57 protein-coding genes and 1 other RNA gene (2 of these 58 running past the window's edge) are annotated in these 57,671 nt (G+C 46.8%); 24 read left to right on the top strand and 34 right to left on the bottom strand.

Features of this window, described 5'->3' with window-relative positions; genetic code table 11:
* Positions 1-3,797: the 3' portion of an EAL domain-containing protein gene (locus AYJ58_RS04455; protein ID WP_106649154.1), read on the top strand. The gene continues 730 nt to the left of window position 1, outside the view; only the last 3,797 of its 4,527 coding nucleotides appear in the window; its start codon lies off the left edge, out of view; the stop codon is at positions 3,795-3,797.
* 85 nt (positions 3,798-3,882) lie between these two features.
* Here AYJ58_RS04455 and AYJ58_RS04450 read toward each other — a convergent pair whose 3' ends face one another.
* Positions 3,883-4,974: a branched-chain amino acid aminotransferase gene (locus AYJ58_RS04450; protein WP_106649153.1), complete on the bottom strand. Its 1,092-nt coding sequence runs from the start codon at positions 4,972-4,974 to the stop codon at positions 3,883-3,885.
* Positions 4,975-5,104: 130 nt separating this feature from the next.
* On the opposite strand from AYJ58_RS04450, the gene AYJ58_RS04445 reads away from it, so the two are divergent.
* Positions 5,105-5,374: a Rho-binding antiterminator gene (locus tag AYJ58_RS04445; protein ID WP_106649152.1), complete on the top strand. Its 270-nt coding sequence runs from the start codon at positions 5,105-5,107 to the stop codon at positions 5,372-5,374.
* Between the two features lie 44 nt (positions 5,375-5,418).
* On the opposite strand, the gene AYJ58_RS04440 is transcribed toward AYJ58_RS04445, so the two are convergent.
* Both AYJ58_RS04440 and AYJ58_RS04435 read right to left on the bottom strand, forming a co-directional pair.
* Positions 5,419-5,769: a RidA family protein gene (locus tag AYJ58_RS04440; protein ID WP_106649151.1), complete on the bottom strand. Its 351-nt coding sequence runs from the start codon at positions 5,767-5,769 to the stop codon at positions 5,419-5,421.
* An 80-nt stretch (positions 5,770-5,849) separates the two neighbouring features.
* A complete protein-coding gene (locus AYJ58_RS04435) occupies positions 5,850-7,343 on the bottom strand; it encodes a Na+/H+ antiporter NhaC family protein (RefSeq protein ID WP_106649150.1) in 1,494 nt (497 codons plus the stop codon).
* Positions 7,344-7,522: 179 nt separating this feature from the next.
* On the opposite strand from AYJ58_RS04435, the gene AYJ58_RS04430 reads away from it, so the two are divergent.
* A complete protein-coding gene (locus AYJ58_RS04430; protein ID WP_006083484.1) occupies positions 7,523-7,744 on the top strand; it encodes a cell division protein ZapB in 222 nt (73 codons plus the stop codon).
* Here the strand turns inward: AYJ58_RS04430 and AYJ58_RS04425 are convergent.
* The 7 genes from AYJ58_RS04425 to AYJ58_RS04390 form a co-directional block, all read right to left on the bottom strand.
* On the bottom strand, positions 7,741-7,953 hold the full coding sequence (locus tag AYJ58_RS04425) for a DUF1107 domain-containing protein (RefSeq protein ID WP_106649149.1): 213 nt from the start codon (positions 7,951-7,953) through the stop codon (positions 7,741-7,743). The two genes, AYJ58_RS04430 and AYJ58_RS04425, sit on opposite strands and share 4 nt — an antisense overlap.
* Before the next feature lie 461 nt (positions 7,954-8,414).
* Positions 8,415-9,023, bottom strand: a complete 609-nt coding sequence (locus AYJ58_RS04415; RefSeq protein ID WP_106649147.1) for a thiol:disulfide interchange protein DsbA/DsbL — start codon at positions 9,021-9,023, stop codon at positions 8,415-8,417.
* Positions 9,024-9,153: 130 nt separating this feature from the next.
* A complete protein-coding gene (locus AYJ58_RS04410) occupies positions 9,154-10,176 on the bottom strand; it encodes a serine/threonine protein kinase (protein WP_106649146.1) in 1,023 nt (340 codons plus the stop codon).
* A 2-nt stretch (positions 10,177-10,178) separates the two neighbouring features.
* Positions 10,179-10,511, bottom strand: coding sequence for a DUF3630 family protein (locus AYJ58_RS04405; protein WP_198555590.1), 333 nt, complete (start codon positions 10,509-10,511; stop codon positions 10,179-10,181).
* A 13-nt stretch (positions 10,512-10,524) separates the two neighbouring features.
* Positions 10,525-11,979: a protein adenylyltransferase SelO gene (locus AYJ58_RS04400; RefSeq protein ID WP_106649145.1), complete on the bottom strand. Its 1,455-nt coding sequence runs from the start codon at positions 11,977-11,979 to the stop codon at positions 10,525-10,527.
* 9 nt (positions 11,980-11,988) lie between these two features.
* Entirely contained in the window at positions 11,989-12,300 is a 312-nt protein-coding gene (locus AYJ58_RS04395; protein WP_012090451.1) for a hypothetical protein, read from the bottom strand.
* 144 nt (positions 12,301-12,444) lie between these two features.
* Entirely contained in the window at positions 12,445-13,293 is an 849-nt protein-coding gene (locus AYJ58_RS04390) for a hypothetical protein (protein WP_106649144.1), read from the bottom strand.
* A 274-nt stretch (positions 13,294-13,567) separates the two neighbouring features.
* Between AYJ58_RS04390 and AYJ58_RS04385 the strand changes: the two genes are divergently transcribed.
* The 4 genes from AYJ58_RS04385 to AYJ58_RS04370 all read left to right on the top strand — a co-directional run bounded on the left by AYJ58_RS04385 (position 13,568) and on the right by AYJ58_RS04370 (position 16,181).
* Positions 13,568-13,927: a DsrE/DsrF/TusD sulfur relay family protein gene (locus AYJ58_RS04385; protein ID WP_106649143.1), complete on the top strand. Its 360-nt coding sequence runs from the start codon at positions 13,568-13,570 to the stop codon at positions 13,925-13,927.
* 146 nt (positions 13,928-14,073) lie between these two features.
* Entirely contained in the window at positions 14,074-14,472 is a 399-nt protein-coding gene (locus AYJ58_RS04380) for a nitrous oxide-stimulated promoter family protein (RefSeq protein ID WP_106649142.1), read from the top strand.
* Between the two features lie 57 nt (positions 14,473-14,529).
* On the top strand, positions 14,530-15,444 hold the full coding sequence (locus tag AYJ58_RS04375; RefSeq protein ID WP_106649141.1) for a hypothetical protein: 915 nt from the start codon (positions 14,530-14,532) through the stop codon (positions 15,442-15,444).
* A gap of 152 nt (positions 15,445-15,596) precedes the next feature.
* Complete coding sequence (locus AYJ58_RS04370) at positions 15,597-16,181, top strand: YSC84-related protein (protein ID WP_106649140.1); 585 nt, start codon at positions 15,597-15,599, stop codon at positions 16,179-16,181.
* Between the two features lie 450 nt (positions 16,182-16,631).
* Here AYJ58_RS04370 and AYJ58_RS04365 read toward each other — a convergent pair whose 3' ends face one another.
* Both AYJ58_RS04365 and pdxR read right to left on the bottom strand, forming a co-directional pair.
* Entirely contained in the window at positions 16,632-17,498 is an 867-nt protein-coding gene (locus tag AYJ58_RS04365; protein WP_106649139.1) for a PhzF family phenazine biosynthesis protein, read from the bottom strand.
* A 456-nt stretch (positions 17,499-17,954) separates the two neighbouring features.
* Complete coding sequence (gene pdxR / locus AYJ58_RS04360; protein ID WP_071940636.1) at positions 17,955-19,331, bottom strand: MocR-like pyridoxine biosynthesis transcription factor PdxR; 1,377 nt, start codon at positions 19,329-19,331, stop codon at positions 17,955-17,957.
* A 161-nt stretch (positions 19,332-19,492) separates the two neighbouring features.
* Here pdxR and AYJ58_RS04355 point away from each other — a divergent pair, with 161 nt between their 5' ends.
* From AYJ58_RS04355 to AYJ58_RS04345, 3 genes are all read left to right on the top strand, one after another.
* A complete protein-coding gene (locus tag AYJ58_RS04355) occupies positions 19,493-20,101 on the top strand; it encodes an FMN-dependent NADH-azoreductase (RefSeq protein WP_106649138.1) in 609 nt (202 codons plus the stop codon).
* A 102-nt stretch (positions 20,102-20,203) separates the two neighbouring features.
* Positions 20,204-21,271, top strand: a complete 1,068-nt coding sequence (locus tag AYJ58_RS04350) for a TlpA family protein disulfide reductase (RefSeq protein WP_106649137.1) — start codon at positions 20,204-20,206, stop codon at positions 21,269-21,271.
* A gap of 89 nt (positions 21,272-21,360) precedes the next feature.
* Complete coding sequence (locus AYJ58_RS04345; RefSeq protein WP_232790858.1) at positions 21,361-23,361, top strand: protein-disulfide reductase DsbD family protein; 2,001 nt, start codon at positions 21,361-21,363, stop codon at positions 23,359-23,361.
* A 262-nt stretch (positions 23,362-23,623) separates the two neighbouring features.
* Here the strand turns inward: AYJ58_RS04345 and AYJ58_RS04340 are convergent, their stop codons facing one another.
* The 7 genes from AYJ58_RS04340 to AYJ58_RS04310 form a co-directional block, all read right to left on the bottom strand.
* Positions 23,624-24,076, bottom strand: coding sequence for a GNAT family N-acetyltransferase (locus AYJ58_RS04340; RefSeq protein WP_106649135.1), 453 nt, complete (start codon positions 24,074-24,076; stop codon positions 23,624-23,626).
* 191 nt (positions 24,077-24,267) lie between these two features.
* Positions 24,268-24,873 carry a hypothetical protein gene (locus tag AYJ58_RS04335; protein WP_106649134.1) on the bottom strand — a complete coding sequence of 202 codons (606 nt, stop codon included), beginning with the start codon at positions 24,871-24,873 and terminating at the stop codon, positions 24,268-24,270.
* 94 nt (positions 24,874-24,967) lie between these two features.
* Complete coding sequence (locus AYJ58_RS04330) at positions 24,968-26,005, bottom strand: acyltransferase family protein (protein WP_106649133.1); 1,038 nt, start codon at positions 26,003-26,005, stop codon at positions 24,968-24,970.
* 2 nt (positions 26,006-26,007) lie between these two features.
* The gene (locus AYJ58_RS04325; protein ID WP_106649132.1) at positions 26,008-27,405 is read right to left on the bottom strand and encodes a hypothetical protein; all 1,398 of its coding nucleotides are present in this window, start codon (positions 27,403-27,405) and stop codon (positions 26,008-26,010) included.
* Positions 27,406-27,598: 193 nt separating this feature from the next.
* On the bottom strand, positions 27,599-27,949 hold the full coding sequence (locus tag AYJ58_RS04320; protein ID WP_106649131.1) for a YkvA family protein: 351 nt from the start codon (positions 27,947-27,949) through the stop codon (positions 27,599-27,601).
* 49 nt (positions 27,950-27,998) lie between these two features.
* Positions 27,999-28,757, bottom strand: a complete 759-nt coding sequence (locus AYJ58_RS04315; RefSeq protein ID WP_106649130.1) for a helix-turn-helix transcriptional regulator — start codon at positions 28,755-28,757, stop codon at positions 27,999-28,001.
* Between the two features lie 24 nt (positions 28,758-28,781).
* On the bottom strand, positions 28,782-29,321 hold the full coding sequence (locus AYJ58_RS04310) for a YbhB/YbcL family Raf kinase inhibitor-like protein (protein WP_106649129.1): 540 nt from the start codon (positions 29,319-29,321) through the stop codon (positions 28,782-28,784).
* A gap of 469 nt (positions 29,322-29,790) precedes the next feature.
* Between AYJ58_RS04310 and speFL the strand changes: the two genes are divergently transcribed.
* From speFL to AYJ58_RS04290, 4 genes are all read left to right on the top strand, one after another.
* Positions 29,791-29,907 carry a leader peptide SpeFL gene (speFL, locus tag AYJ58_RS22185; protein WP_100199882.1) on the top strand — a complete coding sequence of 39 codons (117 nt, stop codon included), beginning with the start codon at positions 29,791-29,793 and terminating at the stop codon, positions 29,905-29,907.
* A 321-nt stretch (positions 29,908-30,228) separates the two neighbouring features.
* Positions 30,229-32,391, top strand: a complete 2,163-nt coding sequence (gene speF / locus AYJ58_RS04300; protein ID WP_106649128.1) for an ornithine decarboxylase SpeF — start codon at positions 30,229-30,231, stop codon at positions 32,389-32,391.
* Positions 32,392-32,477: 86 nt separating this feature from the next.
* Positions 32,478-33,797: a putrescine-ornithine antiporter gene (potE, locus tag AYJ58_RS04295; RefSeq protein WP_106649127.1), complete on the top strand. Its 1,320-nt coding sequence runs from the start codon at positions 32,478-32,480 to the stop codon at positions 33,795-33,797.
* Between the two features lie 117 nt (positions 33,798-33,914).
* Complete coding sequence (locus tag AYJ58_RS04290; protein ID WP_106649126.1) at positions 33,915-35,069, top strand: porin; 1,155 nt, start codon at positions 33,915-33,917, stop codon at positions 35,067-35,069.
* A 451-nt stretch (positions 35,070-35,520) separates the two neighbouring features.
* Here the strand turns inward: AYJ58_RS04290 and AYJ58_RS04285 are convergent, their stop codons facing one another.
* Positions 35,521-36,096: a gluconokinase gene (locus tag AYJ58_RS04285; RefSeq protein WP_443019229.1), complete on the bottom strand. Its 576-nt coding sequence runs from the start codon at positions 36,094-36,096 to the stop codon at positions 35,521-35,523.
* 70 nt (positions 36,097-36,166) lie between these two features.
* Between AYJ58_RS04285 and gntU the strand changes: the two genes are divergently transcribed.
* Positions 36,167-37,510 carry a gluconate transporter gene (gene gntU, locus AYJ58_RS04280; protein ID WP_106649125.1) on the top strand — a complete coding sequence of 448 codons (1,344 nt, stop codon included), beginning with the start codon at positions 36,167-36,169 and terminating at the stop codon, positions 37,508-37,510.
* 53 nt (positions 37,511-37,563) lie between these two features.
* Here the strand turns inward: gntU and gntR are convergent, their stop codons facing one another.
* The 3 genes from gntR to AYJ58_RS04265 all read right to left on the bottom strand — a co-directional run bounded on the left by gntR (position 37,564) and on the right by AYJ58_RS04265 (position 41,843).
* Positions 37,564-38,562, bottom strand: a complete 999-nt coding sequence (gene gntR, locus AYJ58_RS04275) for a gluconate operon transcriptional repressor GntR (RefSeq protein ID WP_106649124.1) — start codon at positions 38,560-38,562, stop codon at positions 37,564-37,566.
* A 221-nt stretch (positions 38,563-38,783) separates the two neighbouring features.
* Complete coding sequence (locus AYJ58_RS04270; protein WP_106649123.1) at positions 38,784-41,216, bottom strand: YgiQ family radical SAM protein; 2,433 nt, start codon at positions 41,214-41,216, stop codon at positions 38,784-38,786.
* A gap of 216 nt (positions 41,217-41,432) precedes the next feature.
* A complete protein-coding gene (locus tag AYJ58_RS04265; RefSeq protein WP_106649122.1) occupies positions 41,433-41,843 on the bottom strand; it encodes an MAPEG family protein in 411 nt (136 codons plus the stop codon).
* 159 nt (positions 41,844-42,002) lie between these two features.
* On the opposite strand from AYJ58_RS04265, the gene AYJ58_RS04260 reads away from it, so the two are divergent.
* Positions 42,003-43,223 carry a threonine/serine ThrE exporter family protein gene (locus AYJ58_RS04260; RefSeq protein WP_106649121.1) on the top strand — a complete coding sequence of 407 codons (1,221 nt, stop codon included), beginning with the start codon at positions 42,003-42,005 and terminating at the stop codon, positions 43,221-43,223.
* Positions 43,224-43,414: 191 nt separating this feature from the next.
* Positions 43,415-45,061 carry a hypothetical protein gene (locus AYJ58_RS04255; protein WP_106649120.1) on the top strand — a complete coding sequence of 549 codons (1,647 nt, stop codon included), beginning with the start codon at positions 43,415-43,417 and terminating at the stop codon, positions 45,059-45,061.
* 65 nt (positions 45,062-45,126) lie between these two features.
* Here the strand turns inward: AYJ58_RS04255 and AYJ58_RS04250 are convergent, their stop codons facing one another.
* From AYJ58_RS04250 to rsmI, 5 genes are all read right to left on the bottom strand, one after another.
* Positions 45,127-45,375 (bottom strand): hypothetical protein, encoded by a 249-nt coding sequence (locus AYJ58_RS04250; protein ID WP_106649119.1) that lies wholly within the window; start codon positions 45,373-45,375, stop codon positions 45,127-45,129.
* Entirely contained in the window at positions 45,369-45,857 is a 489-nt protein-coding gene (locus AYJ58_RS04245) for a hypothetical protein (protein WP_106649118.1), read from the bottom strand. The genes AYJ58_RS04250 and AYJ58_RS04245 overlap by 7 nt, the downstream gene beginning before the upstream one ends.
* Positions 45,858-45,866: 9 nt before the next feature.
* On the bottom strand, positions 45,867-46,190 hold the full coding sequence (locus AYJ58_RS04240) for a DUF883 C-terminal domain-containing protein (RefSeq protein WP_006083526.1): 324 nt from the start codon (positions 46,188-46,190) through the stop codon (positions 45,867-45,869).
* Positions 46,191-46,551: 361 nt separating this feature from the next.
* Positions 46,552-46,903: RNase P RNA component class A (gene rnpB / locus AYJ58_RS04235), an RNA gene on the bottom strand.
* A gap of 65 nt (positions 46,904-46,968) precedes the next feature.
* Positions 46,969-47,811, bottom strand: a complete 843-nt coding sequence (rsmI, locus tag AYJ58_RS04230) for a 16S rRNA (cytidine(1402)-2'-O)-methyltransferase (protein ID WP_006084494.1) — start codon at positions 47,809-47,811, stop codon at positions 46,969-46,971.
* Between the two features lie 88 nt (positions 47,812-47,899).
* On the opposite strand from rsmI, the gene AYJ58_RS04225 reads away from it, so the two are divergent.
* From AYJ58_RS04225 to dolP, 4 genes are all read left to right on the top strand, one after another.
* On the top strand, positions 47,900-49,795 hold the full coding sequence (locus AYJ58_RS04225) for a penicillin-binding protein activator (RefSeq protein ID WP_106649117.1): 1,896 nt from the start codon (positions 47,900-47,902) through the stop codon (positions 49,793-49,795).
* The gene (locus AYJ58_RS04220; RefSeq protein ID WP_106649116.1) at positions 49,792-50,118 is read left to right on the top strand and encodes a YraN family protein; all 327 of its coding nucleotides are present in this window, start codon (positions 49,792-49,794) and stop codon (positions 50,116-50,118) included. The genes AYJ58_RS04225 and AYJ58_RS04220 overlap by 4 nt, the downstream gene beginning before the upstream one ends.
* Positions 50,119-50,227: 109 nt before the next feature.
* Positions 50,228-50,821, top strand: coding sequence for a phosphoheptose isomerase (locus AYJ58_RS04215; protein ID WP_006083530.1), 594 nt, complete (start codon positions 50,228-50,230; stop codon positions 50,819-50,821).
* Positions 50,818-51,384, top strand: a complete 567-nt coding sequence (gene dolP, locus AYJ58_RS04210) for a division/outer membrane stress-associated lipid-binding lipoprotein (RefSeq protein WP_106649115.1) — start codon at positions 50,818-50,820, stop codon at positions 51,382-51,384. Before AYJ58_RS04215 ends, dolP begins: the two co-directional genes overlap by 4 nt.
* Before the next feature lie 92 nt (positions 51,385-51,476).
* Here the strand turns inward: dolP and AYJ58_RS04205 are convergent, their stop codons facing one another.
* Positions 51,477-52,361, bottom strand: coding sequence for a DMT family transporter (locus AYJ58_RS04205; RefSeq protein WP_106649114.1), 885 nt, complete (start codon positions 52,359-52,361; stop codon positions 51,477-51,479).
* Between the two features lie 120 nt (positions 52,362-52,481).
* Here AYJ58_RS04205 and AYJ58_RS04200 point away from each other — a divergent pair, with 120 nt between their 5' ends.
* Positions 52,482-53,354 (top strand): LysR substrate-binding domain-containing protein, encoded by an 873-nt coding sequence (locus AYJ58_RS04200; protein WP_006084499.1) that lies wholly within the window; start codon positions 52,482-52,484, stop codon positions 53,352-53,354.
* A 63-nt stretch (positions 53,355-53,417) separates the two neighbouring features.
* On the opposite strand, the gene trpS is transcribed toward AYJ58_RS04200, so the two are convergent.
* The 3 genes from trpS to rpe all read right to left on the bottom strand — a co-directional run bounded on the left by trpS (position 53,418) and on the right by rpe (position 55,840).
* Complete coding sequence (gene trpS, locus AYJ58_RS04195) at positions 53,418-54,416, bottom strand: tryptophan--tRNA ligase (RefSeq protein WP_106649113.1); 999 nt, start codon at positions 54,414-54,416, stop codon at positions 53,418-53,420.
* A gap of 69 nt (positions 54,417-54,485) precedes the next feature.
* Positions 54,486-55,163, bottom strand: a complete 678-nt coding sequence (locus AYJ58_RS04190; RefSeq protein ID WP_106649112.1) for a phosphoglycolate phosphatase — start codon at positions 55,161-55,163, stop codon at positions 54,486-54,488.
* Between the two features lie 2 nt (positions 55,164-55,165).
* Entirely contained in the window at positions 55,166-55,840 is a 675-nt protein-coding gene (gene rpe / locus AYJ58_RS04185) for a ribulose-phosphate 3-epimerase (RefSeq protein ID WP_012090481.1), read from the bottom strand.
* Positions 55,841-56,116: 276 nt separating this feature from the next.
* Here rpe and AYJ58_RS04180 point away from each other — a divergent pair, with 276 nt between their 5' ends.
* Positions 56,117-56,482, top strand: a complete 366-nt coding sequence (locus AYJ58_RS04180; RefSeq protein WP_106649111.1) for a hypothetical protein — start codon at positions 56,117-56,119, stop codon at positions 56,480-56,482.
* A complete protein-coding gene (locus tag AYJ58_RS04175) occupies positions 56,482-56,667 on the top strand; it encodes a DUF2970 domain-containing protein (protein ID WP_106649110.1) in 186 nt (61 codons plus the stop codon). Before AYJ58_RS04180 ends, AYJ58_RS04175 begins: the two co-directional genes overlap by 1 nt.
* Positions 56,668-56,685: 18 nt before the next feature.
* On the opposite strand, the gene AYJ58_RS04170 is transcribed toward AYJ58_RS04175, so the two are convergent.
* Positions 56,686-57,525 (bottom strand): Dam family site-specific DNA-(adenine-N6)-methyltransferase, encoded by an 840-nt coding sequence (locus AYJ58_RS04170; RefSeq protein ID WP_106649109.1) that lies wholly within the window; start codon positions 57,523-57,525, stop codon positions 56,686-56,688.
* 48 nt (positions 57,526-57,573) lie between these two features.
* Positions 57,574-57,671 carry the final stretch of an AAA family ATPase gene (locus AYJ58_RS04165; RefSeq protein ID WP_106649108.1) on the bottom strand. The gene runs 1,351 nt beyond the window's last position, so only the last 98 of its 1,449 coding nucleotides appear in the window; its start codon lies beyond the right edge, outside the window — the gene reads right to left on this strand; it ends in the stop codon at positions 57,574-57,576.

Here is a 57,671-nt window from a genome sequence, read left to right as displayed (position 1 = left end):
GACAACTATGGCACTACAACTTGGCCTCGCAGCAGGGCGAAATCCTCTGGCAGACTGACGATAACGTGCCTTACATTAAGGATTTTATCCAAACCGAACAGGGTGATTTTTGGGTCGTCGGGCCTGAAGCAGGTCTCATTCAACTCGAGAGAAACGACAAAATATTCACTGCGACCTATCATAGGTATGATCCTAAGCGCACCAACAGTATCAGTGAAAATAACATACTGAGTTTGCTGCAAGACCCCTTTGGCAATTTATGGTTAGGCGCCAGTTATTCGGGTTTAGATAAAATTAATACCCGCCGTCAGTATTTTCAGCATATTTTCGAATACACCACGGACCTGTCGCAACAGAGCAACAATATTCGCACCTTATTCCGTAGCAAAGATAATGCCCTCTGGATAGGCACTGAAGGTGCAGGGCTTAAGCGCATGTTAGCTAACGGTAAATATGAGCACTATACGGAGCGATTTGCGAACGCCTTAGGGGTGCATCAACGCAATTTAAACCTCACCCTGCGAGATATTGCTCAAGACAAAGCGGGCGTGCTCTGGTTTGCCACTAACTATGGACTCGGTCGGCTATCGCCAGAGGGAGATTTCCAATTACTCAAGGTCACAGCAAGTACAGACCAAGGCTCTGAAGCCAATTACATCCGAAGTTTAGAAATTGATGATCAAGGCCATCTCTGGGTAGCAACGACCCACGCCCTCTATCGCAAGGCTATAGATACCGATGAATTTACTTTTATCTCATTGGCATATATTGATAATTTCTATCCGGCACAAAACCAGTTTTTAATCCTAAGAGCGCACAAAAATACGCTTTGGATAGGCACACTCGATGGCCTACTGAAACTGGATATGAAAACGGGCATAGGTAAATCTTACTTCCACCAATCCTCAGATAAGAAAAGTCTAATTAACAATCGTGTCCGCGATATTCTAGTGACACACGCAGGTGAGGTATGGTTCGCCACCCATGGCGGGATCAGTAAGTTACCCTCACAAGATGCCGATACAAGCTTTACTCATTACACCCGCGATCAGGGATTACCAAGCGATACCATCTACGCCTTACTTGAGGACCAAGAACATAACATTTGGTTTAGCAGCAATGCCGGCATAGGCAAACTTAACCCTAAAACCAATCGCGTCATCATATTCAACGAACAAGAAGGATTGCAGGCACTGGAGTTTAACGGCGGCGTAAAACTGCAGGACAGCGATGGCGATCTTTGGTTTGGTGGCATTAATGGCATCAATCGTTTCAATCCCAAGTCGATTCCAGATCAAAGACCCGATGTTAAAGTCGCACTCACTGGCTATAGCATTGCGGGAAAAGGCCATACGATTCTCGATTTAAGCCGCCCCCCTAGCATAGTGATGGACTATAGCGATCAGCTAGTCAGTTTTGAGGTGACCTCATTAGATTTCAGCTACACGGGTAAAAACCGTTTCAGCTATTATCTCGAAGGGTTTGATAACAGATGGCATGAGCTACCCACAGGCAATGAAATCACCTTTACTAACATCAATCCTGGCCATTACCGATTACATGTTCGTCATGGGCTGCAATATAACTCAGAAGGTGCCTATGCGCTGATTGTCGATCTGAATGTACAAGCCCCCTTCTATCGCACTCAGTTCGCCTACGCCCTTTATTTCTTACTCACATTAGGCTTGCTGGTTTGGATTATTCGCTGGCGTAAAAAGAAACGTCACATACAAAGTGAATTTGAAACCAGTATCCGCGCCTCTGAGGAGCGACTAAAGCTGGCACTGTGGGCATCTGGCGATGGCATGTGGGACTGGAACATACCCGAAAATCGAGTCTATCGTACCAATATGGATGCTTCGATTCCCCATTGGAATAGCAGCAATATTGCCCATGAGAGCATGCACACAGAAGACAGAGAGAGATTCAAACTTGAGCTAAACGAGCATCTTCAAGGCCGCTCACCTTTCTTCGAAGCCGAGTACCGTGTCGAACGCTCACCGGGTAATTGGGTATGGATTTTAGATCGTGGCAAAGTGGTTGAAAAAGATAGTTTAGATAATCCGATCCGCATGACAGGGACTAACCGTAACATCACCTCTCGTAAGCTGATTGAGAACGAGTTGGTCTTGTCCTCACAAGTGCTCAACAGCATGAATGAAGCCGTTGTAGTAGCGGGCCTAGACTATCGCATTCGCTCGGTAAACCCTGCATTTTGCACGATAACAGGTTACACAGAACGCCAAATCAGCGACAGACATTTTACTCACTTAGCCTTTGGCCGCCAACAGCGTGAATTGTTCAATACCATTGAACAGCAGCTGCTGCGTCATAAACATTGGGTTGGGGAACTGTGGATCCGCAATAAACAACGGCAGGCAATTCTAGTCTGGCTAGAGATCAACCAAGTTATCGACATTAAAGGTGAAACCAGCCACTTCGTTGCGGTATTTACCGACATTACAGAGCGAAAAAAAGCCGAAGAAGATCTGCGTTTCCTCGCCAGTTTCGACACGTTAACTGGCCTACCCAACCGAACCTTGTTCCAAGACAGGCTTAATCACGCGATAACCCAAGCGCATAGAGCGAACAATATCGTCGCCTTACTGTTTTTAGATCTCGACCGCTTTAAACATATTAACGACTCCATGGGTCACCATGTCGGCGATTTACTGCTCAAAGCCGTTGCCAGAAGACTGCAAAATGCAGTGCGCGATGGCGATACGGTTGCACGCTTAGGCGGTGACGAATTTACCATTATTTTAGAAGGAGTGGCCAAAACCAAAGCCGCTACTTTGATCTCAGAAAAAGTGCTCAGAGCATTCCAAACGCCCTTTTTATTGGACGATAAAACGCTGACCATTTCGACCTCTATCGGTATCAGTCTCTATCCAAACGATGCCGACAACGCCGACTCGCTGATTAAATTTGCCGATACTGCCATGTACCACGCAAAATCATCAGGCAGGAATAACTTCCAGTTTTACACCTCTAAGTTAAATGAAATTGCCACACGCCATGTGCAACTCGAAAGTGGGTTAAAACAGGCGATTCAGCGCAACGAGTTGAGCTTAGTTTATCAGCCTAAGTTCTGTTTAAAAGATGGCTCGCTGACTGGGATAGAAGCGCTTTTACGTTGGCATCACACTCAACTTGGCCCCATCTCCCCCGTCGAGTTTATTCCGCTGGCGGAAGAAACCGGCATCATCACTCAAATTGGTCATTGGGTGATCAATCAAGCCTGCCAGCAATTAGCCGAATGGAATAGCTTAGGATTCAACGGTATCACTGTCGCCGTTAACCTATCGGCTCGCCAACTTAAGGCCGATATTATCTCCACTATAGAAGTTGCCTTGGCAGTATCAGGTCTCCCGGCACAATCCCTTGAGCTTGAACTGACAGAGTCGATGATCATGGGCAATCCGCAGGAGTCAGTCAGTATTCTATCTAAACTAAAGGCCCTAGGCTTGACCATAGCGGTGGATGATTTTGGGACGGGTTATTCGAGCCTGAGTTATCTCAAACGCTTCCCGATAGACACGCTGAAAATTGATCGAGAGTTCGTCAGAGACATCACCAATGATCCCGACGATGCGGCCATCACCAGCGCCATTATCGCCCTCGCCCACAGTTTAGACCTCAACGTTGTCGCCGAAGGCGTAGAGACCCAAGAACAACTCAACTTCTTGGCGATGCAGGGTTGCGATCAGGTACAAGGCTTCTTACTCAGCAAACCCTTAAGTGCCGCGGACTTTTTAACTTTACTCAAGAATCACTCTAAACCACAGCCACTTTGATTTGAGGCGAAGTCTACCAATGTCATCGCAAAATTCAGCCAATAAAAAAGGCTCCTAGGAGCCTTTAAACATCACCACAAATTCCTTACTTTGCTAAACGTTCAACACGCTTAACCCAGCCTTCAGGACCTTGAATGTGGCCCTTTTGGATTTCGGTATACAGTTTGTAGATGCGCTGAATATGCTCGCCCACTTCACCATTACCAACTGTGACTATGTGGCCATCTTCAAAAATGTAGGAGCCCACGGCTGAAACCACGGCTGCCGTACCAAAACCACCCGCCTCGATAATTTCACCCGATTCGATATCGGCGATAAATTGATCAAGCATGACAGTCTCTTGGCGCACTTCACATCCGAGCATCTCACCCAATTCCATGATAGATTGCGAGGTGATCGACTTAAGAATGGTATCTGTAAAAGTAGGGATAATCACAGTGCCATCTTTTAAGATGTGGAAATGGTTCATCGCGCCCGCTTCTTCAATCTGTTGATTGGTCGAGTCGAGATATAACACTTGCGATGCACCAAAGGCTGCCGCGGCTTTACCCGCACGCAACGAAGCCGCATAGTTACCCGCCGCTTTTGATGCGCCAGTGCCACCCGATACCGCACGATGGAAAGTCTTGCTGATCAGTAAGCGTATGCCTTTGTTCACGCCAGCGGCGTAATAAGCACCACTTGGGCTTAATACCACACAGAAGGTATAACGCGTGCTAGGGCTCACAGAGAGACGGTCTTCGGTCGCAAAAATAAAGGGGCGAATATACAGACACGCACCTTCTTGCATCGGGAACCACAGGCGATCGACATCGATCAACGCATTGATCGCATCCATCTGCACTTGTTCATCGATATTAGGAATACAGACGATATCGGCGGAGCGATTCATCCGCTCGGCATTCTTATTAATACGGAAAGTATAAATCTCGCCATCTTCGTGCATAAAGGCTTTCGCGCCTTCGAAGATCGACTGGCCATAATGCAACGCCATTGCACCCGGTGCCATTTCAAATGGACCATAGGGAACGATGCGTGGATCGCACCATTGCCCATCATGATAATCCATCAAAAACATATGATCGGTTCTGAGGCTACCAAAGCCCACATTCCCCTCGGGCTTGAATTGCTCAGTACGGCGCTCGGACGCAGGTTTTAAATTGTAAGTTATTTCCATCGCATACCACCTTGATTACTGAACAAGCAGACTAGGGAGCGACAGGAATAAAGTCAAGAGGGGCGCGCATATAATGCCAATGGCAAGTATTTTTGTCACAATAGGGTCGAACTCCCAATGAGACGATCCCATGTCAGATTATAAAATGATCCCCTGCGAACACTACGATTACCTCGAACTTGCCTGCCTGCGCAGTTATCAGCTCAAGATTGAGTTGCTTGATGGCACGCAGTGCCAGGGTCAAGCCATCACCACGCAGACCAGAGCCGACAAAACCGAGTGGCTTGTTATCCAGCAGCAAACTCAACACGCCCTTAGGCTCGACCATATCGTTGCCATCACGCCTGCCGATGCGAATGCTGAATTTGGCAGGGTGCTAATTGCCACTAAACAAGATTAACAGTGGCAACACATGGCAACTATAATTTTATCGGTTGAAATCGGTCACTGAATCGCCGCGATCACAGACACTTCAACCAAATATTCGGGCTCAGCAATAGCAGCCTGCACGCAAGCGCGAGCTGGTGCATGGCCTTTAGGCACCCAAGCATCCCATACGGCATTCATCGCATCGTAATCACCCATGTCTTTCAGATAGATAGTCGCTGACAATATATGCTCACGTGAACTCCCCGCCTGGGCCAACAAGGTATCGACTTCCTCCAGCATAGTGACGGTTTGCTCAGTGATATCTTGATACTTATCCTTCGCCACTTGGCCACACAGATACACAGTACCTTGGTGAATGACTATGCTGCTCATGCGGGTGCCAACGTCTAAACGGGTAATGCTCATATTGATCATCTCTTAAATCAGTACATTGAAATAAAGGGTTTCACTCAAACCGAATAGGCCATTTTAACGATAAACAGGTGTTATGTCTGCGCCGCTAACTTAGGCCAAGGCGAGTAGAAACGTGCCATCAAGGCAAATAAACCGAGACCACAGCTCACCACGGCCAACCACACTAACGGCGTCGCCACAGCTAAATTCACTAATTGGAATCCTACCAAGGCCGAACACGCCGCGATTAACGCGAAAGGCAACTGAGTCACCACATGGTCATGGGGAGCGCAACCTGAACTGGTCGCACTGAGCACGCTGGTATCTGAGATGGGCGAGCAGTGATCGCCAAAAACTGATCCCGCCATCACAGCGCTCAATACAGGCAATAACAGATGAGGATCTAAATTATGGGCAATCTCAGCGCCAATCGGGATCATAATCGCAAATGTGCCCCAGCTTGAACCCGTCGCAAAAGCCATAATCGCGCAGAGTAAAAACATGCCCGCCACCAGCAAGTGCGGAGAAAGATAAGACTTAGCCCAAGCAGCTAACAATTTCGCCACGCCAAGATCTTGGATCACAGCGCCAATCATCCAAGTACAGAGCAAAATCGCAATGGCGAAAGCAATAATACGCACACCGTGGCTCAAATCCCCCACTAACGCCGTTAAACGTCGCCCAGACAAGCTCAACATAATCAGAGTGACCAAGGTCGCCAATAAACAAGCATCACGCATAGAGGCACCAATATCAGCCTTAGCCAGCCAGAGCGACACATCCCAAGACGAGACCTGCTGAGCCCCCGACCACAAAGTTAATCCCACTGAAGCCAATAACAGCGTCAGCATAGGAATAGCAAGCAGCCAAGGATTTCCCCTAGCCTCGACCGCATTTGAGGATTTGGCCTCTATAGGGGCAACAAAAGAGCGAAACCCCACACCATACCAAGCGACAAGCACGGATAAACCTAAGGTCACTATGGCGTAAAAATTAAACAAAGCCACATCGATAAAGGCTTCCAGCGGTGACTCGGGCAAAAAGCTGATCCCCGCAATCAGAGCCATCACATAGGGGCCCCAGCTGGAGAAAGGCAATAGCGCACACAGAGGTGAAGCGTTGGAATCGACCAAATAGGCGAGCTGCTCATGACGAATACCATAACGCTGGCTCAATGGCTGACAAACATGGCCGACGGCAAGGCAACTGAAAATTCCATCGATAAACACTAACCAACCAAGGAAAACGACGCCCAGACGCGCCTGACGTTCAGTGCGGATACGGCTATAAAGCCAATCACCAAACTGACCCACGGCGCCGCCACGTGCTAATAACTGCGTCATGCTGCCTAGCAGCAACATGGCCAATAGCACATTGAGGTGCCACGCTTGCCAAGCACCTTGGGCATAGAATTGTTTAACGCCGATATCAAGCAAATACCGCCCAGTTTGCAGTGGGTCAAATTGGGCGATCAATAGCGCGCCAGAGACGATGCCGACGCCTAACGCCACCAGTGTACGACGTAAAAACAGGGCTAAGGTTAAGGTCAACAGTAGTGGGAGTATGGCGAGCAGACTAGGCGACATGGACCATTCCGATAAAAAATAAAACCAAGAATACTAACGAGTTAATAACAAATGCAAAAAAACTTAATTTAGAACCCAGTAATAGGATGTTTTTTGACCAAACGACAAGAATCGCTATTCCTTAAGTTCTAGGCACTGCTAGAATCACAGTCCCATCCAGAAACCATAGGACTCTCCAGATGAGCCTTGAATTACTGTCCAAACTGGAAACCAAAATCCAGGCTGCACTCGAAACTATCGAGCTTCTAAAAATGGAGCTTGAAGAAGAGAAGCAAAAAGCGTCTACGCTGAGTGAGCACAATCAACAATTGAATGCGCAAAACCAGCAACTACAAGAAGAACTCACTTCTTGGAACGAAAAAGTGACTGGCCTTGTTGGCTTGTTAAACAGCGAAATCTAAACAGCCTTTGTTTGATGATGCTGCGCTTCGATCAGTTCGTTCAATTCTAAAATAGCCTGCTTCACTTTTGGCAGGCTTTTTCTTGGCAGCAAAAACCGTCCCTTCTCAAATTCCAATCGTCCTAAGTCTTTAACCCAAATAACACCAGTGAGAAAAATACGCGCATGCTTAACGATAAGCTTAGGTGCGTAGACAGGAAAAACTCTCATATGACCACCTACAAGCATTCTTGTTGTTATTGATTACAGTTGTTTGACAGAAGCTTTGCCACTTGAGTTTCATCGTTAGAGTGGTATTTTTCATCTTTTATCGCCAAAAATACTTAATCGTTTGATTTAGTTAAACTATGAATATGTCACCCTGTGAGCAAAAAAGAAGAACGCCATAATAATGTCACTTGCCAATTTTTTGACACTCTGCTAAATTATTAGCGTTACTCAGGGTAAAAATGAGTCCTCTGGCTCAAGTCCGTACTTTCTTTTACAAGAAGTACGGTTTTTTTTACCTATTTTTTGCCTCACTTTTATTCAATAAGTTCAAGCGACTAACCTCAACATCGCCTAGTCCGCGCCGTACCGCAATAAAAAAGGAGCCCTCAGGCTCCTTTCAAACTCATTATATTCAGCATTATCACAAACCCGCATTACAGTGATGTGATAACGCCATAAAACTATTTTTTGGCTAAGTAGAAAGCGATATCTAACAGTTCGTCGTAGGATTTAATCGCGCCAGTCTCAACACGATACTTACCGTTAACGACGAGAGCAGGTACGCCTGTCAGCTTAGCGTTTTCAGTATCACGCTTCATTTTAGCCATTTGCGCCTTCACCATGAAAGATTCTGCCGCCGCATCGAAGGTTTTACCATCGACACCGTTAGCCACGAAAAGGGCACGAATATCGGCAAGGCTAGTAAAGTGTTCTTTTTTCTCATGAATGGCAGAGAATAACGCCGCATCCATTTTTTCATCGACATTTAACTGATGTGCAACAGCAAATGCGCGTGACATTTCAACGCCCATTTCTTTACCAATAAAATCAACGTGTGCTTGGTTAAACGCTACGCCTTCTGGCTTTTCGGCGAGAATTTTTGGCACAACTGTTTTAGAGAAATTAAAGCAGTGTGGGCAATAGAAAGAGAAAAACTCAGTGATCTCTGGCTTAGCGGTTGCTGGGCCATCATTAATCACTGTGTAATGCACACCTTCTTGGTATTCCACAGCCGATACAGCCAGTGGCGCCAGTAACAAAGCCGCGGCCATAAGTAATACTTTTTTCATGAACATTCCTTAAATCATTTTTGATAAATTGGCTGGAGACTAACATATTCCATTTTTTGAGTGTAACTCAAGCGTAAGAGTTCAATCTAATGTCACAAGATACGTCTGTGACATCATATTTTGCTCAATACTAATAAGGCACTAGGCTCAGTGGTGGCTCGCCAAGGGCAAAAAGTTGCTCCTTAAATGCCAAGATCTGCTGTTCCCAATATTTTTCATCCCCAAACCAAGGGAAGTTCATCGGAAAAGCAGGATCGTCCCAGCGACGGCCAATCCACGCGTTGTAGTGCACCATACGCAGCGCCCGAAGCGGTTCAATCAAGGCTAACTGTCTTGTATCAAACTCACAAAATTCTTCATAGGCTTCGAGTAAAATTTCAAGCTGCATCAACTGCTGCGCTCTATCACCCGTTAACATCATCCATAGATCTTGAATCGCCGGTCCCATACGCGCATCGTCTAAATCGACGAATCCGGGACCGTCTGGCGTCCACAAAATATTGCCTGGGTGTAAATCGCCGTGTAAGCGAATGGCCGCAAAATCTTGGCGATCCCAAATCGCATTCGCCTTAGCCAACACTTGCTCAACGACGGTAAAAAACGGTAAGCGTAGGCTGTTAGGCACCAGATTGGATTGCTTTAACCACGCGAGCGGCTCGGCGCCTAAAATCTGCGGATTCAAGGGTTCACGTTCAGTAAATACCGTTTGCGCCGCGTACTGATGTATCCGACCGATGAATCGACCCACTAATTCCAGCTGTTCTAAATTATCGACTTCAAAGGCGCGGCCACCTAATGAAGGAAACAAGGTAAATCGATAACCTTGGTACTTGTGTAAGGTATGACCTTCGATGATCACAGGTACCGCAATTGGGATATCTTCTGCCGCAAGTGCGAGCGCATAATCGTGCTCCTCTTGGATCTGCGCGTCGCTCCAACGGTCGGGACGATAGAACTTCACCACATAGCGCAGCCCTTCATCGCTGCGGAACTGATACACGCGGTTCTCGTAGCTGTTCAGCGCAAGCAAACCCGTTTCCGGGTACACGCCCAGACTTTCGATCGCATCTAAGATCAAATCCGGCGTTAGCGCTTGAAAATGAAACTCAGCGCCGCTAGAGCTCGTGGTCGGTGGCGTCATATTCTGACTCATATTCAGTTCACTCTTAGGTGAGGTTGCAGCAAAGCAGCTAAGTATTCCAGCACCTCAAAATCGGCATCTCGTTCAGTCGAGAGCCAGCAAATGTTGCCGTAAAACTCATAATTGAGCCATAACTGGCTGCCTTCAAATTCTAATAACCATTGATGCCTGTCGGCGCCCCACTGACGCTCGCGCACAGTGCAATCGAGCGCCGCGGCTAAGGGTTCGGCAAAGTCGGCGAAACGATCAAAATCGATATCCGCACTGACCGCTAAACTTAAGGCGCTTCTATCTAAGCTTATGGTATTTAAGCTAATAGCTTTTAAATACGTGCTTGGTAATTTCATGCTTGTTATCCAATCAACTACTACATGACATGATCAAACCTTGGCCCCAGTCCGGTGGACGCTTAGCTAAGTCTTCATGCTCTGCGTGTTCGGCAAAGGGTTGAGTTAAGATTTTTTGCAGCAAATGCAGCGGCGCAAGATTACCCTCTTCCACTGCGATTATCGCCTCTTGGGCTAAATAGTTACGCAAAATATATTTGGGATTCACACTATTGCGCTCAGTTTGCCACGCAGGGATATCAGCCACCGCGCCCAATCGCTGTTGATAGGCTTGATACCAAGCATCAAACTGGCTGACATCGATAAAGTCATCCCGCAGCGCACTGTGTTTGCTGGTCGGATCTAACTTACCTAATTGACGCCAAGTCTGAGTGTAATCAAGCTGATTTTTCTCCATCAGCACAGTAAATCGACCTATGAGGTCGAGATCCTGCTTGTCCTGCTCTACCGACGAAACATCAACTGCTGATAGACCTAGTTTTGCCCGCATCAAACGCAAATAAGGCTGCACTAGCGCCTCTTGGTATTGATTAAGAATGGCAATTAAGTCATCGGATGGGATCACAGGTGTGAGCGCCTGCGCTAAGCGTTGCAAGTTCCACAAACCGACACCCGGCTGCTGGCCAAAGGCATAACGACCTTCGGGATCCGAATGATTGCAGATAAAGTCTTCTTGGAACGTATCGAGGAACGCAAAGGGGCCGAAGTCAAAACTGTCACCCAGAATCGACATATTGTCTGTGTTCATCACGCCATGGGCAAAACCGACCGCCTGCCAGTGGGCAATCATCTTGGCGGTATCTTGCACTACCTGTAAAAACCACGCTTTATAGCCTGCGGCATCACAACTCAAATGGGGATAATGCTGAGTAATAGTGAAGTTGAGTAATTGGATCAGTTTATCGGCGCGGCCGCGCTCACTGTGGCAGAAAAACTCGAAATGACCGAAACGAATATGGCTGCGGGCTAAACGCACGGTAATAGCGGCGGTTTCTTGGCTCTCACGCCATACAGGTAGATCAGAGCCAATCACGGCCAAGGCGCGGGTCGTCGGCACATGTAAATGATGCAACGCCTCAGAGACTAAAAACTCACGCACGGCAGAGCGCATCACAGCGCGGCCATCACCATGGCGCGAATAAGGCGTCGGACCACCGCCCTTTAGGGCGACATCCCATACGCCATTTGGGCCAATCGCTTCACCTAAAATAATCGAGCGTCCATCCCCTAAGCGCGGCGTATAACCACCAAATTGGTGGCCGCTATAGACTTGAGCATAGTAAGTCGCGCCATCGACGGCGGCATTGCCAGACAAGCCCAATAACAGCTCATCTGTGGGTTGGCTCAAGCCAATCAATTGCGCAGCGTCATCACTCCATGCTAGCCACTCGGGCTTAGTTATCCCTTGCGGGTACACCTGCGAGTAAAACTCAGGTAACTGTGTAAAAAAATCCTGTTTAAACTTCATCTTGTCCACCTATTGGCTCATGGTCTTGCAAACCAGCACCGACTTATCGTCGAACTCACATAGGTGCCCACATTGATACACCCCAAGGCCAAAGCCACTCACACCAGAGCTGCTTAGACGCTGCATGCCGTGGGCCTTGCTCTGGCATTGCGCTAGGGTGTCGTAGTAGCCATTAATATCCTCGGCCTGCAAAGGCGTCACCGGTATGGCACTCACATCGGGATAATAAAATAGGGTCCATTCTGGGGTTTTAGTACAGCCACTGAGTAGCAATAATCCAAGCCCGAATAAGACATTCGGTAAGGCATAGCTTAGTTTCATTTTTCCCCTATCAAGCCCATAAAAAAAGCGAACCTTAGTTCGCCTTTTGCGCATTCAGTTAGCAGGGATTCTACACTGCTTAGACGAGGGAAATAACCGCTTTTCGTTTAAGGATTTACCCGCTAAGCGCTCCCAGCCAAAGTGTTAAGCCGTGGCGGCTTTAGCCTGTGCTTTCTCAATTCGATTTATCCGGCCCTCAAAGCCAGTGACAGTGCCATCGCTCAGCCCAAGCGCTAATGCTTTACGACAAATGACAATAGCGGCATCGAAGGCTTGAGTATCATTCAGCAAGGTGGCTAAATGCAAGAAACCGGAAGATTTGAGCTCAGTATCTTTGCCTTGCTCGGCGCTAGCCGCTTGGAACAGTGCGACATATTCTTCAGCTAACTGAGCGCCATAGTTGAGATAATCCGCCGATTTACGCTGCTTGTAGCACTCTGCAACCATATTTTGCAGCGCGGTATAGCGAGCACTGGCTGATGTCGCCCCTTGATACTCTTCAAAGGCCCGAACTAAGGTTACATTCGCCCAAGCCCCTGGGGCACCGACCTCTGAACGCTTGCTCGATGCTGGCTCTGCTTCCGTCTTAACATCACCTTCGGTGTCAGCTTGTTCATCTGTTGGCGTGGTGCCTAAAATGATCACCGCCTCTTCATTATGAGCCGCAGGAATATCGACTTCGATAATATCTGTGTCTAGCGCCACCGAAATGTTCGCTGGCTCATTCGTCTCACGGGGCATTAATTCGGCTTCCACTTCGATGACGGGCTCAACTTCCACCACACGAGCGTCCTCTGCCGGCTCAACTGGTTCAGGCTCAACAGGCTCGGGCTCAGCAGCGGAGGAAATTGGTAATTCTTCGGTAGGAACAACAGGTTTTACCGTGGTCGATTTAGGTTTCATCGCCTCTTGTTCTTCTTTCGCTAATCGCTGCGCGCGAAGGAATAAAAACACCCCGACAGCAATCAGTATAAATACGACTAAGATCTTCATTCTTGTTCACCTTTGATGGCCGCTTCTCATCAGAAGCCGTGTCAATGGGTTTGCCAACGTCCATTAGGACAGTGTCCATGGCAACCGAGTCTAGCTAAAAATTGAGCAGAGATTAACCGCTATTAAAGTCCATTGTGTCGGTGCAAATCAAGTATTTATGCCTTTTTATACGATCTTGCGCTCAAATAGTTATAGTCAATTGCGCTAGACTGACGCAACCGTATTGCCTTATCACCCCCATCGCCCAGTTTACGACAAATATAAGGAAAACCTGATGCAAAGTATTCTTATCGTGGCCCACGCCAGCCCTTACGGGACAGAAAAGCTATTTAACAGCTTACGCATCGCATTAGCACTGAAGGATCAGGACGAGCAAGTGGTCGATCTCAAACTCTTCCTCATGTCAGATGCCGTGTTTGGCGCACTCAAAAATCAAACCACACCCGACTTAAGCTACAACCTACAACAGATGTTTGAAATTCTCTCGGCGCAGCAAGTGCCAATCCTGCTTTGTAAGACCTGTGCTCAAGCGCGAGGCGTTACCGCGAAAATGATCATCGAAGGCGCGCACATAGGTACGCTGCAAGATTTAACCCGCTGGACATTAGCTGCCGACAAAGTGATGCATATCTAAGGTTGACTTGTAAGTGCGACATTGAGGATGAAGGATTATTTAAAGCCCTATTTTGTGCGCACCTTCATAAATTGGCGCTTTCGTTTTGTCAGCGCCAATTTCACTGCCTATGATGGGATATCCGAGTAACAAGCTAAGGTATTCCAATGGGCACAGCCACACTACTTACGGGCAAACTCCTGTACGAACACCAGACCATTGCCGCAATGGTGGCGATTTATTGCAAAGCGAAACACCAAGGCCAAGATTCAACAGGTCTATGTGCAGATTGCATCGAGCTATTGGATTATGCCGCAACGCGCCTAGATCGCTGCCCCTACGGACAAAGTAAACCCACCTGCAATAAATGCCCTGTACATTGCTACAAACCAGCGCAGAAACAAATCGTCAAAGAGATCATGAGCTTCTCCGGTCCTAGGATGCTGTTACCGCATCCCATTCGTGCAATCAAACACTTACTCGCAGAACGCGTTCCCGTTCCAAGCGTTGTGCCAGAAGCAGCTTCAAATCGGCATCGGCGCATAGCCAACCAGCAGAAAAACTAACGGCGATACTTTTACCGAGCCGATTTCCCTGATATAACAGGGCTCGAGGTATCGCATATGAACGATTTTAATACTTTTTTCGCTCAAGCTTACTGGTGGTTGTCGTTATTTGGAGGCGTACATTGCCTCGCGTTAGCTATTTATATTCGCTACTTTTATCACCCCGACACTAACCAAAAACTCCTCGCCGCTTTCTTAAGTCTCATCGCCCTATACTTCTTAACGGGTTTGTTGAATCGCGATAACAGTCCAATTCCGATCCATATTCTATTCAACCTGATAAACCCCATCTATTTTTTGCTTATGCCTTTGCTCTATCTCTATTGCAAACGCAGTTTAGTTCCGACCCATAAACCGCTAGGATTTTCAAAACATTACTGGCCATCGGCTTTTACCTTAGTTTTCGCCATTCTAGATATCGGCCTAAGATTGACCGCTTATCCCAATGGAGAATGGCAGCCTTTAGCCCAAATGCTGAAGGAAATTAGCATTAGCCAATGGGGCGCCATACTGCCCGCACTGCTATCAGTACAAACCTGTTGTTACTTTGTCGCGTTGTGGGTACTGTTTCGTCGGCATAAACGCAATCAAACTGATGTCACACTCACCCAAGAGGCGCTCGGTACCATTAGATTTCGTTGGCTGATAGGTTTGACCTTGGCCATGTTGTTGAACTGGTTGATCCGCGTATTTGTGGTGATTTTACCCTTCTATCTAGGTGATAACTTGTCATTGCTATCCCATGCGTTACCTAGACTCACCTTACTGCTGAGCATGTATATGTTGGCCGTATACGGCCTGAAACAAATCACCCGCTCAGCCTATCTAAAAGGTCGCATGGCGAAACCCCAATCACAACCACGCCCAATCGCGATTGAAAATGTGCTCACTCCTGAGGAGTATGAATTCTTGCATCAAATTCAGCAGGACGACGCAGAAAATCCCCAAGCTTCTTCAGCACCTAAGAACTAATTAGCGAAACCATACTCCAATCATCACCACCAATATCACTCCAAGCATTAAGCCGAACACTGAACCTAAGCTGACACATATGTCACTTTTGGCTGTCATTTGTGTCGATAAAGGCTAGTCTGGAGCAACCGAAGACTTGAAGAGGCGTTACCATGAAATCATTTTTAACTGCCATTGCGGCATCGACATGCCTTATCGTGAGCCTATTTGCAGCGCCCACTGCACATGCGGATGAAAGCTATGATCAGGCGGTAGTCAATTTCCAAAAAGCGAAAGAAACCAGTAAGTTTTTCGACACAGCCTATGGCTATGCGTTATTCCCGACTGTGGGTAAAGGCGGCATAGGCATTGGCGCTGCCTATGGCAAGGGCCGAGTCTATCAAGGCGGTGTTTATATGGGTGATTCGAGCCTGACTCAATTATCCATCGGTTTTCAATTAGGTGGACAAGCCTACAGCGAGATCATCTTCTTTAAAGATGCTAAAGCCTATGAAGCCTTCACAAGCGGCAGTTTCGAGTTTGATGCCCAAGCCTCGGCGGTTGCCATCAACATGGGTGCAAGTGCTCAAGCGGGAACCACGGGCAACTCAGCAGGCGCAGGTCAATCGGGTGGTAATCGCTCAGCAAGCGGCTCTTACATTAACGGTATGGCGGTATTTACCGCAGCGAAAGGCGGCTTGATGTTTGAAGCAGCACTTGCGGGTCAAGCCTTTAGCTTCGAACCTAAAGCTAACTAATACGAGCCATTAAACGATTAAATCAAACGGCGAGCCTCAGTGCTCGCCGTTTTGTTAAATTTAATATCACGTTCTGATTCAACATTTCTCGTTTAAACCTACTTGTCGCAGAACCCTAACCATGACATAGCAGTGCCAATAGGAACAATTACTTAGCTAAATCATATAACCCTACATTGACATAAAATGTACCCATAGCCTGACAAATAGGAGTAACCGAAAATAACTCAAGTGGGAAAGTGTGATGTTACAACGAATGTGATTTAAACCTTTGCAAACTTACAATTGGACAAAAGCGAGTGAGGTATCTGCTAGAGATAAATGACAGGTTTCAACTAGTTAGATTCAAAGACACAATTAGAGGCTAAACAATCATTAGATAAGCTATGGTTAACGCCAAATGAACGAGCTGAAGAATAGGCCACCGTTTTTAGTCATATTAATACTTGCTTAGACGGAGATTTCCAGCAGCCCAACCTCATGCGCAAATCCACCAACCATAACTTTGAGAATATCCTGCTCCTTCGACGTAACTGACGCCGTAATTATTGAAATACAGTCCATTGCCCTACCCTGCTCGAAAGTAAAACGACTCGTATGTTCACCGCCAAGGTGCTTGGTTAGATAACATGCTAATGCTCCACTAGTACTCCCCGTAGCGGACTCTTCTGGAATACCAAACAAAGGAGCAAAATTCCGACAACTCGCTGTCAAACCGCTGTTTTCATCACATAATTCAAAAGCATGAATACCAATAACATCATGTTTTTTACAGAAGTCACTGAGCAAACTTTCATTCACTTGGATTCTATCTAGATATCCACATGGCACTGGAACAATAATATCAGGCAAGCCTGTTGAAATAACCTCAATAGGTAACTGTGTTGACTCTAGTACTGCCAGATCAATGCCAATTAACTCTGATATTGCCTCGTAACTAAACATCCCAAGGTATTCAGGTAACTTCAGCTCCATCACTATATTGCCATTAGACTCTATAGTTACGGTAAGTAAACCCGCTTTAGTCCTTTGCACATATTGCCCTTCAGCTACCATCCCTTTTTGATGCATTGTTGAAAATGCCGCTAATGTTGCGTGACCACAGAAATCAACTTCACCCGTTATGGTAAAAAAAGACAACTCAAAGTCGACTTCGTCATCTTGAGAAACAAAGGCAGTTTCTGAATAACCAACGGCTTGTGCTATTGCTAATTTTGCTTCGTTAGACAGATTATCGGCGTTCAACACTACGCCTGCAGGGTTTCCTCCGCTTCCATTGGCAGTAAAGGCATTAACCAAATAAGCTTCAACTTTCATCAATTTCTCCGTATACCGTCTTAGTATTTATGCGTTGCGCTGATAGCAGGGTATAAATCGCGTGTTGACTCAATCTCGACTATGGCCGTTGCCACGTCCATGCTAACTGATGTTAATGATGCTATAGAAACTTGCTTTTGGGGGATAGCTGCTTCATGCAGCTTTGAGTGTAATTATTTGATATCGTTCTGCTTTTTTATTCACTCTGGCTCGCCTAGAGTGATTCACGGGCACGATTTAACGCATTAATGTCAATGGTTTCTACTTCGAAACAAAACTGGTAGCCTTTGTTTTTGTAAGCAATGTCTTTGCTATAGAGCCTGTTTAATGCAGAACAAATGCTCCATTGCGACTATGTGACTCATAGTTTTCAACTAAGCTCCACTTTCGCAACTACTTCAGTTCATTTCTCCATAATAAAATCAAGCCATTTCTATAACTCTCTCTCACGTACAATTAGCATTGCCCTAAAATATCTTTGAAGCGAGAAACTAAGGTTCGACATTCTTCTTCAGTACTAATATTGGTGAAACTTAAAATTAAGCTTGGGTGAACGGGTCTTGATGACCATTGCGATAACCCTTGAGCAAATAACCCTGCCTTCATCATCTTGTTGGCCAGCTCTGCATCATCAATATTGGGGTCGGTCAATTTTACCATCATATACATTCCACCCGGTTGTGGTTCAATCGATACCTTATCGCCTAACACTTGTTTAAAGACTCTGGCGGTTAATTCTCTGCGCTCTCTATATAGATTTTTCATCCGTTGAATATGCCGGGAAAGATGGCCTTCCTGCATAAAAGCCAACACGCAAGCTTGGGTAAGCCCCGAAACATTGCCGGCATACAGTTCAGAGCATTGCTCGAACGCTGACACTTTGCTTTTGGGCACCACTATATAAGCCATTCGCAAACTGGGGAAAAGCACCTTACTGAAGGTGCCTGAATAAATAACCCTATCAAAGTTGTCCAAACTTTTTAACGCCGGTAGCGGCTGACCTGTATGGCGATACTCACCGTCATAATCATCTTCAATAATCCAACTTTGGTTAGTCTCTGCCCAACTGAGTAATTCCTGTCGACGTTGGAGCGATAAGGACACGCAAGTTGGACTCTGGTGAGCTGGGGTCACAATCACCGCGTCCGCTTGGGTGTTGGGCGGTAAATTTATGCCTTCTTTATCGACAACGATTGGCACAATATTAAGATTCTGATTCGCTAAGATTTTCCGAGTCAGTGGGTAACCGGGATCTTCTACGGCGACATTGGCTTGTGGCGTTAGCAGCACATGGGCTATCCAGTTAATGGAATGGACATATCCAGAGGTGATAAACACTTGGGTGGGCTCGCATTTTACCCCTCGGGAAAGCTGTAAATACTGCGCTATGGCTATCCTGAGTTGCGGGCTACCATAAACAGAAGGATAAATCAGATCATCCATCTGGATGTTACGGGCGCATCTTGCCGCCATTCTTGACCAAGCTTGCCTTGGAAAGGCATCTAACGCTGGAATACCTAGCTGAAAGGGAAGTACGACAGAAGTTTCTATTTCAGTGTGGAAACCGGGCTGGCGAGTGTTTAGCTGAATGGTTTGGACCTTAGCTAGCTCGAAAAAATGTCGACTGACCACAGTACCAGCTTGGCCTTTAGACTCAATGTAGCCTTCGGCTTTTAAGATGGCATAACCTTCCTCTACCGTTCCGCGTGCGACACCCATTTCCTTGGCAAGGGTACGAGCAGAGGGTAGCCGCTCACCGGACTTGAGTATCCCTTGCAAAATCGCAGTATGAATGCGTTGATAGACTTGCTTATAGGCCAAGACTTTAGTCATTCCTCTGCTCCTAGAACTCAGTAGTAAGCGACACACACCTGCGAACATGGTCCACTAAAAAAATAACTTTATGGCTCTTATTATGAGCCATGGGTATTTGTATCATATCGGCGTATTGGGGAAAACTGAAACATGATAATGCTTATCTGTAGAGAGAAAATATGAAGATTTTAGTGATTAACTGCAGTCCGCAACAGCTAGCGTCCTCGACCTATAGTGTGGCGCAAGCCATGATTGACCAACTCACTGATTTACATGAACTCAATATCGATATGCTCGATGCCACAGGACTGCCACACATCGACAGTGATTATGCTAACTCACTCTGCGCAGCTGACAGTACTCATGATCTTAACAAGGGCAGCTTAGCCATTTCGGATCGATTAATCCGCTCACTTGAGAGGGCTGACCTGGTGATCATAGCTTCTCCTATGCATAACTACTCCGTACCTTCCTGTCTTAAAAGTTGGCTAGACCACGTGGTTCGAGCCGGCAAGACCTTCAATATTACCGCCACCGGAAAGCAAGCATTATTGGCCGATAAGCCGGTTTATGTTTTAGTCTCGTTGGGCGGGGTGTTTTCTGGTGAAGCCGCCTACCAACCCGATTTCTTTACCCCCTATATCAAAGCGATCTTGGCCACCATTGGTCTCAATAGTGTCTTATTTTTCACGATTGAAGGCACAGCAAATCACACTGACTTAGTACAACAAAAAATCGCAGATGTTCAACGTCGAGTATGTGAGCATTTAGCGACCGCCTTAACTTAATCAACTGTCTCTACGGCCATTTAATTCATGACCTTTTGGCCCTGGGACACTCAGGCTAATAGGTATCTTACGCTTTCAGTAAAAAATGATAGGAAAATTATTATGACAACCGGCTTTAATACCTTGTTAAAAACACCATTGATCGCATTGTTATGTTTATTTACCTTGGCTCAAGTGGCCCATGGCGCAGACGACGATTATTCGGCCGAGGGTGAACGAAGAGCTAAAGCAGCTGGGGAGTCCTTGGTTGGCACACCAGCCCCTCAAATGAAGATGACAACCATTGATGGTAAGGCGATTGATCTTGCTGATTTGTATGGTAAGAAGCCGGTTTATATTAAGTTCTGGGCAACCTGGTGTGTCCCGTGCCGTGAACAAATGCCGAGCTTTGAAGATATCTATAAAAAGTACGGTGACAAGGTTCAAGTCATTGCGGTGAACACAGGTATCAGCGATAACATAAAATCTGTCACCGAGTTTAGTAAAAAAATGGGCTTGACCATGCCCATTACTATTGATGATGGCAAGCTAGCACGTGCGTTCCACTTACGTGTTACCCCTCAACATTTATTGATTGATAAAAATGGTAAATTTGCTTATTTCGGTCATAAGGATGATAAAGAGTTCCATCAGGCTTTGGATAGAGTAGTCGCTGAAAAAGCGACAGGTAAACCTTTACATAATCCGACCTTTGTAGCGAAAGATTCAGGTTATAACTTGGGCGATACAGTGCCTGATCTCGCTTTTTCTACCATTGACGAAAAGCCGCTTAATATTCAATTTAATACCGCCAGCAGTAAAAAAGTGGTCGCGGTGTTCTTTGGCCCTTGGTGTGAGTGGTATTTGGAAACAACAGAGCCTAAGACGTCACAGGCCTGTACTCGGGTGCGTGAGCTGTTGGAGAAAAAATCGCAAGCATCCACAGTGCAATGGGTAACGGTTTCGACCAACTTATGGTCATCAGTTGCTGAGCTTAAGGATTATCGTAAGAGTTATGACACGACTATGCCAATCGTGTTTGATCGCGATGGTGAGTTGTTCAAGCAATTTGGTGTTAACCAAGTACCAAGCATTAGTTTAATCGACGCTGACGGTAAGGTTATCCTAAAGTCCTCGATTCAAGATGATGATTTTGATGCCGTTTTACACACGATTTCAGCATTAAAATAACCCCTTCATCTTGATAATAAAGGCGTGACATGAAACGTTTAGCTCAGTTTATAACAGGATTTATTATCCTAATATGTTCGTTGCAAGTTATGGCCAATGAGCTAAGTCAGTCTCAGCGCCTAATTTCTATTTCCATGATGATGGAGTCTGACAAGCCTGCAGCTGGAACCCACGAGCTCGCTATCACCATGACACCTCAAAAAGGCTGGCATGGTTATTGGCAAAATCCCGGTGATGCAGGATTTCCAACGCGGTTTGATTGGCAGTTGCCCGAAGGCGTGACAATAGGAGAGGTGCAATATCCGGCACCGAGTCAGCTGGTGACCAGTGATATCATGAATTACATTTATCACGGCGAATATACCTTGCTTGCGCCTATCACTATTGATAGCAGCATTGCAGTTGGTACTTCGTTGCCTATCAAGCTCGATATCAGCTATCTAGTATGTAATCCAACAACCTGCTTGCCAGAACAACAGACAATCGAGCAAGACTTCATAGTCGGGGATGGCAAGGTTGAGCAGAATCATCAGCGGCAATTTAGCCAATGGCGTCAGCTGCTACCTAGACCATTGGATGCTAAGGGGCAGTTTGCAGTCGAGAACAATACTCTGACGCTGTCTTTACCGCTACCCGGTTCAGTCGACAGCCGTAATGCCCATATCTATCCCATAATCAATAATACCCTAGTAAACAATGCACAGCAGATCCTGAACCATGAAGGCGATGTGCTGAGTATGCAAACGCAAGTGGGTGATGAATTAGCTGATTTATTTCAAGGAGTTTTAGTATTAGAAAATGGTACCGCATTACGCTTTGATGCCCATAAAACTGACCATATCGCGTTTATTGTACCGCCGATAAATGAAGATAATACCAGCAATCAAAACATCTGGTTGATTGGCATCACGGCTTTTGTGGGCGCAATTCTAGGCGGCTTACTACTTAACATCATGCCTTGTGTATTTCCTATCCTGAGCTTAAAAATTTTGAGTCTGTCACATCAAGGCTCGGAAAAAGCGGCGAGGATGGGCTCAGTTGCTTATACCTTAGGTGCGGTGTTGGTCTGCATTTGCTTAGGTGGCGCTATCTTAGGCCTTAGGGCCTTGGGGCATCAAGTCGGCTGGGCATTCCAGTTGCAAAGTCCTGCTGTGATTGCCGCATTGATCCTATTAATGAGCGCGATTGGGTTTAATTTGGCGGGCTTGTTCGAAATAGGGGCATTAACCTCAGGTTCTAAATTGCAAGATCAAAAAGGCCCCATGGGAGATTTCTGGACTGGGGTATTAGCGGCATTCATTGCAACGCCTTGTACCGGGCCCTTTATGGCGACAGCTTTAGGTGCCGCCTTAGTATTACCAACGACGGTGGCATTGGTAATTTTTGCTGGCTTAGGTTTTGGCATGGCATTACCGTTTCTATTGGTGGGTTTTATTCCGGCATTACGTACTCGCTTACCTAAGCCAGGGGCTTGGATGGTCACCGCAAGGCGGATCCTTTCTTTGCCTATGTTTATTACCGTATTAGGCCTAGTGTGGATTTTGATGCGTCAATCAAATGATAATTATGTCTTGTCTGTACTTGCAGCAACCATGCTATCCACCTTTGGTCTATGGCTTACTGGTTTGTGGCAGCACTCGCAGCATAAAGGCCAGTGGTGGCCTAGCCTCTTATTGACGTTACTGCCTCTGTTGGCACTCATTTATTGGGTTCCACAGGCTGAATCCCATGCACAGGGTGAACAAAAAGATGTGGCGGAAGCGCTTGCCTTTAGCCAAGAACAACTCAATATCTTAGGCGCGCAGCAAGATGTGTTTGTGTATTTTACGGCTGACTGGTGTTTAACCTGCAAGGTAAATGAGAAAACATCGATTGAGCGCCAAGAAGTCAAAGCAGCGTTTAAACAACATAATGTCGCGACTATGATTGGCGACTGGACAAACGGAGATAGTCAGATCACTGAGTTTTTATCACAACATGGGCGTTCTGGAGTACCTTTTTATTTGTGGTATAAAAAAGGCGTAAACAAACCGATTGTTCTACCTCAAATATTGTCTCAAACAATATTAATTGAACAGGCCAAAGGATAAAAGTTTAAATACGACACTGTAATGTCACATTTTAAGCATTAATTTCACCATCTGCACTTAGTGTTGGCTTTGCTGAATAAATCCTAGCATTAATCAACTTTGACGTAATAAGCAGTCCTGATGACTCATTAGGACTGCTATCACCTAGATGCCATTAAGATATAGAGCGTTGATTACTTGGAATTTACGCTATTCTATCCCTGAATATTAAGAAAGCTACCTCACAAAGATGCACCACCAAACATCCGATCAATCACGAGTGTCATGGCAGCGCACGTTCCTCACCCCGAAGTTTCTGGGTGAAGTGCATACCACGAGCCAGCAACCCCTGACGAAAATAGAAGCGTTGCGCTAAGGGCTTATGCAGGCCGGTATCCAAGACAAAGTGATCACATTGACGCTTCACAGCCTCATCACGCACTGCAGCCAACAGTCTTCCTCCCAAGCCGCTGCGTTGAAGGTCTGGGCTCACGACTAGGTCATCGACGTAGATGAAACGTCCGTAGATCAGGTTTTCCAGCTCGCGGTAACCCGCCAAGCCGACGATGTGAGCACCGTCCCACGCTGCGAGCAAACGGTAATCTTGCTCGGCCTGACGCGCCAATTGCGCGACATAGACAGCTGGAGAGGTGATATGCGGCCGCAAGATACGCATTAGGTCAAAACTGGCCCCAAAGGCCTCTTTGCTATCAAGGTGTTGAAGTGTGTAAGTCATACCCGTTGTCGGCTAAAAAATGATGATCAACTTTAAAGCCGCAATGACTTAAGCTACAGGGCCAAAAAGTGCATAAATGACTAGGCCATGAATGCTCCATTCAAATAATACCGCTGAAGTGGTCAATAAAAATGGTGCCAACTTTATGGAGCTATGTGGATAACACTGCCAACGGTATGGGTTCAGCTAAACTACTCATGCCCCCAAGGTTTTGGCGGTAATACAACAGGTTGAGTGAGATCAAAATCGACTTTGAAATCGCGGTTTTCGCGCGTAAGTTGATAGCTAAACGTTGTTGGCGTAATTTCCATGTGCCACACATTCGTGATCGACTGAGTGAGCCCATTCTTAACGAAGTTGTCGATAGATTCTCGATCAATGGGGAACGATTGTTTCAGCACTGTCCCATCATTCATGGTATCGCCGCCATACATAGTCACAGCATCTTCGCTGCCATCTTGATGGCGATGGTCGTGTTTCAACTTAAGTCCTTGCTGCGTCTTAGTCAGCACCCAAGTACGTGAATGGTCATCACCGACATGGAACGGGATCTTAAGCTCAGTGTCGCTGCATTCGCGCACATGCATAATTAAAGACTTACCGCTAAAGGCCGAGTCCGCAGTCTCACCCGAAACCACTTTGCCCGCAAAAGCTTGGCCACAATGGGCGGCAATTTGCGCGAAGAAAGCATTCTGCGTCTCAGTGGATAAGGGCTCAGCTTGAGCCGCTATAGATGGTAAGGCAATCGAAGACAAACTGGCGAGCGCGAGACTCTGTAGGGCAATTTTGGACTTCATCATGTTCTCCATTTTTTAGATGAAAAACACCCTAACACTAGGAAATAAATTCAAACTGAATTTTCCCTAGTGTTAGTGATGATAAGCCAAGTGATTACCAGCCGATATACGTGCGTGAACGGTTACCGAGACGCTTCTTAATAAAGCGAGCCGTAATAATACTGCCCATCATCAGGAAGATAAAAATCCCCGCGGAGAAGAGCACGCTAGTGATCCAAGATCCCGGCGGTAAACGGTAACGCATTAAGGTCGCGGTGGCGTTAAACATCATGTCGAACAGCGGATGAATAAAGAAAATCGCAAAACTCATCTCAGCCACTTCCACTAACCAAGGCAATCGACTGCGCCCCGACAACCATTCGCAGAAATTCAGCACTAACACACATAAACAGAGTTTTTGAATAAACTGCCAATCGATGCCGTTATATTCAAACGGAGCCTTATGGTAGTTACCAATATGCTGCACTATGTAAGTTTGCTCGACTAAGCTCACCACTAAAAAAATCATCGCGAGGGCAGTAAAGATAGAACCAAAGCGCGTCACAATATGTTCATCTTGCGAATATAAAATACCAATCAAATAGAAAGGCATAAAATACACCACTGAGTGGATGAAATTGACGTTACCTATGGGTCTATGCAGCAGAATAGCCACCACACAACTCAGTACAAATAGCGTCCAACGCATTTGCTGTGAGCAACGGATAAACCACAAAAATATCGGCGAAAATAAAAACACCGCCATGATGAATGGAATATACCAATGCGGATACAGGATATAACCGTTACGTATTGTGTAAAAAATACTCAACAAGAGTTTATCGAGCGACTGGTGCTCCATAAAAATCCAGCGTAAACACAAACAGAATAAACCGATCAGAGAGACGACTAAAAAAGGATAAAGTACGTTCTGTACTTTGTTCTTCATGAACTTGCTGTAGTCGAAATCCTTATAAAAAATACGATGGAAAAAGTACCCTGAGATAAACACGAACAAAGCCGTGCCACCGCGTAATAGGTTTTCCAACAGCAGCGGGAAACCTTCTCCAGAGTTGTAAATACTGTGGCCAAGTACGATAAAGATAATCGCAATGCCACGCATGTAGGTAAATTCGAGCTGATTTTTTCTCATTATTAATTCATCGCACAGTAGAGGGTTCTTCCATCAACAACACTCGCAGAAACCCTAATAGTTCCATGGACTTCTGCTTCATTGAATACCAGATACTGACCCTCACGCTGAAAGGGGAATGCCAAAGGTAACAGAGTTGCAGCCTCAATGCCCTCACAATAATTTTGTACAGGAACATCGAGTAATGGACTGCCACTCACTGACAAGTTACTAAATTGCGCGCTCATCCCTAGATAGGCTTGCGTCATTTCATCTTGGTACGGCACAACATAAAAACCAGAACGCACATCACCCACATCAATAAAACTACTGCTATCGCTCACGCTCGGCATCACCAATAACGGTACTCTAACGTCTTGCGCATTCAATAATAGCTGCGACAATTTCGCTTGAGTGGCAGGATAATACGCTAGCATTTGCTGTAACGGCTTCTTCTGTTTATTGTCTTTTCTTTCCACCGGCGGCACTGGTTTCACGCGGTTTAACAGCAAATCTAGCGGTAACATGCCCGACATGACAGACTCTTTCCACACGTAAGGGTCTTGAGTGCTATCCAACAATATGCCCGCCAGAGCACCGATGTTTTCCGCCTCCGCCGTCCAACCACCCAACATTTTCCTCTGCTGGTAATAGTCGTGCACATATTGGGTCAGTATTTGCTGATAACCGAGTAAGGTTTGATTTTGGCTCAAGATACGTGCGCCAGCAGCCAGTTCCACATACTTAGCGCTGCCTTCGACGAGGTCGTTGATGTAACCGACTCTATCCTCGTTCGGCGCAATTTGACGCCATTGCTGCAACCAATAGGCCGCATGGCTCAAGTGTAATGACTGCTGCTCGGGTTGTGCCAGCGCCGCCATTAAGGCATCAAACAACTGTAAACGGTAATAACGGGCATCGAGGCTGAGCGGAAACACTTCGCCCTCGTAACGCCTGCCATCTTCTAAAACTCGCCATTCGGATTGCGCATAAAAGTGAAAAGCTTCATGCAGACCATTACTGGCCCAGATTAAAAAGGCTAAATCCGTAGGCTTAGTGTCGGAAGTGAATTGGATGTTCGGCGCTTCGAGTTGGATTAATACCCCTGGCTGACCTTGATATTGCGGAAAACCGAAATTAACAGACAAACCAGACTGCAGGTTGACTGACTCTAAGACACTATTATCTTGAATGATTTCGCCACCGGGCTGACGCAGCCAGACGTTGCCGCCATAACTAAAGAGGTGCACTTTATCTTCGAGGCGAAAACCCGGCCACAAAGCTTCGCTCTGGCGACTATTCTGCGCCATGAAATCGAGGTAAAGACGGGCGAGTTGTTCCGGAGAGGCCTCATCGGCAAACGCGGGGGTAGCGGCAGAGACACCTAAAAACCATAGGATCACTACCATAATATTTTTCATTTATCTGCCTAAACAAACACAAGGGGTTTACAAAACAGCGCTAGCATATAGCGCAATCAAGCAATAGTGAAACGTTTGCAAAAAAATATTTTTACCCCAGAAAATCTAAGTAAAAACCAAATCAACGACTCCTAATAAAATCATATTTTTAACGCAATTTAGCATCACTTAGGTCTTGTCGCGCCCATTAGGCTTAAACCTTAGGTTCCGTCGGTTTATCGCCAAACCAGAGCGCCAGTTTATCCGCCGCGAGGGATTTCACTTCGTCATCGATATATAAGGTCACCATAGTCAAAGCTACGGCAAGGGCACCTAAGTCATCGGTAAAACCCACTAAAGGTGTGAGATCGGGGATCGCATCTAAGGGAGAAATAAAATACGCCAAGGCACAGAAGATGACAGACTTGGCCCATTTAGGCGTATTCGGCTGCTGCGCCGCATAATAAAGCCACAGGGCACGCTCGATCACTTCCCTGCCCGCCTGACGGCTAAAGAGTTTAACCTTGTTCCAAAATCCGCTGTCGGTAAATTGCTCATCCGCCATTATATCGCTCCTGCAGCTTGAGATTGTTTGAGTATCAATCTATTCCTCCTCACAGTGTACGACGATAAGCCGCAGGGGTCAGGCCAAATTGTTGCTTAAAACGTAAGGAAAACTTTTCCGCCGATTGATAACCACAGGCTAAGGCCACTTGTAGTAATGGCTCGCCCGAGTTTTGCAGCATGGCCAAACCATGGCTCAGCCGGACTTCGACTAACAACTGCCTAAAACTGGTGTCTTCTAACGCCAATTTACGCCTAAGGCTGGCCGTGCTCATGTGTAACTTGTCGGCAATCTCCTCCTGCTGCCATGGAGCCGAAGGACTCACGCTCATCAAGGCCAAGGCCGCTTGAGTCACGCTGCGTTGCGTGTGACCATACAACCAGTTCACACTGCGTTTATCAGGCAAACTGAGCAGTAACGCAGCCAGATAATGCAGCTGAACAGAATCAACCAGCGACAAGCTCAAACTTTGTAATAACGCATTCCAAGCTAAGTCCACCGCGCGCGATACGTTTTGGACCGGCATAGGATCGCGCCAATCGGCCGTGCTCAATAAAATGCCTTGGGGTAAATCGTGGGGAAGCAACAATTGCACCGCCCGATAGCGCCCAAGAAAAGGTCGATTCACAAAGCTAATATGCGAACCCGCAGGAATTAACAGTAACTGACCTTGTCCTACCAAAACGGATTCATCTTGCCAGAGTAAAGACTTTTCCCCATGGATAACCCGAATAATCGATGGCTGGTGCACAGGTACTTGAGATAAAGATTGTGCCTGCTTCGAATCATATTCAAACAAACGGATCATGATACCAGCCTAATTATTAATAGATTATCTGTTATATACCGCAGTCAACTTGGCGCTACCTAAAGCTTGTGCTCTAAGCATAAAGCCTAATAATGCAGGGCTAGCGTCCTTTGGCAACTCTAATGCGCTGGGCAATGCCCACACAATGAATTCATACCTGTGTACGCCATGACCTTCGGGCGGACAAGCGCCACCAAAGTCGGTGGTGCCAAAGTCGTTCTTCAAGGCAATTGCGCCTTTGGGCAGTGCATCGGCATGCGAACCCGCGCCCTGCGTCAATGATGTTTGCGCTGCGGGTAAGTTATATACCGCCCAGTGCCACCAACCGCTGCCCGTTGGCGCATCAGGATCATAGGCCGTCACCGCAAACGCTTTCGTCCCCACAGGTATGTCAGTCCAAGTCAGTTGCGGCGAAATGTTTTCACCTTGGCAACCAAAACCATTAAATACTAATTGCGATGTGAGTTTATTGCCCTCGCTCATATCTTTGCTTGTTAACGACATAGCATGCGCCTGTCCAAATAAGCCCAACACTAAACTTGCACCTAGCCACCATTTATTCATGTCCATCTCCCATTAATGTTTCGACCAGACTAATTTACGTCAACCTAAAAGATAACATCTGCCCTAAAACGGCAACTTTCTGCCCGAAATGCTCAAATATGAGAAAAAAACTGTCATTTTTGCAATTTTTTAGCATGAAGGTGATTTTGTAAAGAGAATTTATGCATAACCATGCAAGGGTGGCATGCGGTATAAATCGAGATGCTTATTACCACAGTATGTTAATTAAGATTAGAAAAAAACAATAAGAAAATTTATGCAAAAAATATTATTTAAATAACACTAACAATATTTACTTTCATAATTTAGATAAAGATACTTAAGTATGATTGACTCAATTTAATATTGATAAAACAAGTTAGATTTAAGTACCAACTATTAAAAAGTAAGACATAGGTCATGATTTTATTTATAACTCGCATATAAACTTCACTACGTAATAAAACCTAACTGTTTTCTCTAAGTCATAATGGAGTCGTATATGAAGAGGAAATCTAAAATAATGGCGCATATCCGGCGCACGCGGCATATCATGATGCCTAGTCAACGTGACTATTTCGATCATTCCTTTATCTTCCTCCGCTAATCTCAGCGCAGGTTGTAGGCCAATAAACAGGTCTAAAGTGCTATTGCTCTAAATTTTGCAAACACTTAATGTACTGTCTTTTTTTTGGTTTATTATCTTGCGTCACTATCAAAGCATTCTTTTATCAGTGCAGTTTTACTGCGGCTAAGCTATTTGTACGCCAAATAAATATATTTTAGTTTTATTTATTTCGCGACATTGGCATAACCACATCTAATTTGCACACGGAATAGCTATATCTAATTTTCATGCCATTAATGTTTTTAATTAGGTATAGGCACACTTGTATCTATTTTTTAAAAAGTAAAAGGGAAATTAACTATGAAATCATTAAAAGTAGCCGCTAGCTTATCTGTTAGATCTTGTTTCGATATCGACAGAGAAGTCGTCAATGTACTAACCACAGATTTTTGTGATGTGGGCGCGGCTGTAGTCTCTGTTGATGATGTTAGAAATGGTATTGTTGAAAAGATTAAAAACACCGGATTGAAACTACCGATATTCGTTTCAGTTTGCTGTGAAGAAACTTTCCCGGACGATGTTTGCTCATCGATTACTGGGGTATTTGAACTCTGCGGCGATAACACTGACTTCTACGGAAAACAGGTTGAAACGGCAGTCAATAAATATGAACAAGCACTATTACCGCCTTTCTTCGGCACCTTGAAAAAGTACGTTGAAATGGGTAATTCCACCTTTGCTTGCCCGGGTCATCAGGGCGGACAATTCTTCCGTAAGCATCCTGTGGGCCGTCAATTCTTCGACTTTTTTGGCGAAACGATTTTCCGCGCCGACATGTGTAATGCCGACGTGAAATTAGGTGATTTACTGATCCACGAAGGCGCACCACTCGATGCACAAAAATACGCAGCCAAAGTCTTTAATGCCGATAAAACCTATTTTGTACTTAACGGCACTTCATCCTCAAATAAAGTGGCCACTAATGCGTTATTAGCTAAGGGCGATCTCGTTTTATTCGACCGCAATAACCACAAATCAAACCACCATGGCGCGTTAATTCAAGCAGGTGCCACGCCGATTTATTTAGAAACCGCGCGTAACCCCTTCGGATTTATTGGCGGCATCGATGCCCATTGCTTCCAAGAATCCTATTTAAGAGATCAAATTCGCGAAGTCGCCCCAGAAAGAGCCGATGAAAAACGCCCCTTCCGTTTAGCGATTATCCAACTCGGCACCTATGACGGCACTATCTATAATGCTCGACAAGTTATTGATCGTATTGGCCATCTTTGTGACTATGTCTTATTCGACTCGGCTTGGGTCGGTTATGAACAGTTCATCCCTATGATGAATGACTGCTCGCCACTCTTGCTCGAACTGACCGCCGAAGATCCCGGTATTATCGTGACTCAGTCGGTGCATAAACAACAGGCGGGTTTCTCGCAAACATCGCAAATCCATAAAAAAGACAAGCATATCAAAGGACAAGATAGATATTGTAACCATAAACGCTTCAACAACGCTTTTATGATGCATGCCTCTACTAGCCCATTCTATCCATTATTTGCGGCGCTAGATGTGAACGCGAAAATGCACGAAGGCGCGAGTGGTCGTTATCTGTGGCGTGAAGCGGTAAAAGCGGGTATTGAAGCACGTAAGCTACTGCTTAAAAAATGTAAATATATCAAACCATTTGTGCCCACTATGATAGATGGTCGCCTATGGCAAGATTATGAAACTGAACAAATGGCCGATGACTTACGTTTCTTCGAATTCGAACCCGGTCAGAAATGGCACTCCTTCGAAGGTTATGAAAAAGGCCAATACTTTGTTGACCCTTGTAAATTCCTATTAACGACACCCGGTATAGATGCAGAAACCGGTAAATATACCGAATTTGGTATTCCAGCCACTATTTTGGCTAACTTCTTACGGGAAAATAATATTATTCCTGAGAAGTGCGACTTGAATTCAATTTTATTTCTGATGACACCTGCAGAAGATATGGCCAAGATGCAACATCTGGTCTCGCAAATATCTCGTTTCGAGAAATTAGTCGATGAAGATGCGCCTTTATCTGAAGTATTACCTAACGTCTACAACGCGAATAAAGCACGTTATCAAGACTATACCATCCGCCAACTTTGCCAAGAAATGCACAATCTTTATGTCAGTCATGACGTAAAACAACTGCAGAAAGAAATGTTCCGTAAAGCGCATTTCCCAACCAAAGTGATGGACCCACAGGAAGCAAATCTAGAATTTATTCGTGGCAAAGTCGAACTCGTTCCGCTGTCGCAAATTGAGGGAAGAATTGCCGCAGAAGGCGCGCTTCCTTATCCACCAGGTGTGCTGTGTATGGTACCGGGTGAAATTTGGGGCGGTTCGGTGCAACGTTATTTCCTCGCTCTCGAAGAAGGTATCAACCTATTGCCTGGATTCTCGCCAGAACTGCAAGGTGTTTATCTTGAAAATACCGCAGACGGCAAAATTCAAGCTATGGGATATGTATTAAATAAATAATGAAAACTGACTGCAGAGTTAATTAACCCCGCTCTGCAGTCAATTTCAAACCTCCTATAATAAGTCACCTAAATTAGGTTATTAATATGAGTAAATCAGCAAATAAAATTGGTGTAATCCAATTAACGATTATCACCATAGTCAACATGATGGGCTCAGGCATTATTATGCTGCCAACCCAACTCGCTCAAGTCGGTACCATTTCAATTTTATCTTGGCTAGTCACAGCGGCGGGTTCTACAGCCCTCGCGTTTGCTTTTGCCAAGTGCGGTATGTTCAGTAAGAAATCCGGCGGTATGGGCGGTTATGCTGAATATGCTTTCGGCCGCTCAGGCAACTTTATGGCCAACTATACCTATGCCGTCTCGCTGCTCATCGCCAACGTCGCGATTGCGATCTCGGCTGTGGGTTATGCCGCCGTATTGCTCGAAGTCAACTTAAGCCCTATGGCAATTTGTCTTGCGACCATTGGCGTACTTTGGCTAGCAACCGTTGCCAACTTTGGCGGTGCTCGCATCACGGGCCGTGTGAGTAGCGTGACGGTATGGGGGATCATTCTGCCCGTGATTGGCGTGTCGTTAATTGGTTGGTTCTGGTTCGACATCGACCTCTACAAAGGCGCATGGAACCCGCATGATATGCCATTCTTCAAAGCGTTAGGCGGTTCTATCGCGATGACTTTATGGGCGTTCCTCGGTCTAGAATCGGCCTGCGCCAACTCAGAAGCCGTCGATAATCCAGAGAAAAACGTCCCTATCGCTGTGATGGGCGGTACCTTAGGTGCGGCGGTGATTTATATCGTCTCTACTAACGTGATTGCAGGTATCGTACCAAACGCTGAACTTGCCATGTCGAATGCGCCCTTCGGTTTAGCCTTCGCGCAAATGTTTAATCCTGTGGTCGGTAAAATCGTGATGGCCTGTGCCATTATCTCTTGTACTGGCTCACTTTTAGGTTGGCAGTTCACTATTGCCCAAGTGTTTAAAGCCTCTGCCGATGAAGGATTCTTCCCTAAAATCTTCTCTAAAGTCAGCAAAGCCGATGCGCCAATTTGGGGCATGACAATTATTGTTTCTATCCAAACCGTCCTTTCATTAATGACTATTAGTCCATCGCTAAGTAAGCAATTCGAAGCCTTAGTGAACCTCGCCGTTGTCACCAATATTGTGCCTTACATACTTTCGATGGCAGCCCTTGGGGTAATGCAAAAACAACTTAAAGTGCCTGCCCATAAGGCCCGTATTGCTAACGTAATTGCCGTGATCGGTGCTTTATATAGCTTCTATGCCCTGTATAGCTCAGGCGAAACCGCAGTAATGCTTGGCGCCATGGCCACCTTCTTCGGTTGGACTATCTTCGGTGTGATTTCCAACAAAGCAACGGTTAACGATACACGTCCAGCCTAAATCCGGCTAACGCACTATCAAAACGATTAACAACAGCATCTAAAAGAACAGTTACTCAGGGATCATAGGCTAAGCCTATGATCCCCTGGAGAATACTTGTTCATTATCGGGGGATTTATGAATAAGACTTGTCTTGCTTTAGTGTTACCTATGCTATTAACAGCCACCAGCAGTCAGGCGGTTGAGCTTTATAAAGATCAAAAAAACACATTAGATTTAACTGGTTGGCTAGGGTTCGCGGCCCTGAATGACAGCCACGACACCTCGGTTATTGACGATTCTTCTCGCCTCAGATTTAGTTTCGAGCGCAGCGAAAGAAATGGCTGGACCGCCTTTGCTACCACGGAATGGGGGATCAATATGGTCTCCAGCGACGATGGTCTAGTGATGCAAGGAGGCAAACTCGCCGCCGAAAAGACCGATGATTTTCTCTATAACCGCTTAGGTTATGTCGGCATGTCCCACGATGTCTGGGGGAGTTTGAGCTTTGGTAAACAATGGGGCGCCTATTACGATGTCGCCGGCACCACAGATTTACCTAACGTTTTCGCAGGTTACAGCGTTGGCGCTTACACCTTTGGCGATGGCGGCCTCACAGGCACTGGCCGTGCCGACTCCGCCTTTATTTACCGCAATAGTGTCGGCCCAGTGCAAATTGCCCTGCAATATGCCGCCAAAACCAATGGCGATGTCAGCTTAAAAAATGATGACGGCAGCGAAATGAGTAACTCTGAGCTGAGTTTCGACAGCAGTTACGGTGCCAGTATCATCTATTCAGCAACCGAAAAATTCAAGCTGCTCGCAGGCTTTAACCGCGGTGATTTTGAAGGCCACCTAGCTAATACTCAAGTCGACGAAACCAATGAAATTATTGGCATTGGTGCCATGTACGGTGACTACTATCACTATGCCGAAGGACGCGAAGCCAGCGGTCTCTATGTGGGTTTTAATGCTCATCAAAGCAAAAGCAATGAACTGGTCAACGGCGATCTCTACGACGCTACTGGTGCAGAGTTGATGACGGCCTATCAATTCGACAACGGTTTTGTGCCTATGCTCGTGCTCAGTTATTTAGATTTAGACACAGATGCAACTACGCCTATTCAAGGTAATTGGACCCGCCAATTTGCCATGCTAGGTCTGCACTATCGCTATAGCAAGGATACTGTGATGTTTGCTGAAATGAAGTTAGATTTCAGTGATATGGATGATGCCGCGCTTGAAGCGCAGGAAGACAACAGCTTCGCAGTCGGGATTAACTACTTCTTTTAAAGCTTAAGGAAATCTAGCCAAGGTGACGACAGCACTTATTCGACTTTGACATTCCTTGGTCGTATATAGCAGGACTGTTTTGAATAACAGTCTTAAGTGGCTGTTTTAGTCACATGTTGAATTGAACCATGTTTTGCAGGACAGGCAGCTCGCGTCATCGCTCATATGCGTGGGCTTATTTGAGGCTGAGGTGCGGCGCACGTTCCGTCTACAACGCTCGCCGTAACACTCATTGGATGGTACCGCAGGCTTACCATTATCTCTACGCCACTCCAAGTCAGTTTCTGGAGTGGCTTTTTTTCAATAAAGAACTGCCAGAACCACGTTTGCTACGATCTTCAGCGGTACTTTAAATCCCGAAGACTGTCGTTCAGCTCCCCTTCGCGTTAAAGACTAATCTGCAACAGATTGATAAAGCAGCCAAGCCGCGCCTTAAGAGCCAATGACTTGCCTAGGCTTCGCCATTTATCGCATTGATACAGCGCTGTACCACCTCTTCAAAAGTACCGTCTATGCTCACTTGGATAACGTCAGCTTCATCGGTTGCAGGCATCTCCAGCGTGTCGAACTGACTCTTGAGTAGTTCAATCGGCATGAAGTGGGCTTTTCTGGCAAACATGCGCTCTTTGACTAATTCAAAATCTCCGTACAGATGAATAAACACCAGCTTACTGTTGTTCTGACGGATCAAGTCACGATACTGGCGACGTAGCGCAGAGCAGACAATCACCCCCTGTTCACCTTTTTGTTCAATGCTATACACAGCATCGTTGATGCGCTCAAGCCAAGGTGCCCGATCGCTGTCATTGAGCGGTGAGCCAGATTTCATCTTGATGATATTGGCTCTAGGATGCAGATCATCACCATCAATAAATTTCGTCTCTAACGCCTTTGCAACCGCGGCACCTATCGAAGATTTGCCACAACTAGAGACGCCCATGAACACATAGCTATTGCCTTTTTTTCTCTCAGTCACTTTGTTAACCTCATGCCAATTCTCGAATTTAGTCACTTCCCACTCTACCATATTACGGGTAACATGTTACCGGTAACCTACAAAAATGTGGACAACTTAACTAACAAGGAAAAGTCCTCTTATGTCTGATATGTCATTGATTCTGACAGCGCTGGGTTCAATTGCCCTGCTACTGTTCTTAGTGATGAAAGTGAGATTACATGCAGTAGTATCACTGATACTGGTGTCGATCATTGCCGGCCTTTTCTCTGGCATGAACCCAGCTGATATCACTAATACTATTCAACAAGGTATGGGGGGAACACTGGGCTTTGTGGCGGTAGTGGTCGCTTTGGGAGCCATGTTTGGCCGAGTAATGGAAGAGACTGGCGCGCTAGATCAGATAGCCCATACACTGCTGAATAAATTTGGTAACGACAAAGCCCACTGGGCCATGACTTTTACAGGCTTTATCTGTGCGCTCCCCCTCTTCTTCGACGTTGCTGTGGTGCTACTGATTGGCATCGCCTTTGCTGTGGTTCGTAAAGGGGGTGGCAGCGTCGTTAAAATTGGTATTTCACTGCTCGCGGGTATTGCCACCTGTCAGGCGTTTCTTATCCCCGCACCTGGGCCTATTTTGGTCGCTTCCCAGCTCAATGCTGACTTTGGCTACATGATAGTCTTCGGTCTGTTAGCATCCATTCCTGCTATGGTTCTAGGCGGCCCACTCTTTGCCAGCCTCATCTCGCAAAAAGTCCATGTTGATCTACCCGCCCACGAGCAGCAAGAAAAAGGCGAACGAGAAGGCGGACCTATCCCCTCATTCGCGCTATCAATCAGTATTGTGGTGTTCCCACTGCTGCTTATCGGTTTAAAAACCGTTGTGTCGCGCTTTATTGATGAAAAATCCGATCTGCATAACTGGCTCGCCTTGATTGGTCATCCCTTTACTGCCATTTTGCTGGCCTGTTTAATCGCATTCTATGTGCTGGGCGTGAGACGTAACATTCCCAATGACCGCATCATGGAAATCTGTAGCAGTGCGCTCCAACCTGCTGGGGTCATTATTCTCGTCACCGGTGCTGGCGGCGTGTTCAAGCAAGTGCTGATTGATTCAGGTGTCGGCGATGCGTTAGGGAATATGCTGGCAGGTTCGGGATTACCGATTGTGATACTGGCATTTATTTTGTCGGCTTCAGTGCGCGTGATCCAAGGGTCGGCAACCGTGGCCATGTTAACGGCTTGCGGCCTTATCATCCCGATACTTGAACCACTAAACTTAGATGGGGCTCAATTGGCGGCAATTACGATTGCCATTGGCGGTGGTTCGATTGTGCTCTCGCACGTCAATGACTCAGGCTTCTGGCTCGCTAACCGTTTTCTTGGATTATCAGAAAAACAAACGCTGCAAACCTGGACTGTGATGGAAACCATTATTGGCACGACGGGCGGCATAGTCGCAGTTATTATCTCTGCGTTTCTTTAACGCTAGCCTGTGATGACAAGCATTAGCCGTTAAGCGAAAGACCGAGGGGAAGTCTACAATGTTTCCCCTAAATCAATACGATAGCCCAGATCGATAACCGATTCTGCTCTCTCTTTGCCATTTAACCTGTCTAATAGCTCAGTGGCAGCCATTCGACCAATCTCTTTTCTCGGGGTAATAATGCTCGCCAATTTTGGCGTCATAGATTGGCCGATATCATGGCCATGAAACCCTGCAACGCCAATTTGTTCAGGGATCTTAATCCCTTGTCTTTGGCACTCAAATATCACCCCCGCCGCTAAATCATCGTTGGTGCAAAAAAAGCTATCCACATAGGGATATTTCGCTAAGGTTTGTTGCAATAACGACGCACCCAAGGAAAACGACGAAGCCTCATTGGTGGTCATCGCCAAAGGTGTGAGCTTGGCTTGCTGCATCGCTAACTCGTAGCCTCGCATCTTAAGCTGAGTGCGAATATCCATGCGCGCGCCTAAGTAAGCGATGTGGCGATAGCCTTTTTCAATCATGGCCTTAACCATTTCGCATGCGGCCGCTGTGTTATCAAAACCCACACACTGTTGAATCGAAGGCGACACGCTATCCATCATTTCGATGACAGGAATGCCCGCCGTTTCAATCATTCGCACGGTACGCGGTGTGTGGTAACTTTCAGATAAAAGTAAGCCATCGATATTGTAAGAGAGCAGTGATGCCACCCGCTCCTCTTCTAATTCGGGCTGATATCCGTAGTGAGCTAGCATAGTTTGATAACCGCGCTGACCAGCCACATTCTCGATACCGCGTAATACTTCAGCAAATACTTGGTTGGTTAACGAAGGCACCAATACGCCAATGGCGCGACTAGTTGCTTGCGCCAAAATTTCCGGCGCACGATTAGGTATATAACCTAAGGTTTCTAGCGCGATAGCTATCTTTTCTTGGGTGCTTTGCGCCACCCTTGTTGGATTTTTTAAATAGCGGCTCACCGTCATTTTGGTGACCCCAACTTGATCTGCAACATCTTGAAGACTGGGTCTACGCTTTTTATTCATAGTATCTAATGTTAGTTAACAAGCCGTGGGATTGGTGAGATGTTTAGCTAAAATATCGAATATAAACAAATAGTAGACATAAGCATCAGACAGAGATCTTATAATAGTTCGCCCTGTGATACCAGTTAGGACGCTTTTAGCGGGGTGATCTTACTAGCTAGGCCGCTCCAAACTTATGTCTGGAGCGGCCTTTGCACATTATTTGTGATGGCTAAAAGTGATTACTTAGCCTGTTGGCGACCCTGAGCGGGTTTACCTGCAGGTTTACCACCACTCTTTGATGGACTTCCGCCTTTAGCACCGCTTTTCGCTTGAGAGCTGCCCGCCTTAAAACCAGACTGGCCGAAAGGCGCTTTCGCTCCAGGGCGGCTCGAATGGGCTCCGCTGGGTTTAGCGCCAGTTGGTTTAGCTCCCGCGGGCTTAGAACCGGCAGGCTTAGCGCCATTCGCGGCGGGTTTTCCACCTTTAGCGGCCAGTTTTGGTTCAGTACCAGCTTGAGCCGCACCTTTAGATTTGCCATCGCCCTTGCGGTCATCAAATTGATTACCCGAGAAGCGCGTAAAGGCTTTTTGGCCTTGGTTGGCATCTTTCATCCACTTAGGTCCGCGCTCATTTCGACCTTCTGGCGGCACTAACTGATGCGGACTATTACCGATCAAGTCTTCACGCCCCATGGCGGTTAAGCCTTCACGGATTAATGGCCAACCCGCAGGATCGTGATAACGCAGCAATGCTTTATGCAAGCGACGTTGACGCCCTTTCTTCGGCACAGAGACCACTTCGCTGGTGTGCTTAACGTTTTTCAGCGAGTTTAACTCGGTATGATAAATCGTGGTCGCATTCGCCATCGGTGACGGATAGAAGTTCTGCACTTGGTCGAGCTTGAACTTACGTTCCTTCAACCACAGCGCTAAGTTCACCATGTCTTCGTCGGTCGTGCCTGGATGCGCTGAAATAAAGTAAGGGATCAGGAACTGCTCTTTGCCCGCTTCCTTAGAAAACTTGTCAAACAATTCTTTAAACTTATCGTAGGCGCCCATGCCGGGTTTCATCATCTTGCTGAGCGGACCTTCTTCGGTATGCTCAGGGGCGATTTTTAAGTAGCCGCCCACATGGTGCTGCACTAACTCTTTAACATAAGCCGGATCTTCGATCGCCAAGTCGTAACGCACGCCAGAGGCGATCAATACTTTCTTAATGCCAGGTACGGCACGCGCCGCGCGATACAGGTCGATAGTGTGTTTATGATCTGTGCCTAAGTGGCCGCAAATCGATGGAAACACACAGGATAAACGACGACAGGTTTTTTCGGCCTTTTCGCTGGTACAACCTAAACGATACATGTTGGCGGTTGGGCCGCCTAAATCGGAAATCACCCCAGTAAAGCCTGGCACTTTTTCCTGAATATCTTTGATTTCTTTAACAATCGACTCTTGTGAACGGCTCTGAATGATTCGGCCTTCATGCTCGGTAATCGAGCAGAAAGAACAGCCACCAAAGCAGCCACGCATGATGTTGATAGAGGTCTTGATCATGTCATAGGCAGGGATTTTTTCCTTGCCATAGATAGGATGAGGAATACGCTGATAGGGCAAATCGAATACCGCATCCATCTCATCGGTATTAAGCGGCCATGCGGGCGGATTCACCCAAACGGCGCGATCGCCATGGGGTTGGAATAACGCACGGGCACAACCTGGGTTTTGCTCTTGGTGCAAAATCCGTGAAGCATGGGCATATAAATATTTGTCTTCGGAGACTTTTTCAAACGCTGGCAGCAGCACATAGGTTTTATCCCATGGCTTAGGTTTAGGCGGCTGAACGCTAATTGGTTTAGGGGCTTCGTTATCGAATATCTTCACATCCGACGGACCAGACAAGTTAGCACAACCCACATCATCGGCGCCGTAAGGGTTCGGCAGCGGCTCTATCTTGTGCAGTTGGTCAATCTTGCGCGAGTCCATACCGCGCCATTCGGGTAACGGCTCTTTACGGATAACCGCTGTGCCACGCACATCGTGCAGCGAGCTAATGGGTTCGCCAGCAGCTAAGCGGCGTGCCACTTCAACTAAAGGACGCTCGGCGTTGCCATACATCAGAATGTCGGCCTTGGCATCGAAAATCACACTGCGACGCACTTTATCCGACCAATAATCGTAATGGGCGATGCGGCGTAAACTGGCTTCAATACCGCCAATGATCACAGGCACATCTTTAAAGGCTTCCTTACAACGCTGAGTGTACACAGTCACGGCGCGATCTGGGCGCTTCCCGCCAATATCACCCGCGGTATAAGCATCGTCAGAACGTAAACGACGGTCAGCGGTGTAACGGTTGATCATCGAATCCATGTTGCCGGCGGTGACGCCAAAAAACAGGTTCGGGCGGCCCAATTGCATAAAGGCGTCTTTACTCGACCAATCGGGCTGGGAAATAATACCGACTCGGTAACCTTGGGCCTCTAACATACGGCCGATCACCGCCATGCCAAAGCTTGGGTGATCCACATAAGCGTCGCCTGTGACTATGATAATGTCACAGCTATCCCAGCCAAGCTTATCCATCTCCTTGCGGGACATAGGTAAGAAAGGCGCAGTGCTGTCGCCTGTAGCCCAATACTTGGGATGACTAAAGAGTGTGGATTCAACTTGCATCGATTGTGACCCGAAAACGTAATGTCAAATAAAGGCGCCACTGAAAATAAGTTACGCCAATTTAGGGACGCGGAGTATAGCAGGCAATGGGGGATAAGTGCGATTAAAAAAACATCAATCAAGGCGTTTTTCGGGGTATTTGAGCCTGAAGCCTAATACCCATAAATCCGCTATGGATATGGCTTAGGGCGGAATTGACCGCCCAAACCGACCAGCCTAGAGACCCTTTCCTAATCCTTGGGCAAAATGCAGCAAATTCACCAGCGCCAAACTGATAATCACTAGCCAAGTGAGCAATACGCCCCAGAAACGCCCAAAATGATAACCGCCCTGGCCTTGGGTTAAGCCGATAGCATGGAGTAGGCGCGCCACTATCCACACAGTCCCAAAGCAATGGAGATAAAATACAGGTAAGCCACCGGCTTCGGCCACCAGCATGAGAATCAATACGATAGGCGCATTTTCGATCAGGTTGACATGGACACGATTCGCTAAGGCGAGCGCATTGTTACCCCCATCGCCTAGGCCGATTTTCTGACCTCGCCTTAATTTCACGACTCGATAAGCCAAAGCGACAATTAATAGCCCTGTGAGGCTAGCGTAAAGACCTGTTACCATCAAAGACATACCTATTATTCCCCTTATCAAAAAGCTGACTATAGCCCGAGCTGCAAAAATTCAGCAATTTATTTGTATTAAGGTTAAAAGCCGTTAACCTTTTATAGACAAGATAGGTTAATATGCGCGCGTTAATCCCTACAACTTTTTATACAGCGAATACCCCGATTGGATAACGACGAGTTTATCGAAAAACGCAGATTTATCATCAAGCTAGGCAAGGCATTGCATAAGTTTGGCACACCCGCTTATCGCCTAGAAACCCACTTACAAACCGTTGCGCGCACCTTAGGTATCGAAGGCTACTTCCTTATCTCGCCAACTTCGATGACCTTCGTTTTACAACACGATACCGATCAAGAATATAACCATGCCGCTCGAGTGAAGCCCGGTGAACTCGATTTAGGTTCACTCGCCCGCACCGATGAATTAGTCGATGAATTAACTTCGGGCAAGCGCACTTTGGCCGAGGCCTTAGAGCGCTTAGAAGAAATCGCCAACAAACCCAATCCCTATGGCCCAGTGTTAACTTGTTTTTCATTTGGTACTTCTGCCGCAGCCTTTGCCATGTTGATGGGCACAGGTTGGAACGATGTATTTTGGTCGGGGTTATTAGGCTTATTCGTTTATGGTTTGGTATACCGCGCCGAACGCTCGGCACGCATGGCCGAAGTGCTCGAACCCTTCGCCACCATTCTTTGTGCTATCGCCGCCTGCGGCATAGCGCGCATCGATCCCAACATTAATATCCCAGTGGTGATCCTCTCCTCGATCATTATTTTTATTCCCGGCTTAGCCTTAACCTTAGGTCTGGCCGAACTCGCTGCGCGGGATTTGATTTCCGGCACGGCGCGTATCATGGATGCGAGCATGCTGCTGTTTAAGCTGTACTTTGGCGCAGTGCTCGGCATGGCTATTGGCAAGGCTATTTTTGGCGAAGCGATTCATATCGAGCCAGAAGGCTTGCCACGCTGGGCAATTTGGTCGGCGGTGCCGATTTTATCTATGGCGTTAGTGTTTATCTTCAAGGCGCGGATGCAAGATTCACCTTGGGGCGTATTAGCAGGGATAGTGGCGTTTTTCTCGGCCATGCTCGGCGGGCATTATTTTGGTGATTCGGTGGGTATTTTCTTTGGCGCCTTGGCTGTCGGGATTTACTCCAACCTCTTCGCCCGCTGGATGAAAGCTCCCGCCTCCATCGCCCTGTTGCAAGGCATAGTCATCTTAGTGCCCGGCAGTAAAACCTATATCGGACTCAATGCCTTAATCTCAGGTGAGACTATGCTCAATCAATCCCATATTGGCTCGCAAATCTTTTTGATTTTTATGTCGCTGATCGCGGGATTGATTTTTGCCAACGTCGCCGTGCCGCCAAGGCGAACATTGTAACAATTGTGAATTCGGCTGGAGCCCGCGCCCAGCCGCTACCTCAAGACAATCTTAAGCTAACCTTAAGTAAAATCAGAAACTTATTAAAATGTTTTCTTGACTAGCCTCCACTTTCCATGTGTTATTAAATTGTGAATTGCAGAGTGAAGCTATTTTCGCTGCAGTCGTCAATTTCATGGGAGTGGTCTTTTATGCAGAAATTCATTCAGTATGCATGCATCCTACCTTGTTGTGTTGGCAGCCTTATCAGTGCTGCCCAAGCAGAAGACGCTAAGCTCGCCGATCCCGCAACACAGGCTCAAGAAACCAAAAAAGTCAGCAAGATTGTCGTAGTTAACAATCCAATTTTTGATGAATCCGATCCCGATGCTTTTTTCATCCACCGCTGGGCGAACGCCCTGCATATCAACACTAAAGAATACGTGGTGCTCGATAAACTGACCTTCGGCGAAAATGATACTGTCACCCAGAAAGATCTCGATGAATCGCAACGGCTATTACGGGCCGTGCCCTATATCCGCGACGCCAAAATTTATGTTGCCGAAAAAGATCCCCTCGCCGATACCGATCCCACGGTTGAATCCGTTGTCGTCGAAACCTGGGATAACTGGTCATTACTGCCAACTGCTAGCCTGAGTAGTTCAGGTGGCGACACTCGCTATTCCTTCGGCGTTAAAGAAGATAACTTACTCGGAACAGGTATTCGCACTCGACTCAAGTACCAGTCCAACGAGTCCCGCAATGGCTATAAATTTGCGTTCGAAGCTCCGCTGAGCATTATCGAACACGGCACAGTTGCTGCCGAGTTTTACGACAATAGCGACGGCCAAGCGAAACACGTTTATGTCAGTAAGCCCTTCTATTCACTCGATACCAATATCATGTATTCGGCTGAGTTTTTAGACGATAACCGTATCGATACGATTCGACAAAATGGGCAAGATATAAATGAATTCGAACACACAGTCGACTACCTCAATCTAAAATACGGTTGGTTAATCAATAAAAACAGTGAGCATCTTTCTCGCTTTATTACCGGTGTTACCCAAGACAAACATGAGTTTGCCAATTCAGATCTCTACCCCAATTCGATGCTGCCTCAAGACAGGGACTTTATGTATCCTTGGGTCGCCTACGAGTTTATCCAAGATGATTTCCACGTACTGAATAACGTTCACCTGATATCTAACAACGAAGACTTTAACTTAGGCTGGCATCACTATGTGCAACTCGGCATAGAAACCAACGACATAGGAGATAACAATCCTGTCGGCTACCACGTCAATTGGCAAAGTACTGGCGGCTATAAGTTCGACGACCAACTGTGGCTGTTAGAAATGGGCGGCACTAGCACAATCGGCACAACCCAAAAAGACACTTACAAGGTCGATATCCAAGCCGAATACTTCTATCAAATCAATCCTAAGTGGACAGCCTACGGCAAAGCATGGGCTAGCCTTTCAAAGAACACTTATCTGGATCTGAGCAAAGGGCTGGGAGATGAAACTGGCGTACGCGGCTATCCCAACGAATACCAACAAGGGGACAATCAGTGGTTACTGACCGCCGAGATACGCAACTACCCCAATATCAACTTATACCAACTGGCTGAATTAGGCTGGGCAGTGTTTGCCGATCTGGGCCAAGCCTCCGGCGGCCAACTCGCCGAGAATAACGAAGTCAGCGGTCCACTGGGGAGCATAGGCATAGGCGCGCGGATTTATTCCTCTCGCTCCAGTTACGGCAACGTCGCCCATATCGATTTTTCACTCCCTTATACGGGCGGCGAGTCAGTCAACAGCTGGGAATGGCGATTCCTAGTAAAAAGCAGTTTTTAGTCGCTGATTTAGGAACTGTAAATCCGACAAAACCAAACGCTAACCGCCATAGGAAGGCTGGGCAGTTAGAGTTTGGTCATCCAACGCAAACCAAAGGTGCTACGCAGCAGTTTTACTGTGCTGTTGTGGCGCATTTGAAACAGACATCCCAAGCTAAAACTGACGATTAAGCCAGGTGTCGACCCAATAAAAGCACGACCGCTTTGCGCTAGTTGTTGTTTCCTCACCTGCAATAACTCATGCTGCAGCCGACCTTGCTCCGTCAGTACAGTGAGCTCTAATTGCGGCTTTTTAAGTAACTTTTGCACTAGCATTGTTGATCTTCCTGTTGTTTGTTGGCTGACTTTTGAGTAGAAAACAACAACCGTAACTGTTGCCAAGTCTTTGAAAAACCCGCTTGCGACAGTACATAGCTCAGGCTACGCCAACACCAAATCAATAACACAAACTGCAATACCACTAACGCGCTTGCGGTAATCAATAACGAGCCGCTCAGTTGAAACAACATATAGCCCAGCAGCAATAAAATACTGCCCCAGAATAGGGTAATACCCGTCCCAAAACAGACAACCAAAGCCGCAGCAATAATCAAGCTGCGACCCGTTAACTGCCATTCTGCCGTTGCTATTTTTCCTGCCAAATTTAACTGATTGATATAGGCCTGCTTCACCGAGCTGCTCAGTGCCGCTATTTCAGCCAATTGCTCAATGGCCTGATCAACCACCTTATTCTGGGCAGCGGATGCATGCTGGACTGGTCTTTGCTCTGGCGCCTCTGACTGTGCACGGTTTTGCATAAATCCACCCTAACGACGGCGTAACAAGGCCGTCAACACAACACCAGCTGCAAACGCTATCCCAGCTGTGGCCAGCGGATTTTGCGCTGCCAGCTCACGGGTTTTACTGTAAGAGCTTTGCAGTTGCTGTTTGATTTCCTCTTGCTTGTGCGCCAGCGTTTCCTGCGAGCTGGCGGCGGTTTTACGCAAAGTATCCTCTGCAACAGCGGCTTTCTCCGCCACAGCGTCAACGGCATGATGCGTCACTTCGCTGGCTTTCGCTGTGGTTGGTGAATTCAACGCGCCGTTATCTTTACTATTAGTTTGTTCTGTTACACTTTTTGAACTGGCCATTGTCAGACTCCTTGGTGAACTGAGTGCAATGCAACAAAATGCTGCACTTTGCATCTAAACCAATGCAATGGCTAAGCCAATTGATATAAGCAGATAAAAACAAAAGCTTAGATTAAAATCATTTATATCCTTGCCCTCAGTTAACGGTAGATGTTACCTACATAGGGTAATTTTTACCTGCAGCGAAGGTTGATAAAGGGAGCAACTAAACAGACAACTAGATAGGATATAGATTGGATACGGACGGGGAATTCAATACTTTGATTTTTAATAATTTAACAAGTAACGGTCGCTTAAAACTGCAACAGTTAAAAAACAAAAAGCCCGTTTGTCATTACGACAAACGGGCTTTTTATTGAATGAGGTGAGTTGGCCGATAAGCCGGGTCCTGTCTTGGACAGTCATTCATCTAGGCCTGCAATCGCTCACAGGCTCAAGCGACCTACCCGGTTCCAACGCGAGCCACGCCATACGGAACCCTATTTGGTCTTGCTCCGGGTGGAGTTTACCTTGCTACGAACTATTGCTAGCCGCACGGTGCGCTCTTACCGCACCCTTTCACCCTTACCGACCTAATAAATCAGGCAGGCGGTCTACTCTCTGTTGCACTTGTCGTCGGTTCGCACCGCCCAGGCGTTACCTGGCACCCCGCTCTTTGGAGCCCGGACTTTCCTCCCCGTTCTTGCGAACGCGGCGACTGTCTGGCCAACTCGGCGCGGATTATAGCCTAAGCCACCCTGATGCACCACAGATAATCCGCTCGCGGCCGTTTTAGCGCTTATAAATCAGACTCTAGCCCATATTTATACAGAGCATTCTTTTTAAGCCCATGAATTTGCGCGGCAATTGCAGCGGCTTTCTTCAATGGCAATTCTTCACATAAGAGCTTGAGCGTGTTGATGGCGACCGTGGGAATCGCTTCGTCATCACTTAAATGGTAACCATGCACCATAAGCACGATTTCGCCCTTCTGCTGATTCGGGTCAGTACTTACGGTGGCAAGCACTTCTGAGACAGGGCCAGATAAAAAGGTTTCGAAGGTTTTGGTCACTTCGCGCGCCATCACCACATGGCGATCGCCGCCCAGCACTTCGACCATAGTCGTTAAGCTATGCTCGATGCGGTGCGGTGATTCATAAAAAATCAGCGTGCGCGGATCTTCTTTCAGTGCCAATAACTTATCAGCGCGAGCTTTTTCTTTTGATGGCAGAAAACCCTCGAAAGAAAAACGGTCCGATGGCAAACCAGAGGCGCTCAGGGCGGTAATCGCCGCGCAAGGGCCGGGCAGAGGGATCACATTAAACCCAGATTGGCGCACATGGGAGACTAAGTGGTAACCCGGATCGGAAATCAACGGCGTACCCGCATCAGAAATTAATGCTATCGACTGTCCAGCGGCAAGCTGATCGACAATCCACTGGGCACGCGCACGCTCGTTGTGGTCATGCAAAGCCGTGGTTTTAGTGGTAATGCCAAAGTGGCTCAATAACTTACCGCTGTGGCGAGTGTCTTCACAGGCGATCAATGAAACCTGATTCAGCACCTCTATTGCCCGTGAGCTCATATCGCCCAAATTACCTATGGGAGTAGGAACTATGTAGAGTGCGACGCTTTGGTCCATATATACCTCTGTAATGACAGTGCCAAGACTTTCGTCAAGCGCGAGAGAAGGTTAAACTAGAGGCCGCATCTTACCAGAGTGAAGCCCAGTGTTAAAAAGCCTGAATACAACTAAGTTCGTTTCCGTGGCCATTTTATCGGTAATCTTGGCGGGTTGTGGTGTTTCATCGCCCAATTCCACTGGAACAACCGCCACAGTGGCTACCTCATTAGCATCCGCACCTTTGGCGGCAAATGTCTATTTGGCGCAAGCGGCCAATAGCAAAGACCCGCAGCAGCGCGATACTAATCTGCTGCTAGCAGCCCATGCCTATATTAATGCCAATGACTATGCGGCGGCGCAGAAGCTACTTAAATCGATACAGCCGAGCTTAACTCAGAGCCCTACATTACTGGCCGAACATAAATATTTAACTGCACGTGCACTTGAACATACGTCCACCTACAGTGATGCCCTTAAAACCTTAAATTATCCAAGTAGTTGGAGCCTGCCAAGCTGGCAAATGACGGCCTATCACCAATTCAAAGCGCATTTATATCAATTGAATAAACAGCCAATTGAACAAGTGCGCGAGTTGAGTTTGCTGACAACTTACTTGCCCCCCGCCCAAGCCAACGAAGTGAATAACACCATTTGGCAAGTGCTGCAGCCGATGCACGAACAAACCATAAAGACGTTTACCCAAGATGCTAAGACTCCAGTGTTTGCGGGCTGGTTACAACTGGCTTATATCGCTAAGCATTATGCCGTCGATCCCACCCAGTTAGTGCGCTACTTAGGTGAATGGCAGAAACAAAATCCTTATCACCCAGCTGCAGCCAAACTGCCCGCCGATTTGGATAGAGCCTTAAACGCTAAACCATTTACGCCGAAAAATATTGCCGTGCTGTTGCCGCTGACGGGTCCAAGAGCGAACGCCGCCAATGCGATTCGCCAAGGTATATTAGCTAGCTATATGGCAAAGCAAAACGACCAAGTCGCAGTGAATTTTTACGACACGGCCAACGATGCGGCGAGTGCCTATCAACAGGCACTGACAGCAGGAGCCGAGTTTATTATTGGCCCATTACTACCGACTGAAATCGAACAAATACAAGTGATGAATGCAGCAAATACTGCCACCACTAATGCGCTGACCAATGCGGCTAACCCTGAAAAAACAGCTAATACAGTTGCAGCTGCGCCTGTACCACAACTGTTTTTGAATCAAGTTGATAAGTTCACCCCCGATCCAAACAAATTCTACTTTGCGCTATCACCAGCCCAAGAAGCAGCCGATGCCGCCGAGCATTTATATCAAGATGGCGTCACTATGCCATTGCTGCTCGCCAGCAATGATGCCCTTGGCAAACGTATGGCCGAAAGCTTTATTCAAGCGTGGAAAAAGAAGAGCGATAACGTCGTCGAAGTCTATTACTACGATGGCGGCGACCAAATGAAAACCACAGTGCAAGATGCCCTTGGCGTACGTGATAGCCAAGCCCGCATCGCACGCATCAAGGAGCTGCTGGGTAACTCAGTGCAGGCTGACTTCCGCTCACGCCAAGATATTGATGCCATTTATATGATTTCAACGCCGCAGGATCTGACTCTGCTCAAGGCCTTTATCGACGTAAACTTTAGCGTATTCACTCAACCTGTGCCCTTGTATACCTCAAGCCGCAGCCGAGTTGAGAACGAAAGCACACAAACGGCGCAGGATTTAAATAACCTCACCTTAAGTGATGCACCTTGGCTGATGCAAAACGGCGAAGAAAACCTTATGGTTAACACATTATTTTCGGGCTGGAATAACAGCCAGAAACGTTTGTTTGTTATGGGTTATGATGCAATGGACTTGATCGGCCGCTTAGCGCAAATGCGCTCATTTACGGGCTACCAATTCAATGGCCGCAGCGGCGCTTTATCGGTTAACCCAGATGGCATAGTAAACCGCCAATTAAGCTGGGGACGTTACCAAAGAGGCAGCTTCCGCCAGCTATGACACTCGGACAACAGGCAGAAGCGCACGCACAACGTTACCTTGAACAGCAAGGGTTAACTTTTGTCGAACGTAATGTCCGCTATCCGTTTGGGGAAATTGATTTAATCATGCGCCATAAAAGCCATTGGGTATTTGTTGAAGTAAAATATCGCTCGGCAACCCAATATGGCGGCGCATTACAGGCTTTAAGCACGGCGCAAATAGCGCGGATTCGCAAAGCGGCCAACCATTATTTGCAACTCAATCGGCTCGATGTGCCCTGTCGTTTCGATGTCATCGCCATGGAAGCCGATCAAATTCATTGGCTCGTCGATGCCTTTTAAGCGCCAATAGTGCGAGAGTAGCGCCACAAATTATTTTTAACGTCTGTGCCTCAACACGCTTGTGGAAATATGGCATGATAGCAACACTTTATCCTGAAAGGATTTATCCATGTTAGAACGCATTAAAGACAGCTTTACTGAATCTATCCAGACAAAAATCGATGCAGCCGAAGCACTGCCAGAATCAATCGCCAAAGCGGCCGAGATGATGGTGCACTGTCTTTTGGGTGGCAATAAAATCCTTGCTTGCGGTAACGGCGGCAGCGCTGGCGATGCACAACATTTCTCAGCTGAATTGCTAAACCGCTACGAGATTGAGCGTCCACCCTTACCGGCCATCGCCCTGTCTACTGACACTTCAACCATCACAGCTATCGCCAACGACTATAGCTATGATGAGATTTTCTCAAAACAGATTTTTGCCTTAGGCCAACCGGGCGACATTCTGCTGGCAATCTCCACCAGCGGTAATTCAGGTAACGTAATCAAAGCCATGGAAGCCGCATTAAGCCGCGACATGACTATCGTTGCCCTAACGGGTAAAGATGGCGGCGCTATGGCTGGCCTGCTGAGCGTGGGCGATGTGGAAATCCGCGTGCCTTCTAACGTCACCGCACGAATTCAAGAAGTGCACTTACTGGTGATCCACTGCCTGTGTGACAACATCGACCGCACACTCTTCCCGCAGGACGAGCAGCAATGAGACACGCTGCCCCACTGTTAATGGTTTGCTTGCTGCTACAAGGCTGCGCCGGTGCCGTTATGGTGGGCGCAGTGAGTGGCGCCATGATGGCCAATGATGAGCGCACTGTTAAGACACAGATTGATGATACTAATACGGATTTTAGGATAACTAGCGCACTGCTAGAGCAAGAAGATCTTAAAAAACAAACCAATATCACTGGCGTGTCCGTCAATGGCAATGTGCTTATGATAGGCCAAGCCCCTAACTCCATGTTAAGGGATAAAGCCATCAAGGTTGTGCAAGACCTTAAGCTAGGCGGCAAGATCCACAATCAGATCCGCATTGGCAACCCGACTTCTTTCACTACACGCAGCAACGACACTTGGGTCACCACCAAAGTGAAGGGCCGCATGTTAAACGAGAAAGATTTAGATGTGACTCGCATTAAAGTCATCACTGAAAATGGTGAAGTATTCTTACTTGGTGTTATCCATCGCTCGCAAGCAGATTTAGCTGTCGATATCGCCCGCAATACAGCAGGCGTGCGTAAAGTGGTGAAAGTATTTGAATATACAGAGTAACTTTACAATTCAAGTATGTTGAAATGTGAGTATTTAGGCAGTGAAGCCTAAGTCGCGAGTCAACTCGCATACTTAGGCTTAAACGCTCAGCGTTATTTCCCCGTTAGTGTATCTGCAACCTTAGGCGTCGATTTTGATAACAGCGACCCTAACCAAGGTAAACACAACGAAGGCAACACAATCAAAGCAGCGCCGAGCCAGCTTAAGTTATCCAACCACTCATCGAATAACAACCAGCCTAAAAAGACAATAAATAACAAGCCAGTGTATTCCGCAATCGCGATATCGCTTGCCTGTGCTTTACGGTAGGCCAGCACGCAAAACCAATGATACACAAGTAAAAATGCGTTGCTCAGCAATGCCACGCCCACCAGCTCCCAACTCAAACCTTCGATGCCCTGAAACGCCGCAATCACTAACGTCGCTGGAATACCCAGCAAGTTATACAACATCAGCGTTAACACGGGATGCTCAGCATTAGGCACTTTTTTCAGCGCTAACTGATTCACCGCAAAGGTAAAAGCCGAAAATAGCACAGCAATGCCATACCAGTTCATTTCACTCGGCCGCAGGATAATCAAAATACCGACAAAACCTAAGCCTGTGCAGATGGTCTGGGCAGCAGTGATCCTCTCTCTCAGGAAGAAATACCCCATCAAGATGATCATCAAAGGTGCCGAGTAAAACAATGAGCTAACCGTCGCGAGTGGCAATGCCATCAAGCCAATAATTAAAAAAAGCGCGCCAACTGAGCCTATGTTGGCACGCCAAAGGTGAACTGAAATATGTGTCGTCATCGGCCGCTGTGAATACAACCACACTGGCAACAACATAAAGACTGAGGAGATTTGCCTGACAAGAAGGAAAGTCGAGGCATTCGCATCGTCCGGTAACCACTTGATCGACACATCATAGAAGGCACTAAATAGATTACCTACTATCAATAAAATCAAACCGATAACAACTGGGCGTTGCATTTTTTAACATCCATAAATCTCAATGGCGGCATGATAATCCTCCCAAAACTTAAGCTGAAATGATGCTTTCTCATGCTAGATGAATTAAATTCATACTAAAGCCTTTAGATATTGAAAATAATGAGAAAGCTACCACCATTACGCGCTCTGCAAGTGTTTGAGGCCGCCGCCCGACAGCAGCATTTTTCTAAGGCAGCCGATGAACTGTGCATCACCCAAAGTGCGGTTTCTCACCAAGTACGAGTATTAGAAGAGTATTTTGGCGAGCAACTGTTTGACCGCCAGGGGCGTAAACTGCAGTTAACCCCGAAGGGACACGGACTATTTCTAGAGTTAGAGCGGATATTCAACGAGTTAAGTGATCTTAATTTGAAGGTGCGCGACACGCCCAATCAGCAGCTGTGCTTAGCAGTTTACAGTTCCTTCTCGGTGAAATGGTTGATCCCCAGACTCGCCGATTTTCGCCGCCAATATCCGAGCGTAAAAATCCGCCTTGAGATGATCACCCAAGATCCTGATCTCAGCACTAGCACGGCAGATATCTTTATCGCAGGAAAACTGAATCAACGCGGCTATTGGCAACAGTTACTACACAAAGAACGGCTAATCCCAGTGTGCAGCCCAAATTTCTACCTTAAATGGCGCGACATAAGCCTGAATAATTTCCAGCAACAAGCCCTGCTGGTTGTCGATGAAGGCCCACTCGGACTCGACTGGCACAAGTGGTCATCGGCGCACCAAATCCCACTCGATAACGAACAACAACATGTGTTTAGTCATATTGTGATGGCGATTGAGGCGGCGATTGCAGGCCAAGGCTTAGCCCTAGCGCCGGACTTTATGGTGGCAGGTGATATCACCACGGGGCGTTTGGTCGCCTTGAATCTTCCCGATGTGCATACTGGATTTGAATTTACTTTCTTTTGTAAGCAACGCCGTTTATCAGAACCTGCGATTGCCGCCTTCTCCTCTTGGCTTAAATCACAGGCCTAAGGTGAGCATACAGACACAAAAAAGCCGACGCTGACGTCGGCTTAATTTATCGCTATCGGTTGATTACACTAACAAACCAATCTTCTCGTACACTTTTTTCAGCGTCACTTCGGCGCGCGCCTGCGCACTCTGGGCGCCCGCTTTCATCACTTGGTCTAAGTATGCACGATCGGCACGAATCGCGCGGTAACGCTCTTGCAGCGGTTCTAACATGCTCACAACCGCTTCACCTGCTGCACCTTTCAAATGGCCATACATCTTGCCTTCAAATTCGGCTTCTAGGCTTGCAATGCTTTGCCCTGTCACACCCGACATGAGACTCAGTAGGTTAGAAACGCCTGGTTTATTTTCCATGTCGAAACGCACGACAGGCGGCTCATCACTGTCTGTCATGGCTTTTTTCAGCTTCTTCAGCACAGATTTCGGATCTTCTAGCAGGCCGATGACGTTGTTACGGTTCTCGTCTGACTTAGACATCTTCTTCAGCGGCTCCTGCAGCGACATGACTTTCGCGCCATGCTCAGGAATAAACGGCTCAGGAATAGTGAAAGTATCGCCGTAAGCATTATTGAAGCGAGTCGCGATATCACGCGTTAACTCAAGATGTTGCTTCTGATCTTGACCAACTGGGATTTCGTTCGCTTGATAAATCAAAATATCCGCCGCCATCAGCACAGGGTAACCAAACAGACCCACGTTGATGTTGTTAGCGTGCTTTTGTGACTTATCTTTAAACTGCGTCATGCGGCTCAACTCGCCCATTTGGGTGTAGCAGTTTAGTGCCCAACCCAATTGCGTATGTTGTGGCACCTGTGACTGGATAAACACTGTGCTCTTTTTAGGATCGACGCCACAGGCCAAATACAGAGCTAAAGTGTCTAAACAAGCTTCACGCAACGCTTTAGGATCTTGACGCACGGTAATAGCATGCAAGTCGACTACACAATACAAGCAGTCGTGGCTATCTTGCATCGCAACCCATTGACGCAATGCACCCATGTAGTTACCTATGGTTAATTCGCCGGACGGCTGTGCACCGCTGAGTACTATGGGTTTGGTCATTACGTCATTGCTCCACTATCTATATTAAAAAGACTATAAAAAATCGACTAAAGAACGGGTAAACACCTATTACTTGAGAGGTTTTACCCAGTTCAAAATCTCACTAAATTGCTCACATACGGCATCTGGGCCACTGAGCCCAATATCTTCACCGTAGTTGTAGCCGTAGGTCAAGCCGATTGACGCTATCCCAGCCGCTTTCGCCGCTAAAATGTCGTTTTTAGAGTCGCCGACCATCAATAACGCCTCTTTATCCAATTGCCACTCATGCAATAAGTGCTGCAGCGGCAAAGGATCGGGCTTCATCTTAGCTAGAGTATCGCCACCTAACACTAAGCTGAAAAAGTCATTAATCCCAAAGGCATTGAGTAATGGCAAGGTAAAACGATAGGGTTTATTGGTGACAACGGCGAGCTTAAAACCTGCATCGAACAAGGTTTGCAGTACTTGATGCACGTCACTATACAGCGCACTGTGTTTTTCAAGATTCTCTTGATAGTGATGCATAAAAATCGGCATGGCCGCATCCAGTGCGGTTTGCTCAACATCCGCTCCCAAGGCATGGGTCATGGCGCGGCGCATTAACATTTCGGCACCGTTACCGACCCAAGTACGCACTTGGGCCTCAGAGCAGCTCTTCAAACCTAACTCGGCTAAGGCTTCCTGCGTGGCAACGGCTAGGTCCGGCACACTGTCGATCAGCGTGCCATCAAGATCAAACGCTATCGCTTTAATCTTATCCCACATGCCTATGCCCCAACTTTAGCAAGTTCGGCACGCATCTCATCAACAACAGCTTTGTAATCTGGCTTGCCGAAAATGGCAGAGCCCGCAACAAACATGTCGGCACCGGCGGCGGCGATTTCAGCAATATTGTCGACCTTAACGCCGCCATCCACTTCTAAGCGAATATCGAACCCACTGGCATCGATACGCGCACGCACTTGACGCAGTTTATCTAAGGTCGATGGGATAAAAGATTGACCGCCAAAACCAGGGTTGACCGACATCAACAGAATCACATCCAGCTTATCCATCACATGGTCGAGATAATGCAGTGGTGTGGCAGGATTAAACACGAGACCCGCTTTACAGCCACATTCTTTGATCAACTGAAGTGTGCGATCGACGTGCTCTGAGGCTTCTGGATGGAAAGTAATAATAGATGCGCCCGCTTTAGCAAAATCAGGCACGATACGGTCAACTGGCTTAACCATCAAATGCACATCAATATCGGCGGTAATACCGTAGTTACGCAGCGCTTGGCACACCATGGGGCCAATTGTTAAGTTAGGAACATAGTGATTATCCATCACATCAAAATGCACTACGTCGGTCCCCGCATCTAACACGGCTTTTACATCATCACCCAAACGGGCAAAATCGGCAGATAAAATCGATGGAGCAATCAAGAATGGACGCATAAAACACTCGCTGCTATTTGGATGAAAAGTGCCTTATTTTACCCTGAGCCAAGCTAAGCCTCTATAGCTAAAGCCACATTTCTGGCAATTGATACACGATGCCCGTGTCAGCAAAGCAGCACATTCTGTAACTATCGCAGTCAATTGGGGCTTGGATTCGGTAAAATAAGCTAATATTTACGCGCATTTTGGTGGCTATTGATAAATTTTTGTTCATAAACTAGGCGAGTTTGTTATACTCGAGGCGCAATGCTGGTTCATTTCAAAGGAAGCGTTATGAAGGGGCGATTTAGTTTGTTTTCACACTATGTTAAGTCAGTGGCATTTAAGTCATCTATGATGTTGGCATTCACTGCTGTTGTCGTGGCCACGTTAGCTTTTGGCGTTGAAAAACTTACGGAAAATACCGAAACAGCTTCATGCGCTTGTAGCAGTGACACCCGTTACAATAATGCTCTGCCTAGTAGTCATCCTAATAATCGTTGCGCCGATCAAGCACAAACCCTAAGCTGGAAAACGTGGCTCACAGGAAAAAACCGTTCGAGTCAGTTCCACTTTGTCGATCTGCTTGAGCTATTACACGGCCATCAAGATAAACCTATGGATGACCTCAAGCCCACTACATCGCATCTCGCCTATTAATGCTTAGCCGTATCTGGCAAGTATTCCACAGTACCTTCGCCGCCTTTTTCGGGGTACAAACTGACGAAAATCGTAAAAAAGACTTCCAAACGGGTTCACCATTACCTTACATAGCTATGGGAATCGTATTGGCAATCGTTTTAGTGGCAAGTTTGATGTTTCTCGTAGGACAAGTGCTTAGCTGAACGTAGGCTATGTCGAACCTAGTCATCCTTTGGATCGTAATTTTCATCATATAACGCCATCAACTCATCCACCTTGTTCCGGCCACTGCCATTTTGGCTAATGTTACGTTGCACTTGGATTGTCGCTAAGTGAGCGCCGCGGTATAACTCGCGAGTCAATGGAATATCATGATTACTGATCAATACCGGAATGCCACGCTCCAGTGCTGTATGGCGAGAATGACGGGCAAGCAGTGCTTGATCGTCTAGACTAAAACCCGCACCAACATATGTCGTAAAACTGGATGTAGTCGACAATGGCGCATAAGGTGGATCGCAATAAACCACATCGCCGCTACGTGTCTGCTCGAAGGCTTTTTCGTAGCCTATGCATTTAAACTCGGCACGTTGCGCTTTTTCAGAAAAGGCCCAGATTTCCTTTTCGGGGAAATACGGCTTTTTATAGGAACCAAAAGGCACATTGAAACCGCCCTTACGGTTATAACGACATAAACCATTAAAACCATGACGGTTTAGATAGAGGAAATACACGGAACGCTGGAAAGGGTCACGGCATTTATTAAAGTCGGCCCGCACCTTATAGTAAGCATCTTTTTGATTCATCTCATCAACAAACAACGCCTTAGCTGCGGCAATGTAAGCTTCTGGTTGATGCTTCACAATCTGGTATAGCTCGATCAAATCCTGATTAATGTCACAGAGCAGATAGCTAGGATAATCCGTATTTAAGAAAACGGATCCTGCACCCACGAATGGCTCGACCAAACGGTCTCCAGTAGGTAAATAACTGGCCAATTCATCCACCAATTTAAATTTACCGCCAGCCCACTTAAGGAAGGCTCTGTGTTTTTTTATCATTTAACTTGATGAATGCCGACAAAAATAAAGGCCATGATTGTACTCTGTTTATTCTGAAATTTCACGATTTGGCAGACTTTCTTCTAGTTGATAATCTTTCAAATCGGCCCATTTGCGAACCCAAGGTTGATCGAGATGATACTCTT

The organism is Shewanella sp. Pdp11, assembly GCF_002838165.1.
GTDB lineage: Bacteria > Pseudomonadota > Gammaproteobacteria > Enterobacterales > Shewanellaceae > Shewanella > Shewanella hafniensis.
Note: the sequence above shows the minus strand (reverse complement) of the source record. Positions and strands in the feature narration are given on the sequence as shown.

Bases quoted from the DNA above. Each gene is read 5' to 3' on its own strand.
- AYJ58_RS04450 (WP_106649153.1), bottom strand. From the start codon at position 4,974: ATGGAAATAACTTACAATTTAAAACCTGCGTCCGAGCGCCGTACTGAG.
- AYJ58_RS04445 (WP_106649152.1), top strand. From the start codon at position 5,105: ATGTCAGATTATAAAATGATCCCCTGCGAACACTACGATTACCTCGAA.
- AYJ58_RS04440 (WP_106649151.1), bottom strand. From the start codon at position 5,769: ATGAGCATTACCCGTTTAGACGTTGGCACCCGCATGAGCAGCATAGTC.
- AYJ58_RS04435 (WP_106649150.1), bottom strand. From the start codon at position 7,343: ATGTCGCCTAGTCTGCTCGCCATACTCCCACTACTGTTGACCTTAACC.
- AYJ58_RS04430 (WP_006083484.1), top strand. From the start codon at position 7,523: ATGAGCCTTGAATTACTGTCCAAACTGGAAACCAAAATCCAGGCTGCA.
- AYJ58_RS04425 (WP_106649149.1), bottom strand. From the start codon at position 7,953: ATGAGAGTTTTTCCTGTCTACGCACCTAAGCTTATCGTTAAGCATGCG.
- AYJ58_RS04415 (WP_106649147.1), bottom strand. From the start codon at position 9,023: ATGAAAAAAGTATTACTTATGGCCGCGGCTTTGTTACTGGCGCCACTG.
- AYJ58_RS04410 (WP_106649146.1), bottom strand. From the start codon at position 10,176: ATGAGTCAGAATATGACGCCACCGACCACGAGCTCTAGCGGCGCTGAG.
- AYJ58_RS04405 (WP_198555590.1), bottom strand. From the start codon at position 10,511: ATGAAATTACCAAGCACGTATTTAAAAGCTATTAGCTTAAATACCATA.
- AYJ58_RS04400 (WP_106649145.1), bottom strand. From the start codon at position 11,979: ATGAAGTTTAAACAGGATTTTTTTACACAGTTACCTGAGTTTTACTCG.
- AYJ58_RS04395 (WP_012090451.1), bottom strand. From the start codon at position 12,300: ATGAAACTAAGCTATGCCTTACCGAATGTCTTATTCGGGCTTGGATTA.
- AYJ58_RS04390 (WP_106649144.1), bottom strand. From the start codon at position 13,293: ATGAAGATCTTAGTCGTATTTATACTGATTGCTGTCGGGGTGTTTTTA.
- AYJ58_RS04385 (WP_106649143.1), top strand. From the start codon at position 13,568: ATGCAAAGTATTCTTATCGTGGCCCACGCCAGCCCTTACGGGACAGAA.
- AYJ58_RS04380 (WP_106649142.1), top strand. From the start codon at position 14,074: ATGGGCACAGCCACACTACTTACGGGCAAACTCCTGTACGAACACCAG.
- AYJ58_RS04375 (WP_106649141.1), top strand. From the start codon at position 14,530: ATGAACGATTTTAATACTTTTTTCGCTCAAGCTTACTGGTGGTTGTCG.
- AYJ58_RS04370 (WP_106649140.1), top strand. From the start codon at position 15,597: ATGAAATCATTTTTAACTGCCATTGCGGCATCGACATGCCTTATCGTG.
- AYJ58_RS04365 (WP_106649139.1), bottom strand. From the start codon at position 17,498: ATGAAAGTTGAAGCTTATTTGGTTAATGCCTTTACTGCCAATGGAAGC.
- pdxR (WP_071940636.1), bottom strand. From the start codon at position 19,331: ATGACTAAAGTCTTGGCCTATAAGCAAGTCTATCAACGCATTCATACT.
- AYJ58_RS04355 (WP_106649138.1), top strand. From the start codon at position 19,493: ATGAAGATTTTAGTGATTAACTGCAGTCCGCAACAGCTAGCGTCCTCG.
- AYJ58_RS04350 (WP_106649137.1), top strand. From the start codon at position 20,204: ATGACAACCGGCTTTAATACCTTGTTAAAAACACCATTGATCGCATTG.
- AYJ58_RS04345 (WP_232790858.1), top strand. From the start codon at position 21,361: ATGGCCAATGAGCTAAGTCAGTCTCAGCGCCTAATTTCTATTTCCATG.
- AYJ58_RS04340 (WP_106649135.1), bottom strand. From the start codon at position 24,076: ATGACTTACACACTTCAACACCTTGATAGCAAAGAGGCCTTTGGGGCC.
- AYJ58_RS04335 (WP_106649134.1), bottom strand. From the start codon at position 24,873: ATGAAGTCCAAAATTGCCCTACAGAGTCTCGCGCTCGCCAGTTTGTCT.
- AYJ58_RS04330 (WP_106649133.1), bottom strand. From the start codon at position 26,005: ATGAGAAAAAATCAGCTCGAATTTACCTACATGCGTGGCATTGCGATT.
- AYJ58_RS04325 (WP_106649132.1), bottom strand. From the start codon at position 27,405: ATGAAAAATATTATGGTAGTGATCCTATGGTTTTTAGGTGTCTCTGCC.
- AYJ58_RS04320 (WP_106649131.1), bottom strand. From the start codon at position 27,949: ATGGCGGATGAGCAATTTACCGACAGCGGATTTTGGAACAAGGTTAAA.
- AYJ58_RS04315 (WP_106649130.1), bottom strand. From the start codon at position 28,757: ATGATCCGTTTGTTTGAATATGATTCGAAGCAGGCACAATCTTTATCT.
- AYJ58_RS04310 (WP_106649129.1), bottom strand. From the start codon at position 29,321: ATGAATAAATGGTGGCTAGGTGCAAGTTTAGTGTTGGGCTTATTTGGA.
- speFL (WP_100199882.1), top strand. From the start codon at position 29,791: ATGGAGTCGTATATGAAGAGGAAATCTAAAATAATGGCGCATATCCGG.
- speF (WP_106649128.1), top strand. From the start codon at position 30,229: ATGAAATCATTAAAAGTAGCCGCTAGCTTATCTGTTAGATCTTGTTTC.
- potE (WP_106649127.1), top strand. From the start codon at position 32,478: ATGAGTAAATCAGCAAATAAAATTGGTGTAATCCAATTAACGATTATC.
- AYJ58_RS04290 (WP_106649126.1), top strand. From the start codon at position 33,915: ATGAATAAGACTTGTCTTGCTTTAGTGTTACCTATGCTATTAACAGCC.
- AYJ58_RS04285 (WP_443019229.1), bottom strand. From the start codon at position 36,096: ATGGTAGAGTGGGAAGTGACTAAATTCGAGAATTGGCATGAGGTTAAC.
- gntU (WP_106649125.1), top strand. From the start codon at position 36,167: ATGTCTGATATGTCATTGATTCTGACAGCGCTGGGTTCAATTGCCCTG.
- gntR (WP_106649124.1), bottom strand. From the start codon at position 38,562: ATGAATAAAAAGCGTAGACCCAGTCTTCAAGATGTTGCAGATCAAGTT.
- AYJ58_RS04270 (WP_106649123.1), bottom strand. From the start codon at position 41,216: ATGCAAGTTGAATCCACACTCTTTAGTCATCCCAAGTATTGGGCTACA.
- AYJ58_RS04265 (WP_106649122.1), bottom strand. From the start codon at position 41,843: ATGTCTTTGATGGTAACAGGTCTTTACGCTAGCCTCACAGGGCTATTA.
- AYJ58_RS04255 (WP_106649120.1), top strand. From the start codon at position 43,415: ATGCAGAAATTCATTCAGTATGCATGCATCCTACCTTGTTGTGTTGGC.
- AYJ58_RS04250 (WP_106649119.1), bottom strand. From the start codon at position 45,375: ATGCTAGTGCAAAAGTTACTTAAAAAGCCGCAATTAGAGCTCACTGTA.
- AYJ58_RS04245 (WP_106649118.1), bottom strand. From the start codon at position 45,857: ATGCAAAACCGTGCACAGTCAGAGGCGCCAGAGCAAAGACCAGTCCAG.
- AYJ58_RS04240 (WP_006083526.1), bottom strand. From the start codon at position 46,190: ATGGCCAGTTCAAAAAGTGTAACAGAACAAACTAATAGTAAAGATAAC.
- rsmI (WP_006084494.1), bottom strand. From the start codon at position 47,811: ATGGACCAAAGCGTCGCACTCTACATAGTTCCTACTCCCATAGGTAAT.
- AYJ58_RS04220 (WP_106649116.1), top strand. From the start codon at position 49,792: ATGACACTCGGACAACAGGCAGAAGCGCACGCACAACGTTACCTTGAA.
- AYJ58_RS04215 (WP_006083530.1), top strand. From the start codon at position 50,228: ATGTTAGAACGCATTAAAGACAGCTTTACTGAATCTATCCAGACAAAA.
- dolP (WP_106649115.1), top strand. From the start codon at position 50,818: ATGAGACACGCTGCCCCACTGTTAATGGTTTGCTTGCTGCTACAAGGC.
- AYJ58_RS04205 (WP_106649114.1), bottom strand. From the start codon at position 52,361: ATGCAACGCCCAGTTGTTATCGGTTTGATTTTATTGATAGTAGGTAAT.
- AYJ58_RS04200 (WP_006084499.1), top strand. From the start codon at position 52,482: ATGAGAAAGCTACCACCATTACGCGCTCTGCAAGTGTTTGAGGCCGCC.
- trpS (WP_106649113.1), bottom strand. From the start codon at position 54,416: ATGACCAAACCCATAGTACTCAGCGGTGCACAGCCGTCCGGCGAATTA.
- AYJ58_RS04190 (WP_106649112.1), bottom strand. From the start codon at position 55,163: ATGTGGGATAAGATTAAAGCGATAGCGTTTGATCTTGATGGCACGCTG.
- rpe (WP_012090481.1), bottom strand. From the start codon at position 55,840: ATGCGTCCATTCTTGATTGCTCCATCGATTTTATCTGCCGATTTTGCC.
- AYJ58_RS04180 (WP_106649111.1), top strand. From the start codon at position 56,117: ATGAAGGGGCGATTTAGTTTGTTTTCACACTATGTTAAGTCAGTGGCA.
- AYJ58_RS04175 (WP_106649110.1), top strand. From the start codon at position 56,482: ATGCTTAGCCGTATCTGGCAAGTATTCCACAGTACCTTCGCCGCCTTT.
- AYJ58_RS04170 (WP_106649109.1), bottom strand. From the start codon at position 57,525: ATGATAAAAAAACACAGAGCCTTCCTTAAGTGGGCTGGCGGTAAATTT.